The following is a 41,849-nucleotide window of genomic DNA, read 5'->3' as shown; positions in this document are numbered from 1 at the left end:
GCCGAGCCCCGCCCCGCCCCGGCCGGGACGGCGGCGCCGCTGCTGACCGCGACCCTGACCGCGCGCGAGGCGGCGGCGCTCGACCTTGCCGCCCGCCGCGCCCGCGCCGGCCGCCATGCTTTGCTGCTGGCCCTGCTCGCCCACGAGGCCCAGCGCCGCGACGGCCGCCCCCGCCTGCTGATCGGCTGCGGGGTCTCGCTACGCCCGGCGGCGGCGGAAACGGCGGTCGGGCTGTTCGTCCATCTGCTGCCGGTGGCGCTGACCGCCGCGCCCGAGGCGAGTCTGGCCGAACGGATCGCCGCCGCCCAGGCCGGACTCGACGCGGCGCTGGCGACGGCATGGCTGCCGCCCTCGCTGATCCAGGCCGATTTCCGCCGCGACCATCCCGGGCTGCGCCCGCCCGAGCTGCCGCCGCTGCTCGATCTCGCCCTCACCGCCGCCCCGTCCCGGTTCCACCAGGGCGACGGCTTGGCCCTGCGCCCCCGCCCGCTGCCGGGCGAGACCGCCCTGCCCGCCGCCGGGCTGACCCTGTCCTTCAGCCACGAACCGCGCGAGGATGGCGGCATCGACCTCGCCCTCGCCTGGCGGCCCGACCGGATCGACCAGGCCACCGCCCAGGGCTGGCTCGACGGCTTCGCCGCCTGGGCCCGCCGCCTCGCCGCCGCCCCGGCCGGGCTCGACGCGCCGCTGCCGCCGCTGCGGCCGGAGGAGGAGGCATGGCTGGCGGAATGGGAGCGCGGCCCGGCCCCGCTTGCCCCGCTGGTGGCGGCCCACCGCCGGTTCGAAGCCGCCGTCCGCGCCGCCCCGCAGCATCCCGCCCTGGTCACCCCCGGCCGCGTCTTCACCCGCGCCGAGATCGACCGCCACGCCGACCGGGTCGCCGACCGGCTGCGCCGCCACGGCCTGCGGCCGGGCGAGCCGGTGGCGGTGCTGGCCGACACCCTCCCCGCTTTGCCCGGGGCGGTGCTGGGGGTGTGGAAGGCCGGCGGGGTCTATCTGCCGCTGCCGCCCGATCTGCCGCCCGCCCGCCGCGCCGCGATCCTGGCCGATGCCGGCGCCCGCCGGCTGCTGGTGCTGCCCGGTCTCGTCGCGCCGGCCGGGCTCGACCCCGCCATCGCCGCGCTGGCCTGCCCCGGCCCCGACGACGCGGCGGACGGGGCCGAAGAGGCCCCGCCGGCCGCGCCGGGGGAGGAGACCGGCGCCGCCTATCTGATCTACACCTCGGGCACCACCGGCACCCCCAAGGGCGTCGCGCTGCGCCACGATGCCCTGGCCCAGGTCGGGAGCGAGACCGCCCGCCTTGCCGGCCTCGGCGCCGACGATCGCGTCGCCCTCGCCGCCTCGCCCGGCTTCGACGCCTCGCTGTGGGAGATCGCGCTGGCGCTGGCGGCCGGCGCCGCCTGGGTGCCGGTGCCGCGCGGCTGGCGCGACGATCCCTGGACCCTGCGCCGCCGCTATGCCGAACTCGGCGTCACCGTCGCCTATCTGTCGCCGTCCTATCTGCGCCTCGGCGCCGAGCAATCCTTCTCCGGCTTGCGGGTGCTGCTGACCGGCGGCGAGGCCCCCACCCACCAGGATTTCGACCGCCTCGCCGCCACGGTGCCGACCCTGTGCAACGCCTATGGCCCGACCGAGGCCACCGTGCTGGTGTCGATCGAGCGGATCGCCGCCGAGCGCGACCGCACCCGCCCGCCCAGCGTCGGGCGGCCAATCCCCGGCGCGATCATTTCGCTACGCCGCGCCGATGGCAGCCGGGTGCCGCCGGGCGAAAGCGGCGAGGTCTGGCTGGGCGGACTCGGCATCGCCGAGGGCTACCTCCACCAGCCGGAGCAGACCGCGCGGCGCTTCGTCGTCACCGCCGAGGGGCGGTTCCACCGCTCGGGCGACCTCGGCCGCTGGACCGCCGATGGCCGGCTCGAGATCGCCGGCCGGATCGACGACCAGATCAAGCTGCACGGCCAGCGGCTCGAACCGGCCGAGATCGCGCAGGCCCTCGCCGCTTTGCCCGGGGTGGCCGAGGCGCTGGTGCTGGCCGACCGTGCCGCCGCCGGCACCCAGGTTCTGCGCGGCTTCGTCCGCCTCGCCGCCGGGGCGGAGGTGCCGGCCGGCTGGCGCGCCGCGCTGGCCGAACGTCTGCCCGCCTACATGGTGCCGGCCGCGCTGACGGCGGTGGCGGCCTTTCCCCTCACCGCCAACGGCAAGACCGATCACGCCGCCCTGCTGGCGCTGGCGGCCGCCGCCGGTGACTACCGGCCCCGCACCCCGCCCAGCCCCGGGCTGGAGACCACCATCGCGGCGGTATGGGGGCGGTTGCTCGGCGCCGAGCCGGCGCGCGAGGACGATTTCTTTGCCCTCGGCGGCAACAGCCTGCTCGCCGTCACCCTGGCCCACCGGCTCGGGCAGGCGCTGGGCCGAACGGTGGCGGCGCGCGACCTGTTCGCCGCCCCCACCCTGGCCGGATTCGCCGCCCGGATTGCCGCCGGGAAAGAGGACGGAGCGGTTCTGGAACGGTCCGACCGCGCCACCGAAGGCGAACTCGCCTTCCGCGTCGCCGAGCGGGCCGGGCTCGATACGCGCGGCTTCACCATCCCAGTGTTGCGGCGGATCGACGGGGCGGTCGCGCCGGAGCGGTGGCGGGCAGCCTGGGCGGCGTTGGTCGAACGGCATCCCGGGCTACGGACGCATTATGTCGAGGATGACGACGGAAGCCTGCGGCGAGTGGTTGGCGGGCTCCCGCCCGCACCCGGCCGGGGCGATGCCCCGGACCCCCTTCTTTTTCCCGAGTTGGAATGGGTCGAGGTCGCCGATGCCACGGCGGCGCGCGACCATTTCTGGCGGCGGCATGCCGCGCCGCTCCGGATGGATCGGCCGCCGCTGTGGCGGGCCGGGCTGATCGGCCTCGCCAAAGAGGGCGAGGTCTGGTTCTGGCTGGCCCTCCATCACGCAATCGGTGACGGGCAATCGGTCAGCTTGCTGCTCGATGAACTCGCCACCCTGGTTGACGGGGGCACCCTCGCACCGTGCCAGGGGGATTTCGGCCAAGCGGCGGCGCGCGAGGAAGCCTATCTCGCCGGGGCAGCGGCGGAGGAGGATGCGCGGTTCTGGGCCGAAACGCTGGCCGGGGTACCCGACGAATCCTTTGCCGAGCCGGTCACCGATCATCCCCGCCGTGCCGACGCCCCGGCCGGCACCCATCGCTTCTCGCGGCGTCTGCCGGCGGCGGCGGCCACCCGGCTGGCGGCGTTGGCGCGGCAACAACGGGCCAGTCTGCATGCTCTGTTGCTGGCCCTGCTCGGGCTGGAGGCGGGGCGACGCGGCGGGCTGGAGACGGTGATGCTCGGCAGCGCGGTGTCGCTGCGCGACGAGGCCGCCGATCAGGGGGTGGTCGGCGATTACGTCAATATGATCCCCCTGCCCGGTCCCGGTGCCGGGCCGCTGCCCTTCGCCGCCCGCCTCGCCGCCGCCCAGCGCGGGCTGGCGGCGGCGCTCGGCCATGCCCGCCTGCCCTTCGCCCGCATCAACCGCGCCTTCCGCACCGCCCGGCCGCTGCCGCGCGATCCCAACCGTTATCCGCTGTTCGACCTCGCCGTGATCGAGGTGCCGCCCGCCGCCGCCGGCCCGGCCCGGCTGCGGCCGCCGCCCGAGCCCGGCAGCGAAGAGGGCGGCCTCGGCTATCAACGCAGCGCCGTTTCCCCCGGCCAGGACATGGTGCTGATCCATCAGGCCGAGCCCGACGGCGCCTTGCTGCTGCACTGGCACGTCAACGCCGCCTTGTTCGAGCGCGACACCGCCGCCCTCTGGCTCGACGCGCTGGCGGGCTGGATCGACTGGCTGGGCGAGGATCCCGCCCGGGCCGAGACGCCGCTGCCGCCGCTGCTGCCGGAAGAGGCGCGTAGGCTCGATCTCTGGCAGCGCGGCGAGGCGCGGCCCCGGCCACCGTTGCGCTTCCACGAATTGTTCGAGCGCCGGCTCGACGCCGACCCGGCCGCCGCCGCCCGGCCGGCGCTGATCGGTGCCAGCGGGACCGTCAGCCATGCCGCGCTGGAGGCCGAGGCCAACGTCATCGCCCACGCCCTCGCCGAGACCGGCATCGGTGCCGGCGCGGTGGTCGGGGTGCTGGCCGGACGTTCGGCCGGGCTGCCGGCGGCGGTGCTGGGGATCTGGAAGGCGGCGGCGATCTATCTGCCGCTGGCCGCCGACCTGCCGCCCGAGCGGCTGCGCGCCCTCGCCGCCGATGCCGGTGCCGCCGGCCTGATCGCCCTCGACGGCGCGGTGCCGCCACCCGGCCTGCCGCCGCCGCTGCGGCCCGAGGCGATCGAACCGGCCTTCCACGCCGGCCACCGCCACCGCCTCGACCGGCCGGGCCGGCCGGAGGATCCGGCCTACATCCTCTATACCTCGGGCTCGACCGGAACGCCGAAGGGGGTGGTGGTCGGTCACGACGCCTATCTCAACACCGTACTGGGCGCTGGCGAGGCGCTGGGATTCGGTCCCGACGATCGCGGCCTGCTGTTCGCCTCGCCCGCCTTCGACGTCTCGCTGTCCGATTTCGGCCTGCCGCTGGCGTTCGGCGGCGCGGCCTGCGCCGTACCGGCCGAGTTGCTCGAAGCGCCCGACCGTTTCCGGGCGATGCTGGCCGAACGCGGCGTCACCGTCGCCGACATCACCCCGTCCTATCTGCGCCTGCTCGGGCCGGCGCCGTTCCCCACCCTGCGGGCGATCGTCACCGGCGGCGAGCCGCCGCTGGCCGCCGACATCCGCGCCCATGCCGGCCGGCTGACCTATCTCAACGCCTACGGCCCGACCGAGGCGGCGATCACCGCCACCATGGGCCGGCTCGCCCCCGCCGCCGCCGACGGACCGCCACCGGCGGGGCGGCCGCTGCCCAACACCCTGGTCGAGCTGGTCGATCGCGCCAGCCGCCCGCTGCCGCCCGGCGCGGTGGGGGAAATCCGCCTCGGCGGTGCCGGTCTGGCCCAGGCCTATCTCGGCCGGCCCGATCTGACCGAGGCCGCCTTCCCGGCCGGGCCGGCGGGACGGCGCTACCGCACCGGCGATCTCGGCCGCTGGAACGCGGCGGGCGAACTGGTGGTGCTCGGCCGGGCCGACGACCAGATCAAGCGCAGCGGCGTCCGCATCGAGCCGGGTGAGATCATCCACGCGATCGAACGCCATCCGGCGGTGGCCCAGGCCACCGTGCTGCTCGACCACCACCGCGACGGCGACGGCCGGCTGTGGGGCTTCGTCCGGCTCCATCCCGGCCGGGCCGCCCCCGCCGAGGCCGAATGGCGCGCCTTCCTCGCCGCCCGGCTGCCGCCCGCTTTGCTGCCCTCGGCGGTGATCGCGGTCGAGTCCCTGCCGGTCACCGCCAGCGGCAAGATCGACGCCGCCGCCCTGCTCGCCCTGGTCGCGGCGCGGCGGCAGGAAAGCGCCGCCCCGGTCGGACCGCTCGAGACCGCCATCGCCACGGTGTGGGCCGAATTGCTCGGCGGCGGCGCGATCGGGCGCGACGAGGATTTCTTCGCCCGGGGCGGCCATTCCCTGCTGGCGATCGCCGCCGCCCACCGGCTGGAGCGGGAATTGGGCCGGCCGGTGCCGGCGCGCGAGATGTTCGCCGCACCGACGGTGCGCGCCTTCGCCGCACGTCTCGCCGCGCTGCCGGCCGCCCCCCCGGTGGTGCCGACCGACCGCGCCACCGAGGGCCAGCGCGGCTTCTGGCTGGCCGACCGCATCGGGCTCGACACCCGGGGCTTCACCGTGCCGCTGGCGCTGTGGGTCGAGGAGGCCGACGGCGGCCCGCCCGATCCGGCGGCGTGGCGGCGGGCCTGGACCGCGCTGGTCGCCCGCCATCAGGCGCTGCGGGTCGGCTTCGTCGGTGAATCCGAGCGCGAGCTGCGCCGGATCGCCCTGACCGTGCCGCCCGAGCGGTTCGAACTGAGCGAGCATCCCGACGCCGCCGCCGCGCTGGCCCATGGCCGCGCCCGTCAGGCCGTGCCGCTGCCGATGGCCCCGCCCCCGGGCGAGGCCGCGCCGCCGCCGCCGTGGCGGGCCGGGCTGGCCCGGGTGACCGGCGCGCGCCGCGCTTTGCTGTGGGTGGCGCTGCATCATGCCCTCGGCGACGGGGTGTCGCTCGGGGTGATGGTCGCGGATCTGGCCCGGCTGCGCCGGGGCGAGACCCTGGCCCCGCTGGGCGAGCCGCTCGACCGCCTCGCCGGACGCGAGGAAGCCTATCTCGCCGGACCGGACGGGGCGGCCGACGCCGCCTACTGGCGGACGGCGCTCGGCCCCGATTCCGCCGGGCATGATCCGGCGGTGCCGGCCGATTGGCCGCTCGACCATCCCCGCCCGCTCGCGCGCGGCGGCGACAATGCCAAGGGCACCCATGTCCTGCGCGGCCGGCTGCCCCCGGCCGAGGCCGAGGCGTTGCGCGCCTTCGCCCGCGCCCGGGGCGCCGGGCTGCACGCGCTGTGGCTGACCCTGCTGGCGCTGGAGGCATGGCGGCGCGGCGGACAGGCGGCGCCGGTGATCGGCACCGCCGCCAGCCTGCGCGACCGGGCCGAGGATGGCGGCGCGGTCGGCCTGTTCATCAATCTGATCCCGCTGCCGCTGCGGATCGATCCCGCCGCCCCGGTCGAGCGCCTCCTCGCCGACACCCAGGCCCGCCTCGCCGCCGGGCTGGGCCATGCCCGCTATCCGTTCGGACGGATCTTCGCCGATCTGCGTGCCCGCAATCCCGCCGCCGCCGTCGCCGCCCGCCATCCCTTGTTCGACCTCGCGGTGACCGAGACCCCCGACACCGCCGGCGACGACGGCGCCGGGCCGCGTTTCTTCGAGGCGGCGGTGGATGAGCCCGACCGGGTGCGGCGGCCGTTCGGTCCGCCGCTCGACATGCTGCTGTCGCACGAACGCGCCGCCGATGGCGGGCTGATGCTGCGCTGGTTCGTCGATGCCACCCTCTACGAGGGCGACACCGCCCAGGCCTGGCTCGACGGCCTGCTCGGCTGGGCGCGCTGGCTGATCGCCCCCGACCGCGTCGCCGACAGCCCGCCGCCCCGCCTGCTGCCGGACGAAATCCGCCGCCTCGCCGGCTGGGAACAGGGGCCGCCGCCCCGGCCCGACGCGACCGATCTGGTCGACCGCTTCGCCCGCTGGGTCGAACGCGCCCCCGACCGCCCGGCCCTGATCAGCGCGGCCGGCCCGCGCAGCCGGGGCGAGATCGCCGCCGCCGCCGCGACGCTGGCCGCCCGGCTGAGGGCGGCCGGGGTGCGGCGCGGCGACCGGGTCGGGGTGCTGACCCTCCGCTCCGCCACCCTGCCCGAGACGGTGCTGGGAGTGTGGCAGGCCGGCGCGGTCTATCTGCCGCTGACCGCCGACCTGCCGCCCGAACGGCTCGGCCTGATCGCCCGCGACGCCGGGGTGCGGCGGCTGGTCGCCCTCGACGGGCTGACCCCGCCGCCGCCGCTGGCCGCCCTGCCCCGGCTCGACTGGCCGGACCGGCTCGCCCGGCCGGCCCCCCGCCCCGGCCGCGCCCCGGCCCCGGCCGGCGGCGATCCCGCCTACATCCTCTACACCTCGGGCTCGACCGGCCGGCCGAAGGGGGTGGTCCTGCTCCATCGCGGCCTCGCCAATTTCGCCACGGGGATGGCCGACCGCCTCGGCCTCGGCGAGGACGACCGGGTGCTGCTGGCCGCCTCGCCCAGCTTCGACGCCTGGATCGGCGATCTGGCGATGGCCTGGGCCGCCGGGGCGGCGGTGGTGCCGGTCAGCCGCGCCGAGATCGACGACATCCCCGCCATGCACGCCCGGCTGGCCGGCGGCGGCGTCACCGTCGCCACCCTGACCCCCTCCTATCTGCGCCTGTTCGACCGGGCCGACTTCCCCGGCCTGCGGCTGCTGATGACGGTGGGCGAGCCGCCCGATCCCGGCGATGCCCGCCACTATGCCGCCCGGCTGGCCCATTTCAACGGCTACGGCCCGACCGAGAACAGCATCGCCGCCTCGGCCGGCCGGATCGATCCGGCCGGCGACGGCGCGATCGACGCCGGCCCGCCCCTGCCCGGGGTGACCATCGCCATCCGCGACCGCGACGGCCGGCCGCTGCCGCCGGGCGCGGTGGGCGAGATCCGCCTCGGCGGGATCGGGCTGGCCCAAGGCTATCTCGGCCGGCCCGACCTGACCGCGACCGCCTTCCCCACCGGGCCGGAGGGACGGAGCTACCGCAGCGGCGACCTCGGCCGCTGGAGCCCCGACGGCCGGCTGGTGCTGCTCGGGCGCGAGGACGACCAGATCAAGCTGCGCGGCCAGCGGATCGAGCTGGGCGAGATCGCCGGCTGGATCGAGACCCACCCCGCCGTGCGCCGGGCGGTGGCGCTGGTGGCGCCCGACCGCCAGGGCCGGCCCGGATTGTGGGCGGCGTTCGTCCGCGCCGCCGACCAGCCCGCCCCCGACGCGGCGGAATGGCGTACCCATCTGGCGGCGCGGCTGCCGGCGCACATGGTGCCGGCGGCGGTGATCGAGCTGGCCGAGATCCCGCTCGGCCCGGCCGGCAAGGTCGATCGCGCCGCCCTGGCCGCCCTGATCGCCGCCCGGCGCGACGGCGGCGCCGGGGCCGAGGCCACGCCGGCCGACGCCGCCCCCCCGCCCGACGAGACCGAGCGCCGCATCGGCCGGCTGTGGGGCGAACTGCTCGGGCGCGACCGGATCGGCCCCGACGAGGATTTCTTCGCCCTCGGCGGCGACAGCCTGCGGGCGATCGCCCTGATCGCCCGGCTGCGGAGCTGGTGCGCCTGCTCGATCACCGCCTTGTACGAACATCCCCGCCTGCGCGCCTTCGCCGCCACCTGCCGGCCCGAGCCGGCCCATCTCCAGGCCTGCCTCGCCGGGGCGCGGGCGCACTGGCAGGCCTTCGCCGACCACCGGGCCGATTACGAGGCGCGCCGGACCGAGGCGCTCGAGTCCGCCTTCGCCGCCTACCGCGCCCGCAGCGCCGCCCTGCCCGCCCCCGATCCGGCCCGCCGCCGCGCTTACCGGCGGGTGCTGCTGACCGGGGCGACCGGCTATCTCGGCGCCTATCTGCTGCGCGAACTGGCGGAAGATCCCGAGCGGCGGATCGACCTGCTGATCCGCGCCGACGATCCCGCCGCCGCCCGCGCCCGCCTCGCCGCCGTGCTGACCCATTATTTCGGCGCCGAGGCCGGCCGCGCCTTGGCCCTCTCGCCCCGCCTCGCCCTGTGGACCGGCGACCTGCGGCGCGAGGATCTCGGCCTGTCGGCGACGGCACGGGCCGCCCTGACCGACGGCTGCGCGGCGATCTTCCACTGCGCCGCCGACGTGCGCCATTACGGCCGGTGGGAGGAGTTCGCCGCCGCCAACGTCGCCGGCACCGCCCGGCTGCTCGACCTCGCCGGGCACGACCCGGCCCGGCCGGCCGATTTCCACCAGATCTCGACCCTGTCGGTGGCGGGGCGGGCGCCGGAAACCGGCTTCGTCCTGTTCGACGAGGACAGCCCGGCCGGCACCGGGGACGAGAATTACTATGTCCGCGCCAAGCAGGCGGCGGAGCGGCTGGCCCTCGCCGCGCGCGGCCGGCTGGCCAATGTCTGCCTGCACCGGGTCGGCAACGTGGTGTTCGCCGCCGAGGGCGAGGCGTTGCAGCGCGACATCGCCAGCAACGCCTTCTTCCGTCTGCTGGCGGCGCTGATCCGGCTGGGGGCGGCCCCGGACGAGTCGCATGTCTGGCTGTGCCATGCCGACGTCGCGGCCCGGGCGGTGGCGCGGCTGGCCCTGGCCGCCGACCTGACCGACCAGACCCACCACATCGAGCCCGGCCGCCGCGACAGCGTCGCCGCGCTGCTGGCCCCGGCCGGAATCGAGACGCTCGATTTCGCCGCCTTCCTCGACCGTCTCGACCGCGCCAGCACCCGCCCCGAGCTGGCGGCGGCGGTGACCAACGCGATGGGGGTGTTCGGCCTGTTCGACGCGATTTCGCCGCAGGAACGGGGACGGCGCCACGAGATCACCAGCGAACGGACGCTCGACCGGCTGGCCCGGCTCGGGGTGGCGTGGCCCGATCTGCCGGCGACCGGGCTGGCCGCCACCCTGCGCCGGGCCGCCCAGTCATGACCCGCCGCGCGCCGGATGCCCCGTGCCGGCTCTGGGCGGCGCCCGGGAAATCCCGTAGAAGGAACACGAGGCCCATGATGCCGGAAAAGAATCGGGAATGACCCTGTCGCACCGCCTCGGCCTGTTCAGTTTCCTCCAGGAGGAAACCGGGGGGCTCGACCTCAAGATGGCGATCCTGGTCGCCAGTTCCGGCGTCGCCAACGCCATCAGCCTCGCCGTGATCAACGCCTCGGTCGAGGCGCTGGGCAAGGGCGGGCCGTCCTGGCAGCATTTCGCCTGGTTCGCGCTGTCGATCCTGCTGTTCGTCTACGCGCTGCGCCACGTGCTGCACCAATCGACCCGGATCGCCGAGCGGGCGGTGTGCAACGTCCGCGTCCGCCTCGCCGACAAGATCCGCCGCTGCGATCTGGTGGCGATCGAGGCGATCGGTGGCGGCGACATCCACGCCCGCATCAGCCAGGACACCGCCGCGGTGGTGCAGACCGCGCGCCCGCTGTTCGCCGCCGCCCAGGCGGTGGTGATGATCCTGTTCACCCTGATCTACATCGCCCTGGTGTCGCCGGCGGCGATGCTGCTGTGCCTCGCCTTGATCGGCGGCGGCGCCGTGATCTATCTCAAGGACCGCCGCGCCTATGAAAGCGGGCTGCGCGCCGCCTCGCGCGAGGTCGACGGGATGAGCCAGACCCTCGACGGCCTGCTGCGCGGCTTCAAGGAGGTGCGGATCAACAGCCGCAAGGGCGACGACGTGGTGGCCGAGTTCGAGAGCCGGGCCAGCCGGGTGCGCGACATCCGCATCGAAGTGATGATCCTGTTCTCGAACAACATCGTGTTCGTCGAACTGTTCCTGCTGTCGCTGCTGGGGGCGATCCCGTTCGTGCTGCCGCTGCTGACCGACGTGTTTTCCGGCTCGGAAACCAAGATCGTCGCCGCGATCCTGTTCTTCTTCGGGCCGCTCGGCAACGTGATGGGGATGATCCCGACCTTGTCCGAGACCAATGTCAGCGTCGGCAACCTGCGCGCGCTGGAGGCCCAGCTCGACGCCGCCTTGGCCCGCAGCCCGGAAAGCGAGGCGCGGCCGACCCACGATCTGTCCGGCTTCAGCCGGCTCGATTTCGTCGGGCTGCGTTTCGCCTATCACGACGCCGAGGGCAACGAGACCTTCGCGGTCGGACCGGTCGATCTCACCCTGCGCCGGGGCGAGGTGCTGTTCCTGGTCGGCGGCAACGGCAGCGGCAAGACCACCCTGCTCAAGCTGCTGACCGCGCTCTATCCGCCCCAGACGGGGACGATCCTGCTCGACGGAGCCGAGATCGGCGCCGGCAACCGCCAGTCCTACCGCGACCTGTTCTCGGCGATCTTCGCCGATTTCCATCTGTTCGAAAAACTGCACGGGCTGGCCCGGATCGATCCCGACCGGGTCGCCGCCCTGTTGCGGCAGATGGACATCGCCCACAAGACCGGCTTCGCCGACGGCCAGTTCACCAACATCCGGCTGTCCACCGGCCAGCGCAAGCGCCTCGCCCTGGTGGTGTCCTATCTGGAGGACAAGCCGATCGCGGTGTTCGACGAGGTGGCGGCCGACCAGGATCCGCCGTTCCGGCACTATTTTTACCATACCCTGCTGCCCGACCTGAAGGCGGCGGGCAAGACGGTGGTGGTGGTGTCGCACGACGACCGCTATTTCGACGCCGCCGACCGCGTGCTGCGGATGGAATATGGGCGGCTGGTCGAGATCGCCCCGCCTGCGCCGGGCGAGCCTGGCCACGACACTCGGGGAGGCTGACCGATGACCGCTCTCGCACGCTGGATCGATGGATGGGGGCAGGCGTGGCGGACCTTCCTGCGCGCCAATGCCCCGTTCCTGGTGGTGGGGCTGGTGCTGACCGCCTTCGCCATGGTGTTCTTCTTCGACCGGGTGGTGGTGTCGGTCCATTCCGGCCAGGCCGGGGTACTGTGGCGCCGTCTCGGCGGCGGCACCGTGCTCGACAGCGTCTACGGCGAAGGGCTGCACCTGCTGCTGCCGATCAACAAGATGTACGTCTACAATCTGCGCAAGCAGCAGTTCAACGATTCGATCGACGCGCTGACGGTCGATGGCCTGACCATCAAGGTGCAGTATTCGGTGCGCTATTTCCTCGCGCCGGAAACCCTGCCCTCGCTGCACCAGACCATCGGGCCGGATTATGTCGGGGTGGTGATCCGCCCCGAGATCCGCTCGGTGGTGCGCACCATCTTCGGCCAGTACAAGCCGGAGGACATCTACACCAGCCAGAAGCTGATCCAGGAGCGGGTCAGCGAACTGTCGAAGATCCGCCTCCAGTCACGCTTCATCGATCTCGACGACGTGCCGATCGAAAGCATCTCGCTGCCGGCCCGGATCTCCGACGCGATCGAGACCAAGATGGCCTATCAGCAGACCGACGCCGGCTATACCTTCCAATTGTCGATCGCCCGCAAGGAGGCGGAACGCAAGCGGATCGAGGCCGACGGCCTCGCCGTCTACAACGCCACCCTGGCCCGCAGCCTGTCGCCCCAGGTGCTGCACTGGCAGGGGATCCAGGCCACCCAGGATCTGGCCAAGTCGCCCAATGCCAAGACGGTGGTGATCGGGGCCGAACACGGCCTGCCGCTGATCCTCGGGCGGGAGTAGCGGATGGGACGGATCCTGGCCGGGATCCTCGGGCTGGCGGTGCTGGCCGGGCTGTGGGTCGCGCTGGAACCGCAGTGGCGTTCGCTCGAATCGGCCGGCGCCGACCGTTTCGCTGAACTGGAACGGCCGCAGAACGAGGTGCTGGTGGGGGTGAGCTGGCCGTTCGCCCTGCGCCATGACGGCATGGCCGACGGGCTGGAACTGGCGCGGAGCGAGATCAATCAGGCCGGCGGCATCGACGGGCGGACGCTGCGGCTGGTGCTGCGCGACGACGGGGACGACTGGCCGACCGCGCGCCGGATCGCGCTCGACTTCGCCGCCACGCCGGAAATGGTCGCGGTGATCGGCTATTTCAACGACGGGGTGGCGATCCAGGCGGCGACGATCTACGAGCGGGCCCGCCTGCTCAACCTGCTGGTCAACATCAACGTCCCGGCGGTGACCGCGCACGGCTATCAGTACGTGGTGCGCATGGCGCCGACCACCAATCACATCGCCGCCCTGCTCGCCCGTTCCGGCCCCCATCGCGGCGAGCGGCAGACCTATGCCCTGCTGTGGGACAGCGGCGCCTACGGCCAGGATTTCGCATCGGAATACCGCCTCGCCCAGGACGCGGTCGGCGGGCGGATGGTGTTCCAGTGGCCCTATGCCCGCAAGCGCGAGGATTTCCGCCTCGCCGCCAACCTGCTGAAATCGGTCGATGCCGACGTGATCGCCTTCACCGGCAGCGACCTCGACATCATCCGCTTCCTGCGCCGCGCCGACGGGGTCGGCCTCGCCGCGCCGATCGTCCTGCCCGATGAACTGTCCGAGGACATCCGCGCCGGAGCCGGCACGGCGGTGCGGCGGGCGCGCTTCCTCAACCTCTACGACCCGGCCGATCCCCGGCCGGAAAACCAGCACTTCGTCGCCAGCTTCCGCCAGCGTTTCGGCCACGCCCCCGACACCGCCGCGGCCCAGGGCTACGACGCGGTGCGGATCCTGGCCGCCGGCCTTGGCCGCGCCCATTCGCTCAACCCGCTCGACGTCGCCTACACCATCCGCTACATGCCGCTTCTTCGCGGCGTCATCGCCGATTACAGCTTCACCCCCGAGGGCAGCCTGGTCGAACAGCGGCTGTTCCTGCCGCAATGACGCCGATCGGGGGGAGAGGGCGACCGGGGGCGTCTCCCGCCGCATTGGACGGCGACGCCCCGGGTCAACGGCGACAGATCAGAACAGCTCTATCGCGTTTTCGTTGTTGCGGTTGATATGGTTGCAGCGGGCGGCAATGTCGGCGCCCGAGACATGCAGAATGATCGCGACGTCATCACCGGCCGACGACATGTCGTCGGCGATCTTGTTGTAGAGGTCGAGCACCACCTGTCGCCCGATCTGTTCTTGCAATTTACTGCACCCGAAAGAACTATCGTTATAGTCTATGCGGACGGTAACGAGGTTGCTGCAATTGGGGCATTTACGAGAGCAAAGAGCCATTTCCGCCTCCTGGGCCGACCATTCCCGTCGTCCCTCGGAATTGCGTCGATGACTAAGTGTATGTTAACCAATTCGCACAAGACAACATTTTTCTGGTAACGAAACTATTCTTTTACTTTCCGTTTTGCTTAAAATTTTATCCTTTTTTGCGGAGCCGCCGCGGCGGACCGGGGGCCCAAAACGCGACGGGCGGGCCTGGGAAACCCAGGCCCGCCCGCATCGGCGCGATGAAGCGTCGATTACTTCGCGGCGCTCTTGGCGGCGCCGAGGGCGATCCAATTGAAGCCCGGAGCAGCCAGGACGGCGGCATGGACCGCGATCGCGACCACGGTGGCGACGATCCAGATCACCGGCAGCCAGGTCGACGGATTGATGACCAGCCAAATCTTGTAGTCGTCCTTCGGATTGCTCATGACATACCCCTAAAGAGTTGGGTTCGGCTCGACCCCGGCCCGGCTCCGGTTCAGCGGAGCGGTTGCCAGGCACACGCCGACGACGCGTCGGCCGAAAGAAATTGCGGACGGTACGGAGGCTGCGCTCCGAGTCCGTCCGCAACCCGTCAGTCAGACACTCTAAAAAGAGTGACTTACTTCGCGGCGCTCTTGGCGGCGCCGAGGGCGATCCAGTTGAAGCCCGGAGCGGCCAGGACGGCGGCATGGACCGCGATCGCAACGACGGTGGCGACGATCCAGATCACGGGCAGCCAGGTCGACGGATTGATGACCAGCCAAATCTTGTAGTCGTCCTTCGGATTGCTCATAGGATTAACCCCCTAGGAATGGTCGAAAATCAGAACCAGGGCTTCCACACCCACACCAGCACGTGCGCGACGGCGGCGAGGACCAGGAAGGCGCTGAAGGTGGTCTGGAACTGGGCGTGGACCGCAACCGCTTCTTCTTCGGTCAGACCCGACAAGCTTCTCTCAGCCATGTTTCGATCTCCATGGTAATGGGGGGCATCCGGCGGTTTTCGCCGCTGCAAGTCCTCATTAACGGGCTGTAATGTTGCATTTGGGCCGGGCGGAGTCAATCTGAATCTCCCCCGACACGCAACTTTCACGCGGCAACGCCGCGGCACGGCCGACGGCCGGGCGCGGGGAGATCAGGCACAGATCGGGAGAGGGGGGAAACCCCCGGCGGCGGGATCGGAAGGGGCACGGAGGGCGGCGATTGCCGCGCCGGCCAACATCACACCGCGCAAAACAAGACGCGGACGGAACCGGGCCAAAGCCCGAGATCCGTCCGCGACCCGTCAGTCAGACACTCTGGAAAGAGTGACTTACTTCGCGGCGCTCTTGGCGGCGCCGAGGGCGATCCAGTTGAAGCCCGGAGCGGCCAGGACGGCGGCGTGGACCGCGATCGCGACGACGGTGGCGACAACCCAGATCACGGGCAGCCAGGTCGACGGATTGATGACCAGCCAAATCTTGTAGTCGTCCTTCGGATTGCTCATAGGAATATCCCCCTAAGAAGTGTGTCGAGAAATCAGAACCAGGGCTTCCAGACCCAAACCAGCACGTGCGCGACGGCGGCCAGGATGATGAAAGCGGAGAAGGTGGTCTTGAACTGGTCGTGGACCGCGATCGCCTCTTCCTCGGTCAGGCCCGACAAGCTTCTTTCAGCCATGTGTCTACACTCCATTGTGGTTGCCGCGCACCTCCCGCGCGGCTGGGTTCGCCATGAGGCCGAAACCTCATGACCAACTCGCCCTCCCCCGCGGCGCCGGATCGCTGCCAAGCGGGAGGAAGTCTCACCCTTTTCGGGCCAAGCGGCGCGACCAGCAAACGCGCCCTGGCCAGACACAACCCCGGTCTCCGTTCAGGCGGCAGGCGAAATCACCGGCAGCCCGACAGGACAACTCGCTCAACGGGAAAATGCGACCATTGACGAAAGATCGGCCGTCGGCACAAAATACAGCGGAACGTTTGGAATAAATCCGGACGCTTCCCCACGCTGTCCTGCGCCTGCCGCCCCCTGGCCAGCCCCCGTAACAGGCGGTACTCTTGCATCGTCGCCTGCGGGTGTCAATTCGAATCTACGCCGTGGCGCCCACCCCTCCGGGCGGGGTGGCAGGCTTCCCGGCGCGGCGGGGCCGGGCGGCGGGCGGGGGCCGGAGTTTGTCCTTGCGGCCCCCCCCTACCTCACGCATAGACTCCTTAAGGAAGACACGGATAGAATCTTTTAAGGGAAGGCCGCGCCCGCCCGCGGGCGGGGCCGGTGTCGGAGATGCCGGGCCAGCGATGAGTGACAAGACGGTTCTTCTGGTCGATGACAGCCGGGTGGCACGGATGATGACCGCGGCGATGATCGAACGCGTGCGGCCGGGCTGGCGCATCGTCGAGGCCGCCAGCGGCGAGGCGGCGCTGACCGCCGCGCAAGGATTGCCGCCCGATTTCGTGCTGCTCGACGTCAACATGCCGGGCATGGGGGGGCTGGCGGCGGCGGAACGGCTGCGTGCCGAAATCCCCGCCGCCCGGATCAGCCTGCTGACCGCCAACATCCAGGACCCGGTGCGGCGGCGGGCGGAGGAGATCGGGGTCGGGTTCCTGGTCAAGCCGCTGCGGGAAGCGGACTTGCGGCAATTCCTCGAATGCGGGCAGGCGCCATCATGACCTCCATCATCGGCGAGATCGAACACGACGCGGTGGTCGAAATCCTCAACATCGCCGTCGGCCAGGCCGCCGCCTCGCTGTCGCGGCTGGTCGAGGACGAGGTGACCCTGTCGGTACCGTTCGTCGAGTTCCTGTCGTCGCGCCAGAGCGCGGCCCGGCTCGACGCCGCCACCGGCGGCGGGCTGTCGGTGGCGGTGCGGCAGGAATTCAGCAGTTCCTTCTCCGGCGACATCCTGCTGATCTTCCCCGAGCGCAAGAGCCTCGAACTGGTGCGGTCGATCCTGTCCGACACCGTGCCGCTCGACCAGTTGACCGAACTGGAGCAGGAGGCGCTGATCGAGGTCGGCAACATCATCCTCAACGCCTGCCTGGGCAGCCTCGCCAACCAGCTCGGCCTGTCGATCGAAAGCTCGCTGCCGACCTATGTCTGCGGCCGGGGCGCCAGCATCCTCGACAGCAAGAACGTCGATTCCGAGCTGGTGATGTTCCTCCAGGTCGATTTCTCGGTCGCCGCCAAGGGAGTGGAGGGCTATCTCGCCTTCGTGATGGACATCGTTTCCGCCCGCAGCTTCGCGACCGCGGTTTCCGCCTACGTCGCCCGGGTGGTGACGGGATAGGCCGGCCCATGCCTCTCGGCCCCCTGCTGCAGGCACTGGCCGACGCCGGCGAAATCGGCATGATCCTGCTCGATGCCGACCGCCGCGTCCTGCTGTGGAACGCCTGGATCGCCCGCGCCGCCGGCATTGCCGCCGAGGAGGCGCTCAACCGCCGCCTCGACGCGGTGTTCCCCGGTCTCGGCGCCGGCCGGATCGCCCCGGCAATCGATCAGGCGCTCGATGACGGCCTGTCGGCCCTGCTGACCTCGACCCTCAACAAGCGGCTGTTCCCGCTGCAACGGCGCGGCGACGACCCGTCCCGTCCGGTGGCGATGCAGCAGATCGTGGTGATCCGCCCGATCGACGAAGGCGGCCGCCGCCATGCCCTGATCCAGGTGTTCGACATCACCGCGATGGCGATGCGCGAGGCGGTGCTGCGCCGCCAGACCCGGACGATGGAGGCGCTGGCGGAGAATTACCGCCTGTCCGAGCTGCACAACCGCGCCATCGTCGACAACACCGCCGACGCGATCATCACCTTCGGCGAGGATGGCGCGATCGGCACCTACAATCCCTCGGCCGAGCGGATCTTCGGCTACCGCCCGGCCGAGATCACCGGCCGCGCCGTCACCCTGCTGATCCCCGACCTCGCCGGCCCCGACGGGGCGGTCGCCACCGCCCCGTTCCTTGGCCAGCGCACCGAGGTGGTCGCGGTGCTGAAGGGCGGCGCCCGGCGCTGTCTCGAACTGTCGCTGTCGTCGATGCGGCTCGGCGGGCGCGACCTGTTCATCGCGCTCGGCCACGACATCACCGCCCGCAAGGCCGGCGAGGAGGCGCTGCGCCAGCAGCAGGAATGGCTGACCACCCTGATCAACGCCCTGCCCGACCTGATCTGTTTCAAGGACGGCGCCGGGCGCTGGCTGGTGGCCAATCAGGTCTGTCTCGACCTGCTCGGGCTCGACGGACGCGATTATGTCGGCCGCACCGCGTTCGAACTGGCCCGCGACGCCCCGCTGCCCAGCGGCCCGCTGCTCAACAGCCACGAAACCGACGAGATGGCGTGGCGCCTGGGCCGCCAGCTCAGCTACGAGGTCACCCTGACCAGCCCGGGCGGGCCGCGCATCTTCGACATGGCCAAGGTGCCGCTGTTCACCCCGGACGGCGGCCGGCGCGGGCTGGTGGTGGTCGGCCGCGACGTCACCGAGCGCAAGCTGAGCGCCGCCCGCATCCAGCATCTGGCCCATCACGATTCGCTGACCGAACTGCCCAACCGGGTGCTGTTCCAGGAACGGCTGCGCCAGGCGCTGGCCCAGGCCCGCCGGGGCGGCAGCCGGCTTGCCCTGCTGTTCCTCGACCTCGACAAGTTCAAGGACATCAACGACACCCTCGGCCACGCCATCGGCGACCAGCTGCTGACGGCGGTGGCGCGGCGCCTGACCCGCTGTCTGCGCGAGACCGACACGGTGGCCCGGCTCGGCGGCGACGAGTTCGCGGTGATCCTGACCAATCTCAAGGACGCCGAGGGCGCCCGCCACGTCGCCGAGGCGATCATCGCCAGCCTGTCCGAGCCGTTCCGGCTCGAGGATCACGAGGTGCTGACCAGCACCTCGATCGGCATCACCCTTTATCCCGACGACAGCGAGACCGCCGACCAGTTGCTGAAGAACGCCGACCTCGCGATGTTCCAGTCGAAGGCCGACGGCCGCAACGCCTACCATTTCTATGTCGCGGCGATGGATGCCGAGGTCCAGGCCCGCAAGGCGATCGAGCGCGACATGCGCCTCGCCCTCGGCACGCCCCAGCTCGAACTGCATTACCAGCCGCTGCTCGACCTCAAGAGCGGCCGCATCGTCGGCTGCGAGGCGCTGCTGCGCTGGAACCATCCCCAGCTCGGCTGGGTGCCGCCGGCCCAGTTCATCCCGGTGATCGAGCGCACCGACCTGATCATCCCGCTCGGCCGCTGGATCCTGCACCAGGCCTGTCGCCAGGGCCGGGCGTGGCGCGATGCCGGGCTCGGGCCGATGACCATCGCCGTCAACCTGTCGCCGGTGCAGTTCCGCCACAGCCAGGGGCTGGTGGCGATGGTCACCGACATCCTCGACCAGACCGGACTGGCGCCCGAGGCGCTCCAGCTCGAGATCACCGAGGGCATCGCGATGCAGAACGTCGACAGCTCGATCGAGGTGCTGAAGGCGCTGCGGGCGCTGGGCGTCACCATCTCGATCGACGATTTCGGCACCGGCTATTCCTCGCTCAATTATCTGAAGCGGTTCCCGGTCGACAAGCTGAAGATCGACCGCTCGTTCGTGATCGACATCGGCCAGCACCCCGACAACGAGGCGGTGGTCAAGGCGATCGTCGATCTGGGCCATTCGCTGCGCACCCGGGTCAATGTCGAGGGGGTGGAAAGCCGCACCCAGCTCGATTTCCTGCTGGCCCATGGCGTCGATGAGGCCCAGGGCTATTATTTCAGCCGGCCGGTCCCGGCCGACGCCTTCGCCGCGCTGGCGCGCGACCCGCGCGACTGGCTGGCCGCCGACCCGGAGGACGGAGGATGACCAGAAACCACCGCCACCTGCTGCTGCTGCTCGGCCTGGGCGCGGCCGCGCTGATCTGGGCCACCTTCCCGCCGTCCGAGATCGCCCTGTCCGATGCCTGCACCCCCCTGCCCGGCCCGGCGCAATGGTCCTCGGTGCTCTATTCCGGCCCGTTCTGGCGCCGCCAGCTCGCCGCCGTCGAGGCGGAACAGCTCGACCTGCTGTCCTACCCCGCCCGCCGCGCCCGGCTTGAGGCCGAGGCCGAGACGGCCCGCCGCCTCAGCCCGATCGAAAGCAAGATGGAGCGCCTGTCGCAGGGACAGGGCGAGGACCCCGCCGTCAAGGAACGCCAAGAGGCCGAACGCCACGCCGCCCGCCTCAAGCGGGCAATCTGGCTGACCGAGTGCGCCGGGCGGATCCATCAGAGGCTGAACGAGTAGCGGGGCTGCCGCCCCGCGCCCCGCCTGGAGGCTTCCGCCTCCAGACCTCCCCTTTTTTTATCGATGAAAACAAAGGGGGTCCGGGGCATCGCCCCGGCCGGGCCCGCGGGCGGAAGCCCGCGCAGCTTTACGGCTTCGTCACACCACGGCGAGATCGAGCGCGGCGGCCATCAGGGCGCGGGTATAGGCGGTGGCCGGGGCGGCGAACAGGCGCTCGGCCGGGCCGGATTCGACCACCTTGCCGTCCTTCATCACCACCAGATGGTCGGCCAGGGCGCGGACCACCCGCAGATCGTGGCTGATGAACAGGTAGGCCAGGGCGTGGCGGGCCTGGAGGTCGCGCAGCAGGGTGACGATCTGGGCCTGGACCGAGACGTCGAGCGCGCTGGTCGGCTCGTCGAGCACGAGAAACGCCGGTTTCAGCACCAAGGCGCGGGCGATGGCGATGCGCTGGCGCTGGCCGCCGGAGAATTCGTGCGGGTAGCGGTCGGCCACCGCCGGATCGAGCCCGACCTCCTCCAGCGCCGCGGCGATCAGGCGGCGGCGTTCGGCGCGGTCGCGGGCCAGACCGTGGACCTCCAGCCCCTCGCCGACGATCTGCTCGACCGACAGGCGCGGGCTGAGCGAGCCATAGGGGTCCTGGAACACCATCTGCATCTGCCGCCGCAGCGGGCGCAGCTCGGCCGCGCCCAGCCGCTCGATCGGCTGGCCGGCGAAGCGGATCGTCCCCTCGGACTTCAGCAGCCGCAGCAAGGCGAGGCCGAGGGTGGTCTTGCCCGAGCCGGATTCGCCGACCACCCCGACGGTCTGGCCGCGCCGCACCGCCAGCGACACCCCGTCCACCGCCTTGACATGGCCGGTGACGCGGCCGAACAGGCCGCCGCGCCGGGGAAACCACACCTTGACCGTGTCGGCGGCGATCACCTCGGGAGCATCGGCGGCCGGGGTCAGCGGCTGGCCGCCCGGCTCGGCCGCCAGCAGCTTGCGGGTGTAATCGTGACGGGGGGCGGCGAACACCTCTCCGACCGCGCCGGTCTCGACGATCGCGCCGTCCTTCATCACGCAGACCCGGTCGGCCAGCTTGCGGACGATGCCGAGATCGTGGGTGATGAACAGCAGCGCCATCCCCAGCCGGGCCTGAAGATCCTTCAGCAGGGCGAGGATCTGGGCCTGGATCGTCACGTCGAGCGCGGTGGTCGGCTCGTCGGCGATCAGCAGATCGGGGCCGTTGCCCAGCGCCATCGCGATCATCACCCGCTGGCGCTGGCCGCCCGACAATTCATGCGGCAGGGCGTCGAGCCGGCTGGCCGGGTCGGGAATGCCGACCAGGGTCAGCAATTCGATCACCCGCGCCCGCAGCGCCGCGCCGCGCAGGCCCTGATGCAGCGCCACCCCCTCGCCGACCTGCCGCTCGATCGAATGCAGCGGGTTGAGCGAGGTCATCGGTTCCTGGAACACCATCGCCACCCGGCCGCCGCGCACCCGGCGCAGCACCGGCTCGGACGCGCCGACCAGCTCGGTGCCGTCGAGGCGGATGCTGCCGTGGGGATGGCGGGCGCGGGGATAGGGCAGCAATTGCAGGATCGACAGCGCGGTGACCGACTTGCCCGAGCCGGATTCGCCGACCAGGGCCAGGGTTTCGCCGCGCGCCAGGGTGAAGGAGACGCCGCGCACCGCCGCGACGCTCCCGGCGCCCTGACCGAAGGTCACGGCCAGATCTTCGACCGCCAGCAGCGGCGCGGAAGCGGACTGGGTCATCAGTGGGTCTTCCTTGGATCGAAGGCATCGCGCACCGCCTCGCCGACGAACACCAGCAGCGACAGCAGCAGCGCCACCACCACGAAGCCGGTCAGGCCGAGCCAGGGCGCCTGGAGGTTCTCCTTGCCCTGGCGCAGCAGATCGCCGAGCGAGGCCGAGCCGGGCGGCAGCCCCAGCCCGAGGAAATCGAGCGCGGTCAGCGACACGATCGAGGCGCTGAGGATGAAAGGCAGGAAGGTCAGCGTCGCCACCATCGCGTTGGGCAGGACGTGGCGCAGCATGATGCGGCGGTCGTTCATCCCCAGCGCGCGGGCGGCGCGGACATAATCGAAATTGCGCGCCCGCAGCACCTCGGCCCGCACCACCCCGACCAGACTGGTCCAGGAGAACGCCACCAGCACCAGCAGCAGGGTCCAGAAGCCGGGGGTGATGATCGAGGCGACGATGATCAGCACCAGCAGCTCGGGCAGCCCGCCCCACACCTCAAGGAAACGCTGCATCAGCAGGTCGGTCCAGCCGCCGAAATAGCCCTGCACCGCCCCGGCGGTGACCCCGATCAGCGCGCTGGCCACCGTCAGGGCCAGCCCGAACAGAATCGACTGCCTGAGCCCATAGATCAGCCGCGCCAGCACGTCGCGGCCCTGATCGTCGGTGCCGAGCCAGTTGCCGTGACCGGGCGGGGCGGGATGGGTGCCGCCGCGATCGAAATTGATCGCCTGGTAATCGAACCGCACCGGCGGCCACAGCGCCCAGCCATGGGCGGCGATGTTGGCGGCGAGCACCGGGTCGCGGTAATCGGCATAGGTGGCGAAATCGCCGCCGAAGGTGGTCTCGGGATAATCCTTCAGCACCGGCGCGTAGAGCGCCCCGTCATAGGCGACCAGGATCGGCCGGTCGTTGGCGATCAGCTCGGCGCAGAGGGTCAGGGCGAACAGGGCGAGGAAGATCCACAGCGACCAGAACCCACGCCGGTTGCGGCGAAAGGCGGCGAGGCGGCGGCGATCGAGCGGGGTCAACGTGACCATGACGCCCCCGCAACCAGGGAGCGGGATCCAAGGGCCTTGCGGCCCTTGGCGGGTGCGGGCAGCGCCCGCTTCTTTTCTTGCTGCACCATCCTTACGCCCCCCGCGCCGAGAAATCGATCCGGGGATCGACCCAGTGCAGGGTCAGATCGCTGATCAGATTGAGCCCCAGCCCGAGCAGGCTGAAGGCGTAGAGGGTGCCGAACATCACCGGATAATCGCGGTTGATCACCGCCTCGAAGCCGAGCAGGCCGATGCCGTCGAGCGAGAAGATGATCTCGACCAGCAGCGAGCCGGTGAACAGGATCGCCACCAGGGCGCGGGGGAAACCGGCGATGATCAGCAGCATGGCGTTGCGGAAGACATGGCGGTACAGCACCTGCCGCTCGCTCAGCCCCTTGGCCCGGGCGGTGACGACGTATTGCTTGCCGATCTCGTCGAGGAAGGCGTTTTTGGTCAGCATGGTCAGGCTGGCGAAGCCGCCGACCACCAGGGCGGTGACCGGCAGCACGAGGTGATGGGCGTAATCGAGCAGCCGCGCCCCCAGCGGCGCCGTTTCCATCCCGACCCCGGTCAGCCCGCGCAGCGGAAACCAGGAAAAATAGCTGCCGCCGGCAAACAGCACGATCAGCAGGATGGCGAACAGGAAGCCGGGCACGGCATAGCCGACGATCACCGCCCAGGAGGTGGCGAGGTCGAAGCGCGAGCCGTCGCGGGTGGCCTTGGCGATGCCGAGCGGGATCGACACCAGATAGATGATCAGGGTGCTCCACAGCCCGAGCGACACCGACACCGGCATCTTCTCGATCACCAACTGGGTCACCGGCACGTCGCGATAGAAGCTCGACCCGAATTCGAAGTGCAGATAATGCCCCATCATCAGCCAGAACCGCTCGGCCGGGGGCTTGTCGAAGCCGAATTGCCGCTCGATGTCCTTGACGAAGGCCGGGTCGAGCCCCTGGGCGCCGCGATAGGCCCCGCCGGGACCGGCATCGGGCCCGGCGCGGACACGCCCGCCGGCCTCGCTGCCGCCGGCGCCGGAGACGCGGGCGGCGGCATCGACCGCGCTGCCCTGGACCTTGGCCAGCATCAGCTCGACCGGACCGCCCGGGGCGAACTGGGCCACCATGAAATTGACCAGCATGATGCCGAACAGGGTGACCGGGATCAGCAGCAGCCGGCGCAGGGTGTAGGCGATCATTTCGCCGCGGCCTCGCGCGCCCACCACGCCATCGGCTGGATGCCGGCGGCGGGCACGGCTTCGGGCCGGCCGAACTTGTCCCACCACGCCACCCGATCGACCCCGAGATGCCATTGCGGGATGACGTAATGATTCCACAGCAGCACCCGGTCGAGGGCGCGGCAGCGCGCCACCAGGGTTTCGCGGTCGGGGGCGGCGATGATCGCCGCGACCAGGGCATCGACCGCCGGGTTCTTGATCCCGGCCAGATTCTGCCCGCCGACCGCGTCGGCGGCGGCGCTGCCCCAGAAGCTGAACTGTTCGTTGCCGGGCGACTGGGATTGCGGCCAGACCTGCACCACCATGTCAAAATCATAATGGTCGGTGCGGTTCTTGTACTGGGCGGTATCGACCACCCGGACCCGGGCCTCGATCCCCAGCCGTTCGAGATTGCGGGCAAACGGCAGCGCGATCCGCTCCCACACCGGCTGGACCAGCAGGATCTCGAACACGAACGGCTTGCCGTCCTTGTCGACCAGCTTGCCGTTCTCGACCCGCCAGCCGGCGGCTTCGAGCAGCCGCATCGCCGCGCGCAGATTGGCGCGGATGTTGCCGTCGCCCTCGGTCACCGGCAACTGGAACGGGGTGGTGAACAGCTCGGCCGGCAGCTTGTCGCGCAGCGGCTCCAGCACCTCCAGCTCCTTCGGTCCGGGCAGGCCGGTCGCCGCCATTTCCGAGTTGGCGAAGAAGCTGGTGGAGCGGCGGTACTGGCCATAGAACAGGGTCTTGTTGGTCCATTCGAAATCGAAGGCCAGCCCCAGCGCCTCGCGCACCCGGCGATCCTGGAACAGCGGACGGCGCAGGTTGAAGGCATAGGCCTGCATCCCGGCCGGACGCTGGTTGGGGAAGATCTCCTTGCGGCCGTGCCCGTCCTTCAGCGCCGCCCAGTCCTGGTAGCCGGTGGCCCATTTCTTGGCCTCGTTCTCCAGCCGCCAGTCGTAATCGCCGGCCTTGAACGCCTCCAGCGCCACCGTGGTATCGCGATAGCTGTCGTAACGGATCCGGTCAAAATTATAGAGGCCGCGCCGCACCGGCAGGGTGGCGCCCCAATAGGTCCTGACCCGCTCCCAGGTGATGGTGCGGCCGGGTTCGAACGCCCCGGCCTTGTAAGGGCCGCTGCCCAGCAGCGGTTCCAGGGTGGTGGCGGCGAAGTCGCGCCCCTTCCACCAATGCGCCGGCAGCACCGGCAGCTGGCCGAGGATCAGCGGCAGTTCGCGGTTGTCGCCCGGCTTGAAGCTGAAGCGCACCTTCAGCGCGCCCAGCTTCTCGACCTTGTCGACCGCGGCGTAATAGAAGCGGTAGCGGGGATGGCCCTTGGCCTTGAGGGTGTTGAAGGAAAACACCACATCATCGGCAGTGACCGGCTTGCCGTCGTGCCAGCGCGCCTCAGGCCGCAGGGTGAAGATCACCCAGGAGCGGTCGGGCGGCACCTCGACGCTTTCGGCCAGCAGGCCATATTCGGAAAACGGCTCGTCGGCGGATTCGACCATCAGGGTCTCGAACGGCAGGTCGGCCCCGCCGGGGACCTCGCCCTTGACGATGAAGGGATTGAGCGAGTCCCAGCCGCCGATCTCGGCCAGACGCAGCGTGCCGCCTTTCGGCGCCGAGGGGTTGACGTAGTCAAAATGAGTGAAACCAACGGGATATTTCGGTGCGCCGTGCATCGCCAGCCCATGCACCGGCGCGGCGAGGGCGGGGACGCAGAGGACGAACCACAGCATCAGGCACCAGGCGGACAGGCGGGGCATGCAGGCTCCATCGGCGGCGGGGGGTGGGCAAGTGTGGCCGCATTAACCGTCGAGGGCAAGCGGCGGTGATAAAGCGACGTTGACGGAACGCCGCCCGACTGCGACCATGGCCGGCGAGAGGGGACATGCTGTTGAATTCCATGAGCGCGGACGCCGACACTTCTCCCCCACCCGCCACCGAATCGAATGTCTTCGCCACGCTGCGCGGGGGGGGCCGCATCTGGGCCCTGGGAGCGATCCGGGGCCAGCGGGCGCGGCTGCGCGCGCTGCACGCCCGCCTCGCCGCCGAATGCAAGCCGGGCGATCAGGTGATCTATCTCGGGGATTATCTCGGCCACGGCCCCGAGGTGATCGAGACGATCGACGAATTGCTGCTGTTCCGCCGCGCCTTCATCGCCCGGCCCGGGGTCGGGCTCGACGACATCGTCTATCTGCGCGGGATTCAGGAGGAGATGTGGCAGAAGCTGCTCCAGCTCCAGTTCGCCCCCAATCCGGCCGAGGTGCTGCGCTGGATGCTGTCGCAGGGGGTCGGCCCGTCGATCGCCGCCTATGGCGGCTCGATCGAGGAGGGGCTGGCCTGCGCCCGCGACGGCACCCTGGCCCTGACCCGCTGGACCGCGCAGCTGCGCCAGACCATGCGCCAGTTCGACGGCCATGCCAGCCTGCTGACGGTGCTGAAGCATGCCGCCTTCACCGACGACAACCTGCTGCTGTTCTGCCATGCCGGGCTCGACCCGCGCCGGCCGCCCTCGGGCCAGGGCGACGCGTTCTGGTGGGGCTCGTCGGCCTTCGCCACCCTGGCCGAGCCCTATTTCGGCTTCAAGCTGGTGGTGCGCGGCGCCGACCATCGCCAGGGCGGGGTGACGGTGGGGGCGCATGTGGTGACGCTCGATTCCAACGCCGGTCGGGGCGGGCCGCTGACCGCCGCCTGCTTCGGGTCGGACGGCAACATCCTGCAACTGGTCGAGGCCTGAGCGCGATGCCCCGCCGCCGGCCGCCCTGCCCGCCGCTTCCCGCCGCCGCCGCGCCCGCTCTGGCGGGTCCGGTGCGCTGACGCGGCGGGGACGGCGGGTCGTGGTGGTGTCGCTGCGCTCGCCGGCCCGGATCGACGGCACCCGGATCGAGGCGGGACGTGTCCCCGGCCGGTTCATTCCCTGGCGGCGCCCCCGCCACCCCCCCTTGTTCACCGGGGCTCCGATGCGAGACAGCGTAGACCGAGACAACGGTGACGGCCTCCTCCCCGTCCAGCACGCCTACACCATCCCCTGCCCCAGCTTTTTCCGCGATCAGGTCACGGCGCTGGCGGCACGGCGCGGGGTCGGGGTCGCCGACCTCGCCCACGCGGTGCTGCTGACCCTGCCCGGGGCCGAGATCGCCCGCTTCCCCGATCCGGGCGAGCCGGCGGCGCACGATCTCGACCTCGACCTCGTCATGCTGGCCGCCGGGCCGGGCGCCGCCCATCCCTGGCGCGACCGGCCGCATCTGGAGATCCGGCTGGCGCCCGGCTTCGACGTCGCCACCCTGCGCCGCGCCCTGGCGCTGGCGCTGGCGCTCGACGAGGGCGCGCTGCGGCTGCGGCTGGAGGATCCGTCGCTGCCGGTGCCGGTGGCGCCGCCGCCGGAAGCGACCTATCCGCTGGTCGAGCGGCGCCAGGGCTGGCGCGAACAGGCCCAGACCCTGGCCGCGCTCAGCGAGGAGAACGAGGAATTGCGGGCGATCGTCGGCGTGCTGACCTTCGAGCCGCTGCCCGGCGGGGTGCGCACCCGCGAGGAGGCGCTGCACGTGCTGGGCTTCCCGCCGGGGGCGATGCCCGACCAGCGCACCATCCGCGCCAAGTTCCGCATGCTGGCCACCATCCACCACCCCGACAGCCGCCATGGCAGCCATCAGCGGATGAGCCAGCTCAACGCGGCGATCGCGCTGTTGCGGTTCGGCTGACCCGCTCCCCCCGCCCAAGGAGACCCCCGACGATGCGTTTCGCCACCTTCCTCGACGCCGACGGCCGTTCCGGGCTGGCGGTGACCCGCGACGGCACCGATTTCCACGGCTGGCGCGAGGACGACCCCGCCTATCCCGGCTCGCTCGACGACCTGATCCAGGGCGAGGCCGACCTCGCCGAGATCGCCGACGCCGCCGCGACGGCGGCGCGGATCGACCTCGACGCCGTCACCCTGGCCCCGCCGCTGCGCCGGCCGGGCAAGATCCTCTGTGTCGGGCTCAATTACGCCGACCATGCCCGCGAGACCGGGCGCCAGCCGCCCGACTACCCCACCCTGTTCGTCCGCTTCCCCTCGACCCTGGTCGGGGCCGGCGCGGCGCTGGTGCGGCCCCGCGCCTCGATCCAGCTCGATTACGAGGGCGAGCTGGTGGCGGTGATCGGCCGGGGCGGCCGCCACATCCCGCGCGACCGGGCGCTGGAGCATGTCGTCGCCTATTCGATCTTCAACGACGCCTCGGTGCGCGACTATCAGGCCAAGGCGTCGCAATGGACCATGGGCAAGAATTTCGACGCCACCGGCGGATTCGGCCCGTGGCTGGTCACCGCCGACATGCTGCCGCCGGGCGCCGCCGGACTGCGCATCCGCACCCGGCTGGCCGGGGCGGTGGTGCAGGAAGCCAACACCGACGACATGATCTTCGACCTCGCCACCCTGATCGAGCGGATCAGCGAGGTGATGACCCTCGCCCCCGGCGACCTGATCGTCACCGGCACCCCGCCCGGAGTCGGAATCGCCCGGACCCCGCCGCTGTTCATGAAGCCGGGCGACCTGTGCGAGGTCGAGATCGAGCGGATCGGCCTGCTGCGCAATCTGGTGGTGGCCGAAGGCTGAAGCGCACGAAGACGGCCGGCCCGTTTTGTTGAACGCGTTCCGTCGATATGGCGGGCAGAATGCCGTCTCATCTCGGGTTTCGAGCTGATGTGGGCTCCGCCCACCCCCGCCAAGGGCCGCAAGGCCCTTGGAACCCTTTGATGGTCGGGCGCGGAACCGGCCGGTCAGCTTGGGCGCGGGGATTGGTCGCGCGAAGGGCCTTCCCCCCCTTAAAATGCCGACGGGACGCGAATTGAGCCCATTGAAAAATAAAGTTAAAATTGACGACATCCCCGCCCGGCCCCCGGGGCATCCGCCGCAGCCACAGCATAGAATCGATCGAATTCCACCCGCAACAGGCGGCACCCAAGACCTTGCCCCCTGCCGGACAAACACCCGTGAAAAGAGAGAAGACCAGACAGCCCCCGCCCGCGCGACACATTTTGTGCCTGTTTTGCCAAGGCCCAGTGGAAATCGACTCTTCGTTTTTGCGCGCGGATCGATGATAGTTAGCCCCGAGCAACGGCGACCTGACCGATCGGGGTGAATCGGTCGGGCACGTCGGACCGGAAATGGCGGGGGAGTACGGGCGTGATGCGGCGGAGCGGAACACGGTTGCCTCGGACGGGCGGCAACCGGGCGGTGGCGGCGCTGGTCGTGGCGGCCACCCTGGCGGCGGGCCTGCCCGCCACGGCGCAGCCGGCCGGGCCGGAACAGGTCCGCGAGAGCGAACGGCGGGTGCAGGAGCAGATCCAGGCCAACGAGGCCGCCGCCCGCGCCGCGATGCAGGACGCGCTGTCCGGCGGCGGGGAAGAGGTCACCTGGGAGCAGGTCCGCCAGCATCCCGACGATCCGGCGATCAACGCCGCCTGGGTCCGTCAGCAGATCCGGCGCGGCAACCTGCTCGGGGCCGAAACCGCGCTGGAACGGCTGCTGCTGGTCCATCCCGACGCGGCCGAGGTGCGGCTGGTGCATGCGCTGGTGCTGCTCCGCCTCGACGACAAGGTCACCGCCAGGAGCGAGCTGGAGGCGATCGACCCGGCCCAGCTCAGTCCGGACCTGCGCCGCGAGCGCGCCCAGGCGCTGGAGGAGATCGAGCGGCGCACCCAGCGGCTGCATCAGAGCGTCACCCTGACCCTGGGCGGCCATTACGACGACAATCGCAACGCCAGCCCGACCTCGGGCAACATCCTGATCAACGATCTGAGCTTCACCCTGCAGGGCAGCGCGCAGAAACGCAGCGACTGGGGCAAGCTGGCCCAGACCGCCTATGATTTCGACTATGATCTCGGCACCGACCCCCGGCTGTCGGTCTATGGCAGTCTGGCGGTGATGGGCGACCGCCAGTCGGCGTTGCAGGTCTACAACACCGTCAACGGCGGCGCCACCGGCGGCCTGCGCTATGCCGACGGCCCGATCAAGGCCCAGGTCGGGCTGATCTGGGCCAGCATGGCGATGAACGACGATTACTATCTCAGCGATTACGGCATCACCGGCTCGGTCAGCTACCGCCTCGCCGAGGGGTGGGAGGCGATCAGCAGCCTGCGGGTCGAGAAGCAGGTGTTCCACGACATCTCCGCCGACCCCACCGCCACCGACAGCAGCGGCATCCTCGCCACGATGTGGGGGGGCGTGCAGTGGCACCCGACCCCGGCGCACACCATCGCGCTGAGCCTCGGGGCCAGCCGCCGCAACGCCGCCACCGAATACATGTCCAACACCCGCCGCGCGGTGCGGCTGGGCGACACCTGGCTGCTGGGGGCGGGCCAGTTCGTGACGCTGACCGGCGAACTGGGCGCCGCCGCCTATCACGCCCCCAACCCGACCTTCAGCACCCAGCCCCGCCGCGACAATGACAGCCGGGTGTCGCTGACCTACGGCGTCCCGCTCGGCACCGTCACCAGCCTGTTCGGCACCGAGGCGCCCGACCAGATCAGCGACATCGTCGCCTCGGTCAGCGCCGAGCACTACCACATGCAATCGACCCTGACCAACTACACCTATTCCAACATCCGCACCCAGGCCTTGCTGTCGAAACGATGGGAGTTCTGATCATGGCGCCCCGTCCCCTGCTCGCCACCGCCGCCGCCCTGACCGCGCTGGCCGCGCCGCTGGCCCCGGCCCACGCCCAGATCGCCGCCGGGACCGGCGTCCAGATCGGCTCGGCCGGCGGGGTGCATGGCGAGGTCCAGCTCGCCGCCGCCAGCTTCGACGCCAGCAACCGCGCCATCGGCCACCGCATCGGCAGCGGCGAGCCGATCTATCAGGGCGACCTGATCGCCACCGGGCCGGGCGGCGGGCTCCAGGTGCTGCTGGTCGACCAGACGGTGTTCTCGATCGGCGAGAATGCGCGGATGACCATCGACGCGCTGAATTTCGACCCGGCCAGCAGCGACGGCAAGATCGACTTCAACGTCGAACAGGGCAGCTTCCGCTTCGTCAGCGGCCAGATCGCCGCCGCCCACCCGGAAAACGTCACCATCCGCATCCCGGAAGGCTCGATCGGCATTCGCGGCACCATCGTCGGCGGCGTGGTCGGTCCGGGCGCGACCCTGGTCGCCCTGCTCGGCCCCGGCGGCGACAACAATGGCGGCGCCCGCAACGGCGCGATCGTGGTCACCACCCCGGGCGGCACGGCCGAGATCAGCCGCGCCGGCTTCGCCACCCTGGTCAGCGTCGGGGCCCCGCCGACGCCGCCGGCCCCGCTGACCCCGGGCCAGATCCAGCAGCTCAACCGGGCGGCGCGGCCGGGCGGCGGTGCCGCATCGGGCGGCAGCGGCGGTCAGGGTCCGTCGGCCGCCAGCGCCAGCGGCCAGGCGACCGCCGCCGGCCACGACACGGTCAACATCATCACCAGTTCCGACCCGGTCCGACTGGATGGCGACGACATCGGCCACGTCATCAGCACCGGCAAGCAGGTGCTGGTGGTCCGGGACGAACAGACCCCGCTCAAAACCCTGGCCGCGGTCGGCGGCGGCACGATCACCGCCCTGGAATTCTCGATCGCCTCGGGCTCCGCGCAGGCCAGCGACACCTATTACGAATGCAGCTGCACCGCCAGCGACGTCTCCACCAGAAACAGCTACAGCTTCAGCTACACCAGTGACGGGCTGATTCTTCAAGACAGCTCCGCTTCCGACCCCTACGCTCCCTATTGGCTGTTGCTCGACAGCGAGACCGGCGGGGTGCGGCGCTACTCCACCGGCGGCGATGCCTATTGGATGACGATCTACGATTACGCCAACGCGTCCGGGCTGTCCTATTCGACCTACGGGACGTGGCGCAAGAAGGATAACGCGCCGGAGGATTATTATTTCGGCACGTTCTGGGCGGGCGTGGTGACCCCGGCGACGCAGATGCCCACGTCCGGCACCGCCACCTATAACGGCGGCGCCGCCGGCTATCTGGCCGCGAACTATACCAAGGTCGCCAGCATCACCGGCACCGCGGTGCTGACGGCCAATTTCAGCAGTGGGACGATTGCCGGCACCCTGAACTTCAACAGCGCGAGCAACCCCATCATCTCCACCATCACCTCCGGCGAAATCAGCAGCGTGACCGTCGCGCTGGACTCGGCCAGCTTCAAGGGCGGCAACAGCTTCACCGGCACCGCCAGCCTGAGCAGCGCCGGCGTCACCAGCACCAGCGGCAGCTACACCGGCACGTTCTACGGCACCTCGGCGGCCGAGGTGGCCGGCGGCGCCCAGGTCAGGGGCACCACCACCACCAACAGCATGCCGGTCACCGTTACCGCCGCCTACGGCGCCAAGAAATAGGGCGGCGCCGTTCCACTCAGCGTTTGCCGCCGCCGGAACCGGGGCGGAAGGCGGCGAACAGGCGGCGGGTGAAGGCGGCGACCTCGGGCAGCGGGGTGTCGGCGCCGAGCCCGAAGCCCCGGGCCCGCTCGACCACCTTGGCGACATAATCGAGCGTGCTGCGGCCGCCGAAGGCGTGGCTGAACGCCTCGGCCCCGATCCGCTCGTGCGCCACCAGCATCAGCACCGTCAATTGTTCGGGGCCGAGGTCGAGTTCCTCCATCAGCAGCCGCGCCGGCCGCCCGGCCACCTCGGCCAGCACCCGGTTGAGCCGCACCGTCTGATCGGGCGAGGCCGGCGAGGACAGCACCCCCCGCACCGCCGGATCGAGCAGGATCGGCGCGAACACCTCGCTGCGCAGCCGCTTGAGATCGGGGCTGAAACAGCGCAGCAGGCGGGCGCGGCGATCGCCCGCTGCCGCTGGCGGCGGCGGGGCGCCGGGGCGGGACGGGGCGGTCAGCGGCGACGACACCGGACCGGCCTCGAGCAGGGTCGAGGGCGGCGGCGGTTCCTGGGGATTCTCCCGCAGCCGGCGGATGTCCTCGACCGCGCGGTATTCGAGGATGCGGGCCCCCAGCTGGCGGACCAGTTGCGGCGACAGGGTCGAATATTCCGGCACCAGCGGCACCTGCCAGTCGTGGCGCAGGTAATCCTTGAAGGCGTCATACAGCGCCTCGCCCCGGCTGCGCGCCGCCCCGGCCTCGCGGCCCTGGGCGGTCAGCAGCCGCCCCAGCCGGCGGATCAGGCCGTCCTGGCGCACCGGGCGGTACTGCGCCGGCGGCGGCGGCCCCGGGCGCAGCGGACGCGACAGCCCGTCGAGCCGGCGGCGGAACTGCCGCTTGGCGCAGGTGCGGACCAGCATCGCCACGATGTCGTCGAGCGACCGCCCGCAGGCCAGCAGCGCATCGGCCTGGGTCACCGGGACATTGTGGCGATCGACCAGCAGGGCGCGGAACCGCTCGGGATCGGCGCGGAAGGCGCGGAAACAGCGGTCGAGCAGATCGGGATCGTCGAGCACCCGTTCGAGCACGCCGCGCCGGGGCAGCTTCTTCAGTTCTGGAACGAGGTGGGACAACACCTCGGCCACCGGCCCCTCGAGGGTGAGGTTGATCCGGCGAATCATCTGGGTGCGGGAGGCAACGGGCGGGCGCGGCATCAGCTTTTCCGACGGCGGTCCTCGGCGGGAGTCGATCGATCAACAGTACGGGAGCCGTCGGGCCGGCGAAACAGGAAAGCGGGCCGGTCGCCCCCCGGCAAGAGTCACGGCCCCGCCCTCCCGAACGTCATCCCCGCCACGCCGGGCGGCCGACCGTTTTCCCCGCCCGCGCCGGGGCGGCGCCCAAAAACCGAGCTTTTCCCACGCCTTGCCCATCGGATGCCCCCCGCGAAAACCACCAACGGAGGAACAGTCCTCGCAGGATTTTCCACAATTTTGGAACAACTTCAAGCAAATCCCGACGACTTTCGGGCGCGACGCGACCCTTTTGAGTTGACCGAACCACCTCGCAATGACATACAAAAAGACAAAGCGCAAAGGAAACCGGTGCCGTCTCGGGCTGATATATTAGCCGTGCCTTTCCAAGGACCTGCCGACCAAGCTCGACCCCGTCCCGACACCCTCGTCAATATTTTATTAACTTTTAACGGACTCCCGGTGCCGGACGCCGGGCCGCCGGAAATGATCCGTGGAGTGGGGGAAAACATCATGAGCTCGACCGACGTCATGATCGATCAGACCGTCCGCCTGAAATTCCTGGCGATCGACGAGGCGACCCGCGCCGCCCTGCGCGAGTTCCGGCCGATTCTCGACAAGACGATCGACCCGATCCTCGCGAAGATCTACGACAACATCGACCAATTCGGCGCCGCCGCCGCGCTCTACGCCCGGATGGGCGATTACGAGACGATCAAACAGGGCCAGCGCCGGCATTTCATCGACTTCCTGTTCACCGGCACGTTCAGCGACGATTATTTCGCCAACGTGATCAAGGCGGCCCGGGCCCGGCAGCAGATCGGGCTGGAACCGCGCTGGTATCTCGGCAGCTACAGCGTGATCATGCAGGGGATCAACGAGGTGGCGGTGCGGACCTATCGCTGGCGGCCCGAGCGGCTGGCCTTCGTGCTGGCGGCGATCAACCGGGCGATGATGCTCGACATCGACCTCGCCATCAGCGTCTACATCCAGGCCAGCCGCGACAGCGCCGCCGCCCTGCTCGGCCAGCACGCCGAGACCTTCGAACGCGACGTGTCGGGCACCGTCGGCGCGGTGGCCTCGGCCGCCACCCAGATGCGCGCCACCGCCCACGCGATGGGCGCCACGGTCGATCACGCCACCCGCCAGGCCAACGAGGTGCGCGACGCCGCCCAGCTCGCCTCGACCAGCGTGCAGACCGTCGCCTCGGCCACCGAGGAACTGTCGGCCTCGATCCTGGAAATCAGCCAGCAGGTCAACCAATCCTCCCAGGTCGCCCAGGCGGCGGTGGCCGAGGCCGAGCGCACCAACGCGCTGGTCCAGGGCCTCAACGAGGCGGCGGCGCGGATCAGCGACGTGGTCCGCCTGATCACCGACATCGCCAGCCAGACCAACCTGCTGGCCTTGAACGCGACGATCGAGGCGGCGCGGGCCGGCGACGCCGGCAAGGGCTTCGCGGTGGTGGCGGGCGAGGTCAAGACCCTGGCCAACCAGACCGCGCGGGCGACCGAGGAGATCTCGCAGCAGATCGCCTCGGTGCAGAGCGCCACCCGCGACGCGGTCGAGGCGATCGGGACCATCGGCGGCACCATCAACCGCATCAACGAGATCACCGCCACCATCGCCGCGGCGGTCGAGGAACAGGGGGCGGCGACACAGGAAATCTCGCGCAGCGTCCAGGGCGCGGCCGAGGGCACCCGCACCGTCAGCACGATCATCGTCGCGGTGTCCGACACCGTCGGCCAGACCGGTCAGGCGGCGCAGGAGGTGCTGACGGCGTCGGATCAGCTGTCGGAACGCTCGGTCGATCTGTCGCGCAAGGTCGATGCCTTCGTCACCCACATCCGCGCCGCCTGATCCGGCCCGCCGCCCGGGGCGGCGTCGGTCATGGCGCCGCCCTCAGCCGGTCGAAGCCGGCCAGCATCGCCTCGACCGCCACCGACTGGATCGCCGCGCCGGATTCGACCGCGGCACGGTCGAGTCCCGGGGCGGTCGGCAGCACCAGTTCGTGGCGGCAGCCATTGACCGGCGCGAACACCGACAGGGCGCAGAAGGCTGATTCCGGGATCAGCGCGCCGTTATCGGCCAGCAGCGGCGCCGGAATGTGGCCGATCTCGCAGATCGGCAGCCGCATCGCGGCGGCGAGATGCTTGCCGCCGGAATCGACCCCGATCAGCGCGGCGCAGCGGCCGAGCAGGCAGGCCTGCTCGCTGATGGTCAGCAGCCGGGTCAGATCGACCGCGCCGCCGCGCCCGATCTCGTAGGGCTGCTGGCCGATCAGCAATGGGATGTAGCCGCGCGCCACCAGCCCGGCGATCAGCCCCTCGACCTGGGCCAGCGACAGGCGGCGACTGGGATCGGTGCCGGCGCAATGCAGCGCCACCAACCCGCGCCCCGGCAGCGGATCGGGAAAGATCGCCCGAAACCGCTGCCGCGCGAACGGCGTGAAGAACACCGCGTAATCCTCGGTGCGATAATCGACGCCGTAGACCGCGCGGAAGAAGATCGACTGGTACTGGGCGATGTGCGGCAGCACCGGCCGGTCGAGCAGGTCGGTGAAATAGCGGTTGGATTGGTAGAAGGGCAGGATCCAGTGCTGCTGGCGAAAGCCGATCTTGCGCAGTGCCGTCAGCCGGGAGACCACCAGCCCGGACAGGCTGAGCTGGTGCGGATCGGGATCGTAGAGATAATCGAATACCGTCTCGCGCAACTCGCCCAGCGCGTCGTCGATCACCCCGAAATCGAAGCCCCAGTCCTGGAACGCCCCAGCCAGCTCGGGCGCCGCCACCCAGGCGTTGATATAGGGATTGTGGGCGTAGAGATCCTCGACATGGCGCGGCGCCAGCATGGTGATGTGGGCATCGGGTTCGAGCCGGCGGATCTGCCGCAGCGCGTCGGAAAAGATGATGTGATCGCCGACCCCGCCATAGCGCAGGATCAGGATGCGTTTCAGCTCGGGCACGACGAACCCCCTTCGGCCGACGATTGTTCCGGTATCCGCCAGCCCCCCGGGGGACGTCAACCAAAAGAGCGGGCGCCGCGCGGGCTTGCCGGCCACCAAACGGATCATTGCAAAGGGCGACCGGTATGACACCACTCAACGGGACAGGATCCTGACGAACTGCCGCTCAACCGTTTCCGCATCGGGGAAAAGTCCCTCCCGCATCCAGGCGGCAGCGCGGTAGGGATGGGCGACCACCAACCGGGCGGCGGCGGTTCCGACGACGGCGATCTTGCCTTCCTCCAGCACCCGGCTCTTGCTTCCAATGAAGTCGTCGAAATTGGCGGTGGCCAAAAGGTGGGAGCCACCGGCCAGGGCGGTCTCCACCACATGGGCATCCTCTTCGTCACGCATCGGCATGAGGCCGGTGCCGCCCCGCGTAAGATGGGGCGCCGTAGCCAGCGGCCCAAGGCGGGCATATCCGGCGATAGTCTCGATGACCGGATCCACCGTCTGGCGGCTGATGCCCCAATCCACCTCGAAGACCTTGCGCAGCCGGGTCAGCATGCCCCACGACACCACCAACTGGACCGGGAAATGGCCCGAGTGGCCGCGACGCGCCACCTCAATCAGGGTCTGCGAGGCGGTGCCGGACATGCCCTTGCGATCTGCCAGGAAGGCGGCGCACCAGACGTTGAGGTCAAAGCAAAGATTAAGGATGGGCGGATTCATTCGGTCAGCCGCACCGCCTCGGCCAGGAGGTCATCCTCGTTCTCGCCTTCACCAGCCTTCATCTCGGAGAGGAGTTGACGATGGGCGACCTCCCATTCGGCGTCCAGGGTCTTGCGGGTGATCTCGCGGGCCAGGGCATCCATGTCCATATCCGTCCCCAGCTTCTCGACACGGCGAAACGCGGCGTGCGCCTCGGCGGGCAGCCGGACATAGAATCGCAAGGCCGCCGCCGCGATCTGGGCGGGCGAGCGATCCTCAAGCTGGGCGATCCGCTCGACCACCCCAGCGGTCTTTTCGTCGGCATAAGCCGAGATGGTGCGAGCTGCCATAGCTTCCCCTGTTTCTCCAGTTTCTATAAAATAAGCTCACGTCCGGTCTGGGACAAGCCCCTGAACTCAGGGCCGAAGACCCTCGCCAACCGGGCCAGCCAGGGGAAGGGGTCTCGATATCGCAAGCCCGGAGGGCGGGTGGTCTTGTACACCCTGGGAGACCTTCCGGCCTGGGTGGACTGACGCCGACGCCTGGGGGCCATGGTTCGCCGTGGGGCCCCAGGCTTCCCGCCGAGTCCCCGAGAAAAAAGGACTATGGGCGTATTCACGATTCAAACGCGCAAGGAGATCAGCCGGCTGGCTGCCGCCAATTCACTGAATTTTCCGGGGGAATTTTTGGAGCGGGTGAAGGGAATCGAACCCTCGTCGTAAGCTTGGGAATCTTTCTAGGCCACCCAGGGTTTCAGCCATTTTCACTAATTTTCAATCTTATTCAATGGCTTGCAGTTTCATGGCGTTTCAGAAAACTGCTCTGAGTTTCATAATTCCCGTCCCAGTTTGTCCCTCGCGTCCCAGCCCTAGACAGCCCTCGCTCACGCACTCTGATCTCGCTATTCTACCCTCCCATTGGTCGAGGGTGTGAGAAATGAAGAGAGCCAGCGCGAAGCGCGTATCCGGGGAGGCGTTCCCCGTTACCGGCCAAGAGGCTGATTGCTCCATCGTCACCCGCAATCACCGCGCGGAGTTTGGTGCTTACCGGGATCAGGCACGCACCTCCCCCTTGCTGATGTTGGGCGACGCAAAGGCCGTCCTCCAATCTCTCCCCGATTCGTCCATCGACTTCGCAATGACCTCGCCCCCCTATTGGGGCAAGCGGGAATACGACAATGGCGGGATCGGCCTGGAGGCCGACTACCGGGATTACATTAAGCACCTTGCCGAGGTGTTCGCAGAGATGAAGCGCGTTCTCAAGCCTGAAGGTTCTTTCTGGCTGAACCTGGGCGACACATACAGCGGCAAAGGTTTGGTGGGCATCCCGTGGCGCGTCACTTTCGAGCTTACCGACAACCAAGGCTGGGTACTTCGGAACGATGTTGTCTGGAACAAGCTCAAGGGGGGGATGGATAACAGCAAGGACCGCCTCGCCAATGTCCACGAGAGCCTGTTCCACTTCGTCAAGCAGCCGAAGGGCTACTACTATGACGCTGACGCCATTCGCTCAAAGGCGCGTGAAGCGAAGGTTGTGAACGGCGCGGTGATCTCGGCAACGGGCGTTTCAGGCGTGCGGTACAAGCGTCAGATCGAACTATCGACCGCGCTCACGCCCTCCGAGAAGAAGACCGCGTTTACCGCGCTGGAGCAAATCCTCTCCGACGTTGCCGAGGGCAAGCTGTCTGACTTCCGCATGGTCATCAGGGGGCAGCAGCGAACCACTCATTCCGACAGTGCCAAGGTGTCCGGCAGAGCCAAGGAACTCCTCGACAAGGGCTTCTACTTTCTCAAGTACCACCCGAAGGGAAGCAAGCCGGGAGATGTCTGGGACATCATCCCCGAGGATACCCAAGGCCGCGAGGCTCACTTCGCAGCATACCCCATCGACCTTTGCCGTCGCCCGCTTTTGGCGACCTGCCCCCCAGGGGGGATCGCCCTCGATCCATTCTCTGGAACGGGGACGACACTGGTTGCCGCTCATCTGCTGGGGCGGAAATCAGTCGGGATTGACATCTCGCAACGCTACCTCGAACTCACCCAAGAAAGGCTCAGGTCCACCCCATGAGCAAAGTCGTCGAGCTTTTCGGTCATGCCGCCTGGAATGCCGGTATGGACTGGCCCACTCTGGTTTCCGCCCAGCAGTGTCCGTACCTGAACAAGCGCTGCTATAAAGTGCGCAAGAGCGATCCGGGCATCTCTATCGGCTCTTGTACAGTTACCTACGGATCGCCTCCCGCACCCATCATCATCTGCCCGACGCGGTTGATTGAACGCGGCCAGATTTTCATGGACTGCCTTCATCTGCTGACGCTGCATCAGCCCGGAAATGAACTCCATATCGTTCCCGAGGTATCCATCCCTGGCGGGAGCGTGGATTATTTCTTGGTGTCCGTGGCTCAAGGGCGGGTCAAAGATTTCGTTGGCATCGAACTACAGACACTGGATACCACCGGCACAGTTTGGCCGGAACGGCAGCGTCTGATCAGAGAGCTTGGCCTAACCCCATCCGACGACGCAGAGTTCTCGGACAAAGGGTACAGCATGAACTGGAAAATGACCGCGAAGACCATTCTGGTTCAGATGCACCACAAGGTCCAAACCTTCGAGCACCTGAATAAGAAGCTCGCATTGGTCGTCCAAGATTGCCTTCTCGCCTATATGAGCCGGGAGTTTCGGTTCGATCACCTGAAAAATCCGGCTGTGATCGGCGATTCCATGCATTTCCACGCTTACCAGATGTCTGCCCCGCAGGGAGGGGACCTCCGCCTAAACATGGCCGCTCGCCTGAGCACGGATGCAGATGGCATCGGAGCTTGTCTTGGCTTGCAAGCAGAGCCTCGGGTGGAGCTTGACATCATCATCGCCTCACTTCAGGCAAAGATTTCCCCGGCGACACTGTTCAACCCGGCTTGGCGTGTCTGATGGAGCGAAAGCGTGAACAGAATCGTTGAATTCTATGGCCATACCGTTGGCACTCCGGCGACCGACTGGGCGCGAATTCTCCAAGACGAGAACTGCGATTTCACCACCCAGCGCTGCACGAAGAACAGGAAGAGCAACTCTTCGATCATGATCGGGACATGCTCGGTTCTGCACGGGAAGAAGGCCCCGAAGCCCATTATCATTTGCCCCAGTCGGCTGGCTCAGCAGAAAAAAGTGTTCGTCGCCTGCCTTGGCCTTTTGACAGGTAAACTCCCTGGGGACGAGCTTCACCTCATACCGGAAGTGAAAATCGCGGGGGGAAGCGTGGACTACTTTCTCGTCGCGGCGAGAGGGACGGCTATCATTGATTTCGTTGGCATTGAGCTACAATCGCTGGATACCACGGGAACCATTTGGCCGGAACGTCAACGCTTGGTCCGCGAGTTTGGCATGACTCCATCAGATGACGCCGAAACTGTGGAAAAGGCATGCGGCATCAACTGGAAGCACACCGCAAAAACCACGTTGATGCAAATCCACCACAAGGTCGAAACCTTCCAGAACGTGGGCAAGAAGCTCGTCCTCGTCCTCCAGGACTGCTTGCTGGATTACATGCGGAAAGAGTTTCGCTTTTCGCATTTCAAAGACCCGGCTGATCCCGCACATGCCCTACACATCCACGCCTACAACCTGACCAAACCGCAGGATGCCGGTTACGCGCTTGAGTTGGCGAGAACCGTCAGCACAGATATGGCAGGCATCGCACAGTGTCTGGCCCTCCAAGCGAATGCATGCTGGACACTAGACGACCTACACCGTGTTTTGGCCGAGAAGATGAAAGCCGAAACGAAGATTGGCACGGCGTAACACCTTGACATTGCAGGGGACTTCTTGTAGCCTCCGCTCAGATACGGGAGTCCCCTGCCTCGGCCATCTCAGACCGACAGAAAACTACCTGACTCAGCTAACAACCAACTTCGCAAGCGATAGAGAGCTGGCCGGGATTGTTTGGACAGAATTCGGCGGATTTTAAGTGGATCGCCTGCCGGTTTCGGTCTGGTTTTGCCGCTGGGGGGCCTCATGCAGGGAGGGCGTAGCCCGACCGAAATGAGGCCCCCCAGCGGCGGCAAAAATCATGCTGCCTCGATCTGGGGCAGGTTGTCAAAGTAGGCTTGGTCGGGCGTTCTGCCGCCATGGCTCGAATGCGGCCTGTGGCTGTTGTAAAAGTCAAAGTAGCGGCCGAGCGAGGCGCGGGC

General features: G+C 69.5%; 32 protein-coding genes. 17 read left to right on the top strand and 15 right to left on the bottom strand.

Annotation, left to right across the window (positions count from 1 at the left end):
• The 4 genes from ACFSNB_RS14505 to ACFSNB_RS14490 form a co-directional block, all read left to right on the top strand.
• Positions 1–10,122: amino acid adenylation domain-containing protein (locus tag ACFSNB_RS14505; RefSeq protein WP_377317809.1), on the top strand; the 10,122-nt coding region annotated here is incomplete at its 5' end.
• A 97-nt stretch (positions 10,123–10,219) separates the two neighbouring features.
• Positions 10,220–11,905 carry a cyclic peptide export ABC transporter gene (locus ACFSNB_RS14500; RefSeq protein ID WP_377317807.1) on the top strand — a complete coding sequence of 562 codons (1,686 nt, stop codon included), beginning with the start codon at positions 10,220–10,222 and terminating at the stop codon, positions 11,903–11,905.
• Between the two features lie 3 nt (positions 11,906–11,908).
• A complete protein-coding gene (locus ACFSNB_RS14495) occupies positions 11,909–12,772 on the top strand; it encodes a prohibitin family protein (RefSeq protein ID WP_377317805.1) in 864 nt (287 codons plus the stop codon).
• Positions 12,773–12,775: 3 nt separating this feature from the next.
• Positions 12,776–13,906, top strand: coding sequence for an ABC transporter substrate-binding protein (locus ACFSNB_RS14490; RefSeq protein WP_377317803.1), 1,131 nt, complete (start codon positions 12,776–12,778; stop codon positions 13,904–13,906).
• Positions 13,907–13,984: 78 nt separating this feature from the next.
• Here ACFSNB_RS14490 and ACFSNB_RS14485 read toward each other — a convergent pair whose 3' ends face one another.
• From ACFSNB_RS14485 to pufB (ACFSNB_RS14460), 6 genes are all read right to left on the bottom strand, one after another.
• Positions 13,985–14,158, bottom strand: a complete 174-nt coding sequence (locus ACFSNB_RS14485; protein ID WP_377317801.1) for a hypothetical protein — start codon at positions 14,156–14,158, stop codon at positions 13,985–13,987.
• 329 nt (positions 14,159–14,487) lie between these two features.
• Complete coding sequence (gene pufA / locus ACFSNB_RS14480) at positions 14,488–14,661, bottom strand: light-harvesting antenna LH1, alpha subunit (RefSeq protein ID WP_377317799.1); 174 nt, start codon at positions 14,659–14,661, stop codon at positions 14,488–14,490.
• A 173-nt stretch (positions 14,662–14,834) separates the two neighbouring features.
• Positions 14,835–15,008, bottom strand: a complete 174-nt coding sequence (pufA, locus tag ACFSNB_RS14475; protein ID WP_377317799.1) for a light-harvesting antenna LH1, alpha subunit — start codon at positions 15,006–15,008, stop codon at positions 14,835–14,837.
• A gap of 29 nt (positions 15,009–15,037) precedes the next feature.
• Positions 15,038–15,178, bottom strand: a complete 141-nt coding sequence (pufB, locus tag ACFSNB_RS14470) for a light-harvesting antenna LH1, beta subunit (RefSeq protein WP_377317797.1) — start codon at positions 15,176–15,178, stop codon at positions 15,038–15,040.
• 348 nt (positions 15,179–15,526) lie between these two features.
• Positions 15,527–15,700, bottom strand: a complete 174-nt coding sequence (gene pufA, locus ACFSNB_RS14465) for a light-harvesting antenna LH1, alpha subunit (protein ID WP_377317795.1) — start codon at positions 15,698–15,700, stop codon at positions 15,527–15,529.
• Positions 15,701–15,732: 32 nt separating this feature from the next.
• On the bottom strand, positions 15,733–15,873 hold the full coding sequence (gene pufB / locus ACFSNB_RS14460) for a light-harvesting antenna LH1, beta subunit (protein WP_377317793.1): 141 nt from the start codon (positions 15,871–15,873) through the stop codon (positions 15,733–15,735).
• Positions 15,874–16,487: 614 nt separating this feature from the next.
• Between pufB (ACFSNB_RS14460) and ACFSNB_RS14455 the strand changes: the two genes are divergently transcribed.
• The 4 genes from ACFSNB_RS14455 to ACFSNB_RS14440 are packed head-to-tail and all read left to right on the top strand — an operon-like array spanning position 16,488 to position 20,432.
• Positions 16,488–16,859 carry a response regulator gene (locus ACFSNB_RS14455; protein WP_377317791.1) on the top strand — a complete coding sequence of 124 codons (372 nt, stop codon included), beginning with the start codon at positions 16,488–16,490 and terminating at the stop codon, positions 16,857–16,859.
• The gene (locus ACFSNB_RS14450; protein ID WP_377317789.1) at positions 16,856–17,476 is read left to right on the top strand and encodes a chemotaxis protein CheC; all 621 of its coding nucleotides are present in this window, start codon (positions 16,856–16,858) and stop codon (positions 17,474–17,476) included. The genes ACFSNB_RS14455 and ACFSNB_RS14450 overlap by 4 nt, the downstream gene beginning before the upstream one ends.
• An 8-nt stretch (positions 17,477–17,484) precedes the next feature.
• Positions 17,485–20,013 carry a sensor domain-containing protein gene (locus ACFSNB_RS14445; protein WP_377317787.1) on the top strand — a complete coding sequence of 843 codons (2,529 nt, stop codon included), beginning with the start codon at positions 17,485–17,487 and terminating at the stop codon, positions 20,011–20,013.
• On the top strand, positions 20,010–20,432 hold the full coding sequence (locus ACFSNB_RS14440) for a hypothetical protein (RefSeq protein WP_377317785.1): 423 nt from the start codon (positions 20,010–20,012) through the stop codon (positions 20,430–20,432). The genes ACFSNB_RS14445 and ACFSNB_RS14440 overlap by 4 nt, the downstream gene beginning before the upstream one ends.
• Before the next feature lie 138 nt (positions 20,433–20,570).
• On the opposite strand, the gene ACFSNB_RS14435 is transcribed toward ACFSNB_RS14440, so the two are convergent.
• From ACFSNB_RS14435 to ACFSNB_RS14420, 4 genes are all read right to left on the bottom strand, one after another.
• Entirely contained in the window at positions 20,571–22,190 is a 1,620-nt protein-coding gene (locus ACFSNB_RS14435) for an ABC transporter ATP-binding protein (RefSeq protein WP_377317783.1), read from the bottom strand.
• Positions 22,190–23,215 carry an ABC transporter permease gene (locus ACFSNB_RS14430; protein WP_377317781.1) on the bottom strand — a complete coding sequence of 342 codons (1,026 nt, stop codon included), beginning with the start codon at positions 23,213–23,215 and terminating at the stop codon, positions 22,190–22,192. The genes ACFSNB_RS14435 and ACFSNB_RS14430 overlap by 1 nt, the downstream gene beginning before the upstream one ends.
• Positions 23,216–23,306: 91 nt before the next feature.
• Complete coding sequence (locus tag ACFSNB_RS14425; RefSeq protein ID WP_377317779.1) at positions 23,307–24,413, bottom strand: microcin C ABC transporter permease YejB; 1,107 nt, start codon at positions 24,411–24,413, stop codon at positions 23,307–23,309.
• Complete coding sequence (locus ACFSNB_RS14420; RefSeq protein WP_377317777.1) at positions 24,410–26,200, bottom strand: extracellular solute-binding protein; 1,791 nt, start codon at positions 26,198–26,200, stop codon at positions 24,410–24,412. The genes ACFSNB_RS14425 and ACFSNB_RS14420 overlap by 4 nt, the downstream gene beginning before the upstream one ends.
• A 125-nt stretch (positions 26,201–26,325) precedes the next feature.
• On the opposite strand from ACFSNB_RS14420, the gene ACFSNB_RS14415 reads away from it, so the two are divergent.
• From ACFSNB_RS14415 to ACFSNB_RS14395, 5 genes are all read left to right on the top strand, one after another.
• Positions 26,326–27,174, top strand: a complete 849-nt coding sequence (locus tag ACFSNB_RS14415; protein WP_377317775.1) for a metallophosphoesterase — start codon at positions 26,326–26,328, stop codon at positions 27,172–27,174.
• 100 nt (positions 27,175–27,274) lie between these two features.
• A complete protein-coding gene (locus tag ACFSNB_RS14410) occupies positions 27,275–28,138 on the top strand; it encodes a J domain-containing protein (protein ID WP_377317773.1) in 864 nt (287 codons plus the stop codon).
• 32 nt (positions 28,139–28,170) lie between these two features.
• Entirely contained in the window at positions 28,171–29,031 is an 861-nt protein-coding gene (locus ACFSNB_RS14405) for a fumarylacetoacetate hydrolase family protein (protein WP_377317771.1), read from the top strand.
• Between the two features lie 594 nt (positions 29,032–29,625).
• Complete coding sequence (locus ACFSNB_RS14400; RefSeq protein ID WP_377317769.1) at positions 29,626–31,062, top strand: surface lipoprotein assembly modifier; 1,437 nt, start codon at positions 29,626–29,628, stop codon at positions 31,060–31,062.
• 2 nt (positions 31,063–31,064) lie between these two features.
• Positions 31,065–32,786, top strand: a complete 1,722-nt coding sequence (locus ACFSNB_RS14395) for a FecR family protein (protein ID WP_377317767.1) — start codon at positions 31,065–31,067, stop codon at positions 32,784–32,786.
• Positions 32,787–32,802: 16 nt separating this feature from the next.
• Here ACFSNB_RS14395 and ACFSNB_RS14390 read toward each other — a convergent pair whose 3' ends face one another.
• Positions 32,803–33,981 (bottom strand): hypothetical protein, encoded by a 1,179-nt coding sequence (locus tag ACFSNB_RS14390; RefSeq protein WP_377317765.1) that lies wholly within the window; start codon positions 33,979–33,981, stop codon positions 32,803–32,805.
• A gap of 549 nt (positions 33,982–34,530) precedes the next feature.
• Here ACFSNB_RS14390 and ACFSNB_RS14385 point away from each other — a divergent pair.
• A complete protein-coding gene (locus tag ACFSNB_RS14385; RefSeq protein WP_377317763.1) occupies positions 34,531–35,874 on the top strand; it encodes a methyl-accepting chemotaxis protein in 1,344 nt (447 codons plus the stop codon).
• 28 nt (positions 35,875–35,902) lie between these two features.
• Here ACFSNB_RS14385 and ACFSNB_RS14380 read toward each other — a convergent pair whose 3' ends face one another.
• The 3 genes from ACFSNB_RS14380 to ACFSNB_RS14370 all read right to left on the bottom strand — a co-directional run bounded on the left by ACFSNB_RS14380 (position 35,903) and on the right by ACFSNB_RS14370 (position 38,019).
• On the bottom strand, positions 35,903–36,979 hold the full coding sequence (locus tag ACFSNB_RS14380) for a glycosyltransferase family 9 protein (RefSeq protein WP_377317761.1): 1,077 nt from the start codon (positions 36,977–36,979) through the stop codon (positions 35,903–35,905).
• Between the two features lie 135 nt (positions 36,980–37,114).
• Positions 37,115–37,690: a PIN domain-containing protein gene (locus ACFSNB_RS14375; protein ID WP_377317759.1), complete on the bottom strand. Its 576-nt coding sequence runs from the start codon at positions 37,688–37,690 to the stop codon at positions 37,115–37,117.
• Positions 37,687–38,019, bottom strand: a complete 333-nt coding sequence (locus tag ACFSNB_RS14370; RefSeq protein ID WP_377317757.1) for a hypothetical protein — start codon at positions 38,017–38,019, stop codon at positions 37,687–37,689. Before ACFSNB_RS14370 ends, ACFSNB_RS14375 begins: the two co-directional genes overlap by 4 nt.
• Positions 38,020–38,605: 586 nt before the next feature.
• On the opposite strand from ACFSNB_RS14370, the gene ACFSNB_RS14365 reads away from it, so the two are divergent.
• Genes ACFSNB_RS14365 through ACFSNB_RS14355 form a run of 3 tightly spaced genes read left to right on the top strand, consistent with a single transcriptional unit; the run spans position 38,606 to position 41,460 of the window.
• Positions 38,606–39,736: a DNA-methyltransferase gene (locus ACFSNB_RS14365; RefSeq protein ID WP_377317755.1), complete on the top strand. Its 1,131-nt coding sequence runs from the start codon at positions 38,606–38,608 to the stop codon at positions 39,734–39,736.
• A complete protein-coding gene (locus ACFSNB_RS14360) occupies positions 39,733–40,593 on the top strand; it encodes a NotI family restriction endonuclease (RefSeq protein WP_377317753.1) in 861 nt (286 codons plus the stop codon). Before ACFSNB_RS14365 ends, ACFSNB_RS14360 begins: the two co-directional genes overlap by 4 nt.
• Positions 40,594–40,605: 12 nt before the next feature.
• Positions 40,606–41,460: a hypothetical protein gene (locus tag ACFSNB_RS14355; protein WP_377317751.1), complete on the top strand. Its 855-nt coding sequence runs from the start codon at positions 40,606–40,608 to the stop codon at positions 41,458–41,460.
• Between the two features lie 266 nt (positions 41,461–41,726).
• Here ACFSNB_RS14355 and ACFSNB_RS14350 read toward each other — a convergent pair.
• On the bottom strand, positions 41,727–41,849 hold a 123-nt coding region (locus ACFSNB_RS14350), incomplete at its 5' end, for an integrase core domain-containing protein (RefSeq protein WP_377316801.1).

Origin of the sequence: Phaeospirillum tilakii, assembly GCF_042683125.1 — a bacterium.
GTDB classification, from domain to species: domain Bacteria; phylum Pseudomonadota; class Alphaproteobacteria; order Rhodospirillales; family Magnetospirillaceae; genus Phaeospirillum; species Phaeospirillum tilakii.
Note: the sequence above shows the minus strand (reverse complement) of the source record. Positions and strands in the feature narration are given on the sequence as shown.

Bases quoted from the DNA above. Each gene is read 5' to 3' on its own strand.
- ACFSNB_RS14500 (WP_377317807.1), top strand. From the start codon at position 10,220: ATGACCCTGTCGCACCGCCTCGGCCTGTTCAGTTTCCTCCAGGAGGAA.
- ACFSNB_RS14495 (WP_377317805.1), top strand. From the start codon at position 11,909: ATGACCGCTCTCGCACGCTGGATCGATGGATGGGGGCAGGCGTGGCGG.
- ACFSNB_RS14490 (WP_377317803.1), top strand. From the start codon at position 12,776: ATGGGACGGATCCTGGCCGGGATCCTCGGGCTGGCGGTGCTGGCCGGG.
- pufA (WP_377317799.1), bottom strand. From the start codon at position 14,661: ATGAGCAATCCGAAGGACGACTACAAGATTTGGCTGGTCATCAATCCG.
- pufA (WP_377317799.1), bottom strand. From the start codon at position 15,008: ATGAGCAATCCGAAGGACGACTACAAGATTTGGCTGGTCATCAATCCG.
- pufB (WP_377317797.1), bottom strand. From the start codon at position 15,178: ATGGCTGAGAGAAGCTTGTCGGGTCTGACCGAAGAAGAAGCGGTTGCG.
- pufA (WP_377317795.1), bottom strand. From the start codon at position 15,700: ATGAGCAATCCGAAGGACGACTACAAGATTTGGCTGGTCATCAATCCG.
- pufB (WP_377317793.1), bottom strand. From the start codon at position 15,873: ATGGCTGAAAGAAGCTTGTCGGGCCTGACCGAGGAAGAGGCGATCGCG.
- ACFSNB_RS14455 (WP_377317791.1), top strand. From the start codon at position 16,488: ATGAGTGACAAGACGGTTCTTCTGGTCGATGACAGCCGGGTGGCACGG.
- ACFSNB_RS14450 (WP_377317789.1), top strand. From the start codon at position 16,856: ATGACCTCCATCATCGGCGAGATCGAACACGACGCGGTGGTCGAAATC.
- ACFSNB_RS14445 (WP_377317787.1), top strand. From the start codon at position 17,485: ATGCCTCTCGGCCCCCTGCTGCAGGCACTGGCCGACGCCGGCGAAATC.
- ACFSNB_RS14440 (WP_377317785.1), top strand. From the start codon at position 20,010: ATGACCAGAAACCACCGCCACCTGCTGCTGCTGCTCGGCCTGGGCGCG.
- ACFSNB_RS14435 (WP_377317783.1), bottom strand. From the start codon at position 22,190: ATGACCCAGTCCGCTTCCGCGCCGCTGCTGGCGGTCGAAGATCTGGCC.
- ACFSNB_RS14430 (WP_377317781.1), bottom strand. From the start codon at position 23,215: ATGGTCACGTTGACCCCGCTCGATCGCCGCCGCCTCGCCGCCTTTCGC.
- ACFSNB_RS14425 (WP_377317779.1), bottom strand. From the start codon at position 24,413: ATGATCGCCTACACCCTGCGCCGGCTGCTGCTGATCCCGGTCACCCTG.
- ACFSNB_RS14420 (WP_377317777.1), bottom strand. From the start codon at position 26,200: ATGCCCCGCCTGTCCGCCTGGTGCCTGATGCTGTGGTTCGTCCTCTGC.
- ACFSNB_RS14415 (WP_377317775.1), top strand. From the start codon at position 26,326: ATGCTGTTGAATTCCATGAGCGCGGACGCCGACACTTCTCCCCCACCC.
- ACFSNB_RS14405 (WP_377317771.1), top strand. From the start codon at position 28,171: ATGCGTTTCGCCACCTTCCTCGACGCCGACGGCCGTTCCGGGCTGGCG.
- ACFSNB_RS14395 (WP_377317767.1), top strand. From the start codon at position 31,065: ATGGCGCCCCGTCCCCTGCTCGCCACCGCCGCCGCCCTGACCGCGCTG.
- ACFSNB_RS14390 (WP_377317765.1), bottom strand. From the start codon at position 33,981: ATGCCGCGCCCGCCCGTTGCCTCCCGCACCCAGATGATTCGCCGGATC.
- ACFSNB_RS14385 (WP_377317763.1), top strand. From the start codon at position 34,531: ATGAGCTCGACCGACGTCATGATCGATCAGACCGTCCGCCTGAAATTC.
- ACFSNB_RS14375 (WP_377317759.1), bottom strand. From the start codon at position 37,690: ATGAATCCGCCCATCCTTAATCTTTGCTTTGACCTCAACGTCTGGTGC.
- ACFSNB_RS14370 (WP_377317757.1), bottom strand. From the start codon at position 38,019: ATGGCAGCTCGCACCATCTCGGCTTATGCCGACGAAAAGACCGCTGGG.
- ACFSNB_RS14365 (WP_377317755.1), top strand. From the start codon at position 38,606: ATGAAGAGAGCCAGCGCGAAGCGCGTATCCGGGGAGGCGTTCCCCGTT.
- ACFSNB_RS14360 (WP_377317753.1), top strand. From the start codon at position 39,733: ATGAGCAAAGTCGTCGAGCTTTTCGGTCATGCCGCCTGGAATGCCGGT.